The organism is Pseudoalteromonas sp. T1lg21 (genome assembly GCF_002964625.1).
In the GTDB taxonomy this organism is placed as follows: domain Bacteria; phylum Pseudomonadota; class Gammaproteobacteria; order Enterobacterales; family Alteromonadaceae; genus Pseudoalteromonas; species Pseudoalteromonas gelatinilytica.
This window is the reverse complement of the sequence record NZ_PQBX01000060.1, coordinates 232,165-289,835: the sequence shown is the minus strand read 5'-3', so window position 1 is coordinate 289,835 and position 57,671 is coordinate 232,165. Positions and strand designations below refer to the sequence as shown.

Annotated in this window: 51 protein-coding genes and 2 pseudogenes (2 of these 53 only partly in view); 24 read left to right on the top strand and 29 right to left on the bottom strand. The window is 41.4% G+C overall.

Annotated elements, in window-relative coordinates; genetic code table 11:
* The 3 genes and pseudogenes from C2M25_RS15265 to C2M25_RS15255 all read right to left on the bottom strand — a co-directional run.
* Positions 1–1,441: pseudogene (locus tag C2M25_RS15265) on the bottom strand (HD-GYP domain-containing protein); its annotated part reaches 152 nt to the left of the window's first position; the annotation flags it as partial.
* A 954-nt stretch (positions 1,442–2,395) separates the two neighbouring features.
* Positions 2,396–3,559 (bottom strand): GGDEF domain-containing protein, encoded by a 1,164-nt coding sequence (locus tag C2M25_RS15260; RefSeq protein ID WP_105181478.1) that lies wholly within the window; start codon positions 3,557–3,559, stop codon positions 2,396–2,398.
* Between the two features lie 175 nt (positions 3,560–3,734).
* Positions 3,735–4,385: a glutathione S-transferase family protein gene (locus C2M25_RS15255; protein ID WP_105181477.1), complete on the bottom strand. Its 651-nt coding sequence runs from the start codon at positions 4,383–4,385 to the stop codon at positions 3,735–3,737.
* Between the two features lie 101 nt (positions 4,386–4,486).
* Here C2M25_RS15255 and C2M25_RS15250 point away from each other — a divergent pair, with 101 nt between their 5' ends.
* A complete protein-coding gene (locus C2M25_RS15250; RefSeq protein WP_105181476.1) occupies positions 4,487–5,326 on the top strand; it encodes a LysR family transcriptional regulator in 840 nt (279 codons plus the stop codon).
* Between the two features lie 13 nt (positions 5,327–5,339).
* On the opposite strand, the gene C2M25_RS15245 is transcribed toward C2M25_RS15250, so the two are convergent.
* Entirely contained in the window at positions 5,340–7,340 is a 2,001-nt protein-coding gene (locus tag C2M25_RS15245; RefSeq protein ID WP_105181475.1) for a winged helix-turn-helix domain-containing protein, read from the bottom strand.
* A gap of 130 nt (positions 7,341–7,470) precedes the next feature.
* On the opposite strand from C2M25_RS15245, the gene C2M25_RS15240 reads away from it, so the two are divergent.
* From C2M25_RS15240 to C2M25_RS15230, 3 genes are all read left to right on the top strand, one after another.
* On the top strand, positions 7,471–9,477 hold the full coding sequence (locus tag C2M25_RS15240) for a fused MFS/spermidine synthase (RefSeq protein WP_105181474.1): 2,007 nt from the start codon (positions 7,471–7,473) through the stop codon (positions 9,475–9,477).
* Between the two features lie 78 nt (positions 9,478–9,555).
* Entirely contained in the window at positions 9,556–10,173 is a 618-nt protein-coding gene (locus C2M25_RS15235; RefSeq protein ID WP_105181473.1) for a DUF6795 domain-containing protein, read from the top strand.
* Between the two features lie 11 nt (positions 10,174–10,184).
* Positions 10,185–11,339 (top strand): lipase family protein, encoded by a 1,155-nt coding sequence (locus C2M25_RS15230; protein ID WP_105181472.1) that lies wholly within the window; start codon positions 10,185–10,187, stop codon positions 11,337–11,339.
* Between the two features lie 85 nt (positions 11,340–11,424).
* On the opposite strand, the gene aroC is transcribed toward C2M25_RS15230, so the two are convergent.
* Positions 11,425–12,525 (bottom strand): chorismate synthase, encoded by a 1,101-nt coding sequence (gene aroC / locus C2M25_RS15225; RefSeq protein WP_062569802.1) that lies wholly within the window; start codon positions 12,523–12,525, stop codon positions 11,425–11,427.
* A 65-nt stretch (positions 12,526–12,590) separates the two neighbouring features.
* Positions 12,591–13,526 (bottom strand): 50S ribosomal protein L3 N(5)-glutamine methyltransferase, encoded by a 936-nt coding sequence (gene prmB, locus C2M25_RS15220; RefSeq protein WP_063706718.1) that lies wholly within the window; start codon positions 13,524–13,526, stop codon positions 12,591–12,593.
* Positions 13,527–13,627: 101 nt separating this feature from the next.
* On the opposite strand from prmB, the gene smrB reads away from it, so the two are divergent.
* Entirely contained in the window at positions 13,628–14,185 is a 558-nt protein-coding gene (gene smrB, locus C2M25_RS15215; protein ID WP_105181471.1) for an endonuclease SmrB, read from the top strand.
* A 24-nt stretch (positions 14,186–14,209) separates the two neighbouring features.
* Positions 14,210–15,130: an AEC family transporter gene (locus tag C2M25_RS15210; RefSeq protein WP_105181470.1), complete on the top strand. Its 921-nt coding sequence runs from the start codon at positions 14,210–14,212 to the stop codon at positions 15,128–15,130.
* A gap of 2 nt (positions 15,131–15,132) precedes the next feature.
* Here the strand turns inward: C2M25_RS15210 and C2M25_RS15205 are convergent, their stop codons facing one another.
* Genes C2M25_RS15205 through sixA form a run of 4 tightly spaced genes read right to left on the bottom strand, consistent with a single transcriptional unit; the run spans position 15,133 to position 17,200 of the window.
* Entirely contained in the window at positions 15,133–15,867 is a 735-nt protein-coding gene (locus C2M25_RS15205; protein WP_105181469.1) for an SDR family oxidoreductase, read from the bottom strand.
* The gene (locus C2M25_RS15200) at positions 15,791–16,339 is read right to left on the bottom strand and encodes an ASCH domain-containing protein (protein WP_105181468.1); all 549 of its coding nucleotides are present in this window, start codon (positions 16,337–16,339) and stop codon (positions 15,791–15,793) included. Before C2M25_RS15200 ends, C2M25_RS15205 begins: the two co-directional genes overlap by 77 nt.
* Positions 16,323–16,673, bottom strand: coding sequence for a RidA family protein (locus C2M25_RS15195; RefSeq protein ID WP_054562122.1), 351 nt, complete (start codon positions 16,671–16,673; stop codon positions 16,323–16,325). The genes C2M25_RS15200 and C2M25_RS15195 overlap by 17 nt, the downstream gene beginning before the upstream one ends.
* Before the next feature lie 50 nt (positions 16,674–16,723).
* Positions 16,724–17,200: a phosphohistidine phosphatase SixA gene (sixA, locus tag C2M25_RS15190; RefSeq protein ID WP_063706710.1), complete on the bottom strand. Its 477-nt coding sequence runs from the start codon at positions 17,198–17,200 to the stop codon at positions 16,724–16,726.
* Positions 17,201–17,395: 195 nt separating this feature from the next.
* Here sixA and C2M25_RS15185 point away from each other — a divergent pair, with 195 nt between their 5' ends.
* Both C2M25_RS15185 and C2M25_RS15180 read left to right on the top strand, forming a co-directional pair.
* Entirely contained in the window at positions 17,396–20,116 is a 2,721-nt protein-coding gene (locus C2M25_RS15185) for an insulinase family protein (protein ID WP_105181467.1), read from the top strand.
* Between the two features lie 176 nt (positions 20,117–20,292).
* Complete coding sequence (locus C2M25_RS15180) at positions 20,293–22,407, top strand: sensor domain-containing protein (RefSeq protein WP_442793028.1); 2,115 nt, start codon at positions 20,293–20,295, stop codon at positions 22,405–22,407.
* Here C2M25_RS15180 and C2M25_RS21750 read toward each other — a convergent pair.
* Complete coding sequence (locus tag C2M25_RS21750; RefSeq protein ID WP_138624605.1) at positions 22,404–22,598, bottom strand: hypothetical protein; 195 nt, start codon at positions 22,596–22,598, stop codon at positions 22,404–22,406. The genes C2M25_RS15180 and C2M25_RS21750 overlap by 4 nt on opposite strands.
* A gap of 221 nt (positions 22,599–22,819) precedes the next feature.
* Here C2M25_RS21750 and C2M25_RS15175 point away from each other — a divergent pair, with 221 nt between their 5' ends.
* Positions 22,820–23,296, top strand: a complete 477-nt coding sequence (locus tag C2M25_RS15175; RefSeq protein WP_063706703.1) for a DUF4234 domain-containing protein — start codon at positions 22,820–22,822, stop codon at positions 23,294–23,296.
* A 70-nt stretch (positions 23,297–23,366) separates the two neighbouring features.
* On the opposite strand, the gene C2M25_RS15170 is transcribed toward C2M25_RS15175, so the two are convergent.
* From C2M25_RS15170 to efpL, 8 genes are all read right to left on the bottom strand, one after another.
* On the bottom strand, positions 23,367–24,686 hold the full coding sequence (locus tag C2M25_RS15170; protein WP_105181465.1) for a DUF58 domain-containing protein: 1,320 nt from the start codon (positions 24,684–24,686) through the stop codon (positions 23,367–23,369).
* Positions 24,683–25,666, bottom strand: a complete 984-nt coding sequence (locus C2M25_RS15165) for an AAA family ATPase (protein ID WP_105181464.1) — start codon at positions 25,664–25,666, stop codon at positions 24,683–24,685. The genes C2M25_RS15170 and C2M25_RS15165 overlap by 4 nt, the downstream gene beginning before the upstream one ends.
* On the bottom strand, positions 25,663–26,811 hold the full coding sequence (locus C2M25_RS15160) for a DUF4350 domain-containing protein (RefSeq protein WP_105181463.1): 1,149 nt from the start codon (positions 26,809–26,811) through the stop codon (positions 25,663–25,665). The genes C2M25_RS15165 and C2M25_RS15160 overlap by 4 nt, the downstream gene beginning before the upstream one ends.
* Positions 26,801–27,745: a hypothetical protein gene (locus C2M25_RS15155; RefSeq protein ID WP_158679730.1), complete on the bottom strand. Its 945-nt coding sequence runs from the start codon at positions 27,743–27,745 to the stop codon at positions 26,801–26,803. Before C2M25_RS15155 ends, C2M25_RS15160 begins: the two co-directional genes overlap by 11 nt.
* Positions 27,746–27,756: 11 nt before the next feature.
* The gene (locus C2M25_RS15150; RefSeq protein WP_105181461.1) at positions 27,757–28,260 is read right to left on the bottom strand and encodes a hypothetical protein; all 504 of its coding nucleotides are present in this window, start codon (positions 28,258–28,260) and stop codon (positions 27,757–27,759) included.
* Positions 28,250–29,200 carry a stage II sporulation protein M gene (locus tag C2M25_RS15145; RefSeq protein ID WP_063706692.1) on the bottom strand — a complete coding sequence of 317 codons (951 nt, stop codon included), beginning with the start codon at positions 29,198–29,200 and terminating at the stop codon, positions 28,250–28,252. Before C2M25_RS15145 ends, C2M25_RS15150 begins: the two co-directional genes overlap by 11 nt.
* Positions 29,197–29,925, bottom strand: coding sequence for an RDD family protein (locus tag C2M25_RS15140; protein ID WP_063706690.1), 729 nt, complete (start codon positions 29,923–29,925; stop codon positions 29,197–29,199). The genes C2M25_RS15145 and C2M25_RS15140 overlap by 4 nt, the downstream gene beginning before the upstream one ends.
* Before the next feature lie 144 nt (positions 29,926–30,069).
* Entirely contained in the window at positions 30,070–30,642 is a 573-nt protein-coding gene (gene efpL / locus C2M25_RS15135) for an elongation factor P-like protein EfpL (protein ID WP_063706689.1), read from the bottom strand.
* A gap of 190 nt (positions 30,643–30,832) precedes the next feature.
* On the opposite strand from efpL, the gene C2M25_RS15130 reads away from it, so the two are divergent.
* Positions 30,833–31,219, top strand: coding sequence for an MmcQ/YjbR family DNA-binding protein (locus C2M25_RS15130; protein ID WP_063706687.1), 387 nt, complete (start codon positions 30,833–30,835; stop codon positions 31,217–31,219).
* Between the two features lie 13 nt (positions 31,220–31,232).
* On the opposite strand, the gene C2M25_RS15125 is transcribed toward C2M25_RS15130, so the two are convergent.
* The 3 genes from C2M25_RS15125 to fadI form a co-directional block, all read right to left on the bottom strand.
* Positions 31,233–31,763, bottom strand: a complete 531-nt coding sequence (locus tag C2M25_RS15125; RefSeq protein WP_105181460.1) for a GNAT family N-acetyltransferase — start codon at positions 31,761–31,763, stop codon at positions 31,233–31,235.
* Between the two features lie 137 nt (positions 31,764–31,900).
* Positions 31,901–34,126 carry a fatty acid oxidation complex subunit alpha FadJ gene (gene fadJ, locus C2M25_RS15120; RefSeq protein ID WP_063706683.1) on the bottom strand — a complete coding sequence of 742 codons (2,226 nt, stop codon included), beginning with the start codon at positions 34,124–34,126 and terminating at the stop codon, positions 31,901–31,903.
* On the bottom strand, positions 34,126–35,436 hold the full coding sequence (gene fadI, locus C2M25_RS15115; RefSeq protein ID WP_063529462.1) for an acetyl-CoA C-acyltransferase FadI: 1,311 nt from the start codon (positions 35,434–35,436) through the stop codon (positions 34,126–34,128). Before fadI ends, fadJ begins: the two co-directional genes overlap by 1 nt.
* A gap of 336 nt (positions 35,437–35,772) precedes the next feature.
* Between fadI and C2M25_RS15110 the strand changes: the two genes are divergently transcribed.
* The 8 genes and pseudogenes from C2M25_RS15110 to C2M25_RS15075 all read left to right on the top strand — a co-directional run bounded on the left by C2M25_RS15110 (position 35,773) and on the right by C2M25_RS15075 (position 43,997).
* On the top strand, positions 35,773–36,729 hold the full coding sequence (locus tag C2M25_RS15110) for an AAA family ATPase (RefSeq protein ID WP_054553219.1): 957 nt from the start codon (positions 35,773–35,775) through the stop codon (positions 36,727–36,729).
* Positions 36,730–36,732: 3 nt separating this feature from the next.
* Entirely contained in the window at positions 36,733–37,677 is a 945-nt protein-coding gene (locus C2M25_RS15105; RefSeq protein ID WP_062566827.1) for a DUF58 domain-containing protein, read from the top strand.
* 2 nt (positions 37,678–37,679) lie between these two features.
* Positions 37,680–38,120 (top strand): DUF4381 domain-containing protein, encoded by a 441-nt coding sequence (locus C2M25_RS15100; RefSeq protein WP_062566826.1) that lies wholly within the window; start codon positions 37,680–37,682, stop codon positions 38,118–38,120.
* On the top strand, positions 38,113–39,099 hold the full coding sequence (locus C2M25_RS15095) for a vWA domain-containing protein (RefSeq protein ID WP_105181459.1): 987 nt from the start codon (positions 38,113–38,115) through the stop codon (positions 39,097–39,099). The genes C2M25_RS15100 and C2M25_RS15095 overlap by 8 nt, the downstream gene beginning before the upstream one ends.
* Before the next feature lies 1 nt (position 39,100).
* Positions 39,101–40,978: a vWA domain-containing protein gene (locus tag C2M25_RS15090; RefSeq protein ID WP_105181458.1), complete on the top strand. Its 1,878-nt coding sequence runs from the start codon at positions 39,101–39,103 to the stop codon at positions 40,976–40,978.
* Complete coding sequence (locus C2M25_RS15085; protein ID WP_105181457.1) at positions 40,972–42,621, top strand: BatD family protein; 1,650 nt, start codon at positions 40,972–40,974, stop codon at positions 42,619–42,621. The genes C2M25_RS15090 and C2M25_RS15085 overlap by 7 nt, the downstream gene beginning before the upstream one ends.
* A 78-nt stretch (positions 42,622–42,699) precedes the next feature.
* A pseudogene (locus tag C2M25_RS15080) lies at positions 42,700–43,248 on the top strand (sigma-70 family RNA polymerase sigma factor); the annotation flags it as partial.
* Positions 43,248–43,997 (top strand): DUF3379 family protein, encoded by a 750-nt coding sequence (locus C2M25_RS15075; protein ID WP_055197974.1) that lies wholly within the window; start codon positions 43,248–43,250, stop codon positions 43,995–43,997. The pseudogene C2M25_RS15080 and the gene C2M25_RS15075, both read left to right, overlap by 1 nt.
* Before the next feature lie 77 nt (positions 43,998–44,074).
* On the opposite strand, the gene C2M25_RS15070 is transcribed toward C2M25_RS15075, so the two are convergent.
* The 4 genes from C2M25_RS15070 to C2M25_RS15055 all read right to left on the bottom strand — a co-directional run bounded on the left by C2M25_RS15070 (position 44,075) and on the right by C2M25_RS15055 (position 48,019).
* Positions 44,075–45,265, bottom strand: coding sequence for an amino acid aminotransferase (locus C2M25_RS15070; protein WP_054553227.1), 1,191 nt, complete (start codon positions 45,263–45,265; stop codon positions 44,075–44,077).
* A 73-nt stretch (positions 45,266–45,338) separates the two neighbouring features.
* Positions 45,339–45,998 carry a GAF domain-containing protein gene (locus C2M25_RS15065; RefSeq protein WP_105181456.1) on the bottom strand — a complete coding sequence of 220 codons (660 nt, stop codon included), beginning with the start codon at positions 45,996–45,998 and terminating at the stop codon, positions 45,339–45,341.
* 45 nt (positions 45,999–46,043) lie between these two features.
* The gene (locus C2M25_RS15060; RefSeq protein ID WP_105181455.1) at positions 46,044–47,714 is read right to left on the bottom strand and encodes an ATP-binding SpoIIE family protein phosphatase; all 1,671 of its coding nucleotides are present in this window, start codon (positions 47,712–47,714) and stop codon (positions 46,044–46,046) included.
* Positions 47,714–48,019, bottom strand: a complete 306-nt coding sequence (locus tag C2M25_RS15055; protein ID WP_054562148.1) for an STAS domain-containing protein — start codon at positions 48,017–48,019, stop codon at positions 47,714–47,716. Before C2M25_RS15055 ends, C2M25_RS15060 begins: the two co-directional genes overlap by 1 nt.
* 133 nt (positions 48,020–48,152) lie before the next feature.
* Here C2M25_RS15055 and C2M25_RS15050 point away from each other — a divergent pair, with 133 nt between their 5' ends.
* The gene (locus C2M25_RS15050; protein ID WP_054562149.1) at positions 48,153–48,482 is read left to right on the top strand and encodes a translation initiation factor; all 330 of its coding nucleotides are present in this window, start codon (positions 48,153–48,155) and stop codon (positions 48,480–48,482) included.
* A gap of 27 nt (positions 48,483–48,509) precedes the next feature.
* Here C2M25_RS15050 and C2M25_RS15045 read toward each other — a convergent pair whose 3' ends face one another.
* The gene (locus C2M25_RS15045) at positions 48,510–51,509 is read right to left on the bottom strand and encodes a bifunctional diguanylate cyclase/phosphodiesterase (protein ID WP_105181454.1); all 3,000 of its coding nucleotides are present in this window, start codon (positions 51,507–51,509) and stop codon (positions 48,510–48,512) included.
* 334 nt (positions 51,510–51,843) lie between these two features.
* Here C2M25_RS15045 and C2M25_RS15040 point away from each other — a divergent pair, with 334 nt between their 5' ends.
* From C2M25_RS15040 to C2M25_RS15030, 3 genes are all read left to right on the top strand, one after another.
* Positions 51,844–52,995 (top strand): chorismate mutase, encoded by a 1,152-nt coding sequence (locus C2M25_RS15040; protein ID WP_105181453.1) that lies wholly within the window; start codon positions 51,844–51,846, stop codon positions 52,993–52,995.
* Positions 52,996–53,124: 129 nt separating this feature from the next.
* Positions 53,125–53,643 carry a disulfide bond formation protein DsbB gene (gene dsbB / locus C2M25_RS15035; protein WP_063706656.1) on the top strand — a complete coding sequence of 173 codons (519 nt, stop codon included), beginning with the start codon at positions 53,125–53,127 and terminating at the stop codon, positions 53,641–53,643.
* Entirely contained in the window at positions 53,643–53,945 is a 303-nt protein-coding gene (locus tag C2M25_RS15030) for a DUF6170 family protein (RefSeq protein WP_063706654.1), read from the top strand. Before dsbB ends, C2M25_RS15030 begins: the two co-directional genes overlap by 1 nt.
* Before the next feature lie 28 nt (positions 53,946–53,973).
* Here C2M25_RS15030 and C2M25_RS15025 read toward each other — a convergent pair whose 3' ends face one another.
* Positions 53,974–54,267, bottom strand: a complete 294-nt coding sequence (locus tag C2M25_RS15025; RefSeq protein WP_105181452.1) for a ComEA family DNA-binding protein — start codon at positions 54,265–54,267, stop codon at positions 53,974–53,976.
* A gap of 246 nt (positions 54,268–54,513) precedes the next feature.
* On the opposite strand from C2M25_RS15025, the gene C2M25_RS15020 reads away from it, so the two are divergent.
* Positions 54,514–54,816: a YebG family protein gene (locus tag C2M25_RS15020; protein WP_063707201.1), complete on the top strand. Its 303-nt coding sequence runs from the start codon at positions 54,514–54,516 to the stop codon at positions 54,814–54,816.
* 62 nt (positions 54,817–54,878) lie between these two features.
* Here the strand turns inward: C2M25_RS15020 and putP are convergent, their stop codons facing one another.
* A complete protein-coding gene (putP, locus tag C2M25_RS15015) occupies positions 54,879–56,390 on the bottom strand; it encodes a sodium/proline symporter PutP (protein WP_063706652.1) in 1,512 nt (503 codons plus the stop codon).
* 371 nt (positions 56,391–56,761) lie between these two features.
* On the opposite strand from putP, the gene C2M25_RS15010 reads away from it, so the two are divergent.
* A protein-coding gene (locus C2M25_RS15010; RefSeq protein ID WP_063706650.1) for an EAL and HDOD domain-containing protein crosses the window boundary here: on the top strand, positions 56,762–57,671 show its 5' portion. The gene runs 314 nt beyond the window's last position; the window shows 910 of its 1,224 coding nt (coding positions 1–910); it begins with the start codon at positions 56,762–56,764; the stop codon falls past the right edge of the window.

The window sequence follows — 57,671 nt, the reverse complement described above, 5'->3', positions numbered from 1 at the left end:
CAGCAACACTCAAAGGTTTTGCTTTTTTATAAGGTCTATCTGCCGCGGTTAATGCTTCGAAGATATCAGCAAGTACTAACACACGTTCAGGTATTGATAACTGCTTAGCGGTTAATTTTCGCGGATAGCCAGTCCCTTTTAAGGTTTCGTGGTGGGTTGATGCATAACGCGGAACTCTCGCTAACTCTTTAGGGAATGGCACACTCCCAAGCATACGAATTGTACTGATCACATGCTCATTGATCTTAAACCGATCTTCCGCTGTTAACGTGCCCCGCGCCACCGACAAGTTATAGACTTCGCCAAGGTTATATTTATACTCTGGAATCGCCATATTAATGCCCAAACTTTCTGGGTACTCAACGGCTTTTTCGTGTGGAATTAAATCACTTGGCTTATCGCTCAGGAGTGACTCTTCGACAGGTAAATGCTGATCTTTCAAATCAGCCATACGCATTTCTTCAAGGGGCGATAAACCTAAACTTGCGTCAAAATAGCGCTGCCACTTGATGCTAGCAACCTCATGTAAGCGAGTCAACTGCGCTTCATCCATAAACTCACCACCGACATTACAGGCGGCAATAAAGCTAAAATCAGCGTGTAACTTTTCTGTTTGTTGCTCAAGCTTTTGCTTTAGCACAGATTGCTGCTCTGGGTGCGCGATTAGTTGCTCGTAGTAGGCAATTTTTGCATCACGTAGCAGCACTTCAAATCGGGTGCGTACTTCGTGAATGCGGTTATAAATGGTTTCAAGTTTAGTGCCTTTATCAACAATATGTTCTGGTGTGGTGATTTTACCGCAGTCGTGTAACCACGCTGCTAAACGAAACTCGCGTCGCTCATCCGGGGTTTTAAAGCTAAACTCAGAAAACGCCTCATCAGTTGAACCTGATGCGGCATCTGCAAGCCAAATACCCAGCTCTGGCACACGCTCACAATGCCCTGCCGTGTACGGTGATTTATCATCAATGGCTTGCGCAATGAGCTCGACAAAAGACTCCATCAGCGCTTTTTGTGAATTTTCATGTTGCTCAATGGAGCGACTCATATCGACCATTGAACTAGCTAAATAATGAATTTCTAAAATATGGCTCGAAAGCGTTGAAACCTCATTATAATCGCGCTGTTGAATTTTTTTATTTTCACCCACTAGTTTAAGTATTGGGTTAACGATTGAAGAGGCAAAAAACCAAGAAACGGGCAGCAGCAAAAGTAAAAATAAGCCCGTCACTAAAATTGAAATGCGTATTTTTTCTTTAATTACCGCTAACACATCTTCTTTAGATACCAGTACGGTGAAATAATCCACTTCATCAGATTGCATATCGCTACTGAGCGGCAGAGGCAGCACAAACATGTACTTTTCAATGCCCTTTTCATAGACGCTCAGCATTTTGCCAAATTGATGCGCTTTATTAGCAAGCCCTGATTGCTGTTCATCCAATTTAATCAACTGAGATAAATCATCAAAGGTATGCTGATGGCTTTGATTTTTACTGGTTGCAATAATTTCGCCATTACCCCGATATACATACATTTCACTTTCAACCAAGTGTTTCATTTTAGTTTGTTGCGCGGTTAAAAAATGATTCAAACTTGCACTGGCAATATCAATCGCCAATACATCACCCGTTTGCGCTGACTTTATTGCATAGGTATAACCTGGTACATCAAACACATTAAACACGTACTGCTCGGTTTTCGTCACCGAATTACTGGTTGCATCCTGAAACCAAACACGGGTGCGCGGGTCGTAATCTGTCGCTTGCGTGTCTCTTTTACGAACAGTGAGCGACTCATCTAAATACGTGGTCACTTGCTTACGCTCACTACCCTGCCCAGTAATTTGGTATACCAGCCAATGATCGTCTTCATCAAGTTGGAACGATGAAGGAAGCTTTGCATAGCCTTTTAAATTAATAACCTGCAATAAGTCGCCATTAGCATGACCAAGAATGAGTGAATAAAAATCTGGATGGCGCGTTAAAATTTCGAGCAAAACATGCTGTAAAATGCCTTTATTATCTTGGCTATTCGAAAAGAGTCGCGTGTCGTGGATCATCACGCTCAAGGTATTATCGGCTCGCTCATTGATTCGGGTGATGTGATCAGCTATTTGTTGGCTAGTTTGCTTAAATTGCTCAGATTTAGTTTGTAGTATCAGTTTTTCACTAAAATAATAATGCAGACTAATCGCCACCACGCCAGTGAGTAAACTCGCGAGAGCGAACACCAGTAGAACACTGGCCCTGATTGAAATTTTATAGCCCTTATCATGGCGTGATAGCATTCGCGACTCCTTGCTAGCTAATAATTCATATTGTTTTAAAAATGATACTTTAAGATTATATCGAAACAACAATAAGGTACATGTATTTGTGCGCTTTTCAGCCATTTATAGTTTTATTACTAATTGGTTTCGCCCAGCTTCTTTCGCCTGATAAAGCGCAGCATCAGCCCGTGAAATAACTGATTTTTTAGGCTCTTCTTGCATCACAGTTAAACCAAAGCTGGCGCGAATTGGTAAAGACAACTCACCAACCTCGCACACTTCACTATTCAATCGTGAAATCATACTGTTGATAATAACCGTTGCATCAGGCACAGAGCATAGTGGCAGCACAATAACAAACTCTTCTCCGCCAAAACGATAAACGTCATCAGAGGTACGTAGTGAGTGAGTTAAAAATGCAGAAAAACGTTGTAACACGACATCCCCCACCTCGTGGCCATGGGTATCATTCACACGTTTAAAATAATCAATATCAGCCAGAATAACACACACTTGTTTTGCCTCACCTTGCTGTTGCTTAGCCAACCGCTGATATTCTTCATAGGCATTATCAAAAGCACGGCGATTGGGCAGTTGAGTAAGTGCATCTTTAAGGGCTTGGGTTTTCATTTCATGAGCAAGCTGGGCAAGCTGTGTATTTCTTACAAATAATGCGCGGCGCATCGTGTGCTCTTGAGCTGCCATGATCAACCCCGCTAAATTAGCAGCCACATGCGCTAAGATCACCACATAAAATGAGTGAGTGGATATATCTTTATAGGAGTAAATAACAATCACAGCGAAGACACTGTAAGCAACACCTAAAAACAAAGATAACTTCAAAGATAACAATGTTGAAAAGTAAAAGGTGATCAATATGATCACATCAAAAAACATGTGCAAAATATAATTTCGCTCATAGGTGACAACCATGAACTGGATATTCAAAAATAAAAACACCATAAACACGACAATCACGGGTTTTAACTGCCCTGGCGTTTTTATAAAACCTAAACCAAAAGCGCTTAGTAAACAAACTGATATAGTAACGGCTCTACCGATCAGGGCAATATCGGGCCAAAAGCTCGCTTGAATGATCATCTTGTCAAAGAATGTCACCAAAAAAGTAACAACTGCAATCAAACAGGTAAGAAACTGAGCTATTTTTTTATCTTGAGCAAATTTACTTTGCAAAAATGCTTGCTCAACCTGTAACGATTTAAATTGGCAAGCATAACGCTCAATCGACATATCTTCGTTTAATAATTTTGCTGCAAAAGCGCCCATAAATAAATGCCTACTACGAAAGGAAGTGAGGGGTGTTAGATTAAAGAGCAACTACTCTAGTATAGAATGTATGCTCATTAATTAAACTAGTATTTTTGTATAAAAATACGACAAAAAACCCCAAATAAAAGTATAGTAGACAATAAATTAAATAGGAAAATATTCTAAATTTCAGTTAGTTGATTTCTTCACCCGCTTCATCACAATCTACAATATCGGTTTCTTTCAGCGCTTCGCTGATCCAGCTTTGCATTACCGGGCAACTAAGTACGTGCTGACAATACGCTTGTGCAGCATGCGAAAGCTCCACCTGATACGTTTTGAAGCGCAGCACCACAGGTGCAAACATCGCATCAACAATAGAGAACTCACCAAATAACCATGCGTTAGGGTAACTTTGCTGCTGAGCAGAAAATATCTCATCGATACGCGCAACGTCTTTTTTAGCTTGCTCTGATAATTCAACATGCCTGTTAGCGCGAATATTCATTGGCATTTCATTGCGAAGTGCAGCAAAACCAGAGTGCATCTCAGCCGCTAGACTGCGCGCTTTTGCTCTTTGGGCTATTTCACTTGGCCAAGCAGCACCATTTAGATAAGCATCATTGATGTATTCACAAATAGCGAGTGAATCCCACACGATTAACTCAGCATCAATAAGGGCCGGCACTTTTTGCACGGGAAACTTACTTTTTAATGCTTCATAAAACTCAGGCGTATCTAAAACTAATTGCAGCTCTGTAAAAGAGATATTGAATTTACTCAGTAAATACCAGGCCCGCAATGACCAAGTTGAGTAGTTTTTATTGCCAATAAATAATTGCATTGTGCTTCCTTTAACGTTTAGATTAGGTTCACTATAAAACAGCAATTGGGTAATTACTCGCCAATTGTTTTTATGCTACCTATAAGAAAAGCTGATACATTATGGATATTGATGCCCTCAGAACTTTTTGTGCTTTTGTTGATACAGGCAGTTTCACCCGTGCTGCAGCACAAATTTGCAGAACCCAATCTGCGGTAAGTATGCAAATGAAAAAGCTTGAACAAGACCTCGCAAGTCCGCTATTTGAAAAGCAAGGCCGTCAGTTGGTGCTAACCCATCAAGGCCACCAGCTAGCAAGCTATGCAAAGCAATTGATAGCGCTTCATGATGAAGCCTTTAAGCAATTAAAAGCAGGCACTGGCAATTTACGTGTGCGCATTGGCTGCCCTGACGACTATGCCCACTCTTTACTACCAGAGCTTGTTGATGCCTTACACCAACAGTTTAATGCGCTGGATTTACAAATAAGCTGCGCCCCTAGTACTGAGCTTAGAGCCAAACTAGACCAAGGTATGCTCGATTTGGTGATTGCCACTCGCTCGCCAGACAGCGAAGAAGGCTACTTATTGCAATCAAGCCAAGGCGTGTGGGTGAAAAGCCCTACTTTTGAGATTAACGATTCAACCCCACTTCCTATCGCCTTGTTTCAACGAGACTGTAAGTTTCACCAAGCCAGTATTGAGGGTCTATTAAAAGCCGAGCGTCGTTTTAATATTATTGCCTGTTGTGGCTCAGCGGGAGCGTTACATGGCTTGATTAAACAAGGACTGGCAATTGGCAGTATGGCGCGAATAAGCATGCAATCGGGTGTGGAAGAGGTGAGCGATAACTCACTTCCGGTACTGCCTGTCATTGATATCGTCCTGCTTTACGGTAATCATGCCCACAACCCGCTAAGTCATGAAAAAATTAAACAGCTTGTGGAAATAATTAAGGCATAAAGACCATATCAAGCTAAAGAAGCTTTACTAACTTACGAGTTCTATTAGGCTCTGTAAGGTATAAAAACTCTGTTAAATCATGGGCACTGTTGATCAGCATATGTTGCTTAGGTTGAGTTAATTGCCAACTTTCGGTTGCGGCAGTTGCCAAATCGATACGCTGGAAATTAATAGTATCAGCATGCTCCATAGTGACCGCTAATTGCTGGTTACTTACAGATATACCAATGATGTCATTGTTAGCTGCTTGCCAAACAGTCTCAATATCTCCTCGGCTATTAACTCGAAACACTTCGTTGCTATTTGAAAAATAGATCTGGTCTTGCTCATCTAAATCCATGCCATAGCAGCTTAAACGTTTCCCTGAGCCTGTGAATGGTGTCAACTTTAGGCTTGTTAAATCGAATTTAGCCGGATGAAACGTCTGTCCATCCTCCGCTCGATATGAAACTAAAATCGCGTCTTGATTGTGATACATTTCTCGCAAGTAAAAAGAGTGATTTCCATGAGGAATTGTTTCATAAGTGCCACTGCTTAAATCAATTTTAAACAATGTATCTTTACTTGCGGTGTAAACCTGCCGTGCGTCTTGGCTCCAAACAATACCAAATAACTCATGGTTATCAGGGTTAGCAAAAATGCGCGTTTGCTTACCATTATCGTATAAAAATAATTGCTTTAATCCAAAACGATGAGACTCAAAAACAAATTTAGTTGAGTCTGGCGAAAACACGGGTAGAAAGTCGATTGATGAGGTATCTACGAGTTTAGTCAGATTGTCAGGGTTAGCACGTGTTTGGCTAACAATATCTACATCAACATTCACTAGCTCCATCAAAATGGCTTCAGCGTCTGGCGTGTACTGGGCATCACGGATTATTTGATAATTATTAAATGAAATTAACTGCTGCTCACCATCAAGATCCAGATTAACAAGCTGATTTCGTTGGCTAATCAATAGTGCTTGATTATTCGGGTGCCAACTTAACCCTTGAATACCGTTTTCTATAATGGCAATAGTTTGTATTTTTTTACTGGCTAGGTCGAGTACATCAATACGGTATTTGTTTTGCCCCGCTTCAATCCCCATTGCGACTTTACGGCCGTCTTTCGATAACGCATTAACAAGTAACCAATCTTGCTGTGTGGCAGCTAGTAAATGTGCCTTTTGTTTAGATTCTAAGTTAAGTGAAACGAGTCGAGTATCGTTTTGTCGTTTATCTTTTTCTATGTAATAGAGCTTATCAGCATGCCAATCGATGTGGTGACTGGTTACAACGGTGCCATCAAATACACTCACCGTCGCTTGTTCTAATGGCTGAAATTTAGATAAATCAATGCTTATCGTGTTTAGATGTTGTTTCTGCTCTGTACTTTTAACAAATGCAATCGCATTATCGGAGGTCGACCACCCCAAAGCATAGTAGCTTGCAGCATCTTCAGTCAGCCTCACTTCTCGCTCTGTCGCAAGTTCTTTAAGCCAAATTTGCTGACTTCCTTTATCACCTCTAACAAAAGCAAGGTACTTACCACTATGTGAAAGTGACAAATTAGCTTCATTTAGTTCACTCGAAGTGAGTGGCATCAACTGGGTAAAGTGAGCAGTATCTTGCTGTTTAGGGATTAGTTGCCACGCAATAGCGATAAGGCTTACTAGTAAAAAAAACAGCAACCCAAGATTTTGCGCTTTTAGTTTTTTGCTCTGCCCCTGTGTTACTTTTTCAAGGCTATAACCACGCTTTGGGTGTGTAATTATATACTGCGGATTTTTGGCATCTTCTTGGAGTGCTTTTCGTAGCAATGCGATACAACGCTGTACCGAACTTGGGTTGTAGGTGGCATTAGGCCATACTTTTGCAAAGATTACTTCTTGGCTTACAACTTCACCTTTATTTAAATAAAGGGTATGTAATACATCCATGACCTTTGGCTCGACTATTTGCTCATAATCTTGCGATGAAATTAAACATCGACTCTCATCAATTGCAAATTTACCGATTCGATAACGCGCCACTTACTTCTCCAATAAATATTTACGAATCAAAGATTAAGGTTTTCTTAAGAGAAACTCAAGGGTTACTCCATTGTCACTTTGCTCTGGCTATTGGATTGTTTTTGCTATCTCAAAATAGGTAATAAAAACAATGTATAAATATTTATCAACGCTCACTATTTTCATCAGTGCTTTTTTAATTTTTCAAATTCAGCCGATGCTTTCAAAGCAACTTCTACCGCAATTTGGTGGTGGTGCCTCTATCTGGTCAGCAAGTTTAGTGTTTTATCAAGTCATGTTACTTATTGGCTATTTCTATGCGCATAACATGGGTCGCTTTCATATTAAGTTGCAGGTAGTCACCCATATAGTTTTAGTCACCTTTGCCACACTCATTGTTGTGACAAAATTTGCAGCCCCAAATCTCACAAATTGGCTGCCTACGCTTGCGGTGTTTGTTACTTTATTTATAGAAATTGGTCCAATATTTATTCTGCTGAGCGCTACTAGCGTGCTTTTACAAAGATGGTATGTGCAAACTGCTTCAGCACAGGTGCCTTACCATTGGTATTCCATCTCAAACTTGGGTTCTTTACTGGCATTAATGAGCTACCCGCTCGTTTATGAATTACTATTTTCTTTAGAGCAGCAAACTACATACTGGCTATTTGGACTTATCAGCTACTGCTTGTTATTAGCACTTCTAGTAATATTTTTACTAAAAAAAGCACCCGATTTATCAAGAGCGTCTATTCAAACTAGGCCTGTCACGCTTTTAAAAGGCAAAGGTCAATGGCTGTTATTAAGTGCCTTAAGCTCAGCCATGTTGGTATCTACCACGCATATGATCAGCACTAATATTCCACCCATGCCATTACTTTGGTCGTTACCTCTTGTAATTTACTTGCTCACCTTTAGTTATACGTTTGCCAACAGAGCAAATTATCAGCGTCATGTGTGGGCATATGTGTTTATATTTTCGGCTTTTGCAGGTCTGTTAATGTTTTATTTTGGCAGCTTATTCAATGCCCTAGCCCAGCTTATAATTTACAGCCTGATTCTATTAACCGCCGGTATGGTCTGTCATGGTGAGCTGAGAGACAAAGCCCCAGAAAACGAGCAATTTACCATTTTTTATTTTTATATCGCCCTTGGCGGTGTGTTAGGGTCGCTTTTCAGTACGCTCATTGCCCCATTGCTATTTGTCCAAATTGACGAGTATGTACTTACATTAGCGGTTATTTTTAGTTTTGTGTGTTATTACCAAATAAAAGCTAAAACAAAGACAAAACAGCTCAAATTCACTCTCGCAACCAGCTCCATCGCTTGGTTAGCATGCTATTGCTTTTTAGCAGTAAACTTTAACCAATATAACGTTGCCACTAGCCGCAACTTTTATGGCTATTTAGCGGTAAAAGATATAAACACTCAATCAATAAAAGAAAGACGCTTAATTGACGGCACCACAATTCATGGCTCAGAGCCACTAAATCCAAACCAACAGTTTGAGCAAAGTTATTACCATCAGCATACTGGTGTCGCTAAATCACTTGCCATACTAAAGCAACACAGCGCACTAAACATTGGCGTCATTGGTTTGGGTGCAGGCGTTTTAGCGCGGTTTGCAGACCAACAGGATAGTATTCACTTTTTTGAGTTAAACCCTGCTGTGGTCGAGATGGCAAAGCGCTATTTCTCATATTTAGAAAACAGTGAAGCCAAGCTCACAGTCAGCTTAGGGGATGGTCGTATTGCGCTAAAAAATAATGCGGACGAAGTATTTGATGTCTTGATTATTGATGCATTTTCAAGTGATGTAATTCCTGCGCATTTACTAACCCAAGAAGCAATGTCACTTTATTGGCAAAGGCTCAATGAGAATGGCGTATTGATTGTGCATATTTCAAATAATCATATCGACTTACTGCCTGTATTACAGGCACATAGCCAACACTTTAATAAGGCTATGTTAAAGTTTAGCTATCAAGGCCATAGCCCATCAGACATAGGCTCAGACTGGGTGGTGCTAACTGATAATCAGGCTTTTTTAAATCGTGTATCTATCAGTGATTTGTCGCCTATTAAACGCTACCCACATAGCGAGCTGGCAATGTGGACTGATAGCAAACACAGTCTACTCCCCTTATTAAAATTCTAATAGGCATAAAAAAGGAACAATCAACTTTACATCTGTTTTTCAATCTATTAGTGTTCCCTAAATACGCACGGATTGCTTATGAAAAAATCAATTACAAACAAAATTACCCACATTATTCTAGCTCTCTCTGCGTGTGTAATTATTTCCACAGCTATAGGTCAAGGAGACGATATGTTTAGCTGGTTCAGAAAGAAAAAAGAAGTATTTTTAAGCCCAGAAGTCAATGGTATTGTGACTGAAAATGGTCAACCTGTTGCTAACTTAGAGATAATTCGCTCATTAATCTACATAGATGAAAAAGTTCATCGCGACACTGCAATAACCGATGAAAACGGGTGCTTTCACTTTCCTAAGAAAACAATTTTATCTTCAATACCTAATAAATTGATTGCTGAGCATCGTGTTTCTCAAGAAATTTTTATTGAAAGAGATAATGAGCTAACTCCTTTATGGGTTGCAACTCAGTCTGGGATTGATGAAATTCCAGAGTACAGCAAGAAGCTGTCATTCTTGAACTGCCAGATGACCGCTCCTCATGTTGTATTTGAGTTCAAAAATCAAAAAAATAAGCACCGTAACTTCGTAGCTCAAAGCATCTGTAGATGGGAAGAAGATTTTCTACCCTATAAGCTTTTAAAGAATGGTAAACAATACCGAATAAATAATTATGACCTAACAGATTTAACTGAAATATAAGGAAGATTGACATGGAAAAAGTCAAAACAGTTCTACCACCTAATATAGCTGCTTTAATAGCTAGTAGAGTATACGATATAAGAAAATCTACATCTTTTAAAGAAGAGTTCGGGCAAAACTTTGACAGCAGTTTCAAAATCACCAGCAATCAAATCAAAGGCGTCAGTGGTGGCTTAATTAACCAACTTCTAAATCGCAGTACTGGGTTTGCCTTAACAGCAGAAGGTGCATCCCCCCAATTTAAAGGCCATCATATTATAGGTATCCGCGGAACTGTTTTTACCTCCTGTTCTGATTGGCTAACCAATTTAAATGTAGCCATTACCCATGGACCTAAAAACTTAGAGGTACACTCTGGTTTCGAAAAAGCATTTACCAGTATGAAGCCCATGTTTGAGGCTTATGTAAAAAGTCATAAACCTAAGTGCTTGCACCTTGTTGGGCATAGCCTTGGTGGTGCAATCGCACAACTCACGGCAATTTGGGCAAGTGAAAAAGGCATTCCTGTAAATTTATATACCTTTGGTGCGCCGCGGGTTGTATTGAACCACTCCGTACATTTTGCCGCGCATAATATTGGCCAGTATCGCGTTACACATGGCGCAGACCCCGTCCCATGCGTGCCTGCTTGGCCTTTTAGCCATACATCTAGCGAATATCAAACGGCAATGAATGAGGGCGCATTTTTTAATATTGCAGCTCATTCTATGGAGGGGGATGCTCCTGGTTACGCTAATACTGTTGAAGCCTATCAAGACTACGCCAGTATGGAAAGCTCAATTAAGCCCCTTCACTACAACCATACTGTATTAAAGTATGATCAGCGCTTTAATGTTAGATTCTCGCTTAACTGGCAGCGAGTAATTACCAATGGCTTAATTACTTTTTTAAAGAAAACAGGACAATACGCCTTCATCTCTGCACAGGCAGGTTTAACTGTCGGGTTAACTTTTTATGATATTTTAGCCCGCTGCCTATATGAATCAGTGGTTAAATTTGTCGAGCTTACAGAAGAATTAAAAGGGTTAATTGGCCATATGCTCGCGTTTGTTGGTAAAGCATCGTATGAAGTCAAAGAGCTTACCGCTCAATTTATTCGTTGGGTATTAGGTTTAATGATCAAAAAGCTATACATGGTAGCAAAGCAGGCAATTGATCGTATTTAAGTTTCTTTATTGACCTTCTGCAATCAAAAACGCGGCAAATCAAGCCGCGTTTTAAGTTTATAGTTCTTTGCTAAATCAAACCAAATTAATCAATCGAACCCTTAATTGGTCCATGTTCGTGGCTTACATGTGGGTTTTGACCACGTTGGCGCAATAAGTGATCCATTAGGGTAATCGCCATCATCGCCTCAGCAATAGGAATTGCACGAATACCTACACATGGGTCATGACGTCCTTTGGTGATCATCTCTACCGCTTCGTTGCTGGTATTAATGCTGTTACCCGGTATGGTAATGCTTGAGGTTGGCTTAAGTGCGATAGAGGCAATGATGTCTTGCCCTGTCGAGATACCTGCAAGTACACCGCCCGCGTGATTTGAGGTAAAACCATCAGGAGTTAACTCATCACGGTGCTCAGAGCCTTTTTGCTCAACCACATCAAAGCCATCACCAATCTCAACGCCTTTTACCGCATTAATGCTCATTAATGAGTGTGCAAGCTCTGCATCTAGGCGATCAAATACTGGCTCACCAAGACCAACTGGTACATTTTTAGCAACCACTTTAACTTTAGCGCCTACCGAATCACCTTGTTTTTTTAGGTCGCGCATGTATTCATCAAGCGCATCTAATTTACTCGGATCCGGGAAGAAAAATGCATTGTTTTCCACTTCATCCCAGTTGTAATCTTCAGCTTTAATTGGCCCCAGCTGGCTCAAACAAGCACGTACTTCAATACCATGAAATTGTTTTAGGTATTTTTTTGCAATTGCACCCGCCGCAACACGAATCGCCGTTTCACGGGCAGAAGAGCGACCACCACCTCGATAATCACGGATACCGTACTTATGCCAATAGGTATAATCACCATGACCTGGGCGAAATACATCGGCAATTTTGCCGTAATCTTTTGAACGTTGATCGGTGTTTTCAATCAGTAAACCTATGCTAGTACCTGTGGTTTTACCTTCGAAAACACCAGAAAGAATTTTTACTTCGTCACTTTCGCGGCGCTGTGTTGTATAACGACTTTGCCCCGGCTTACGACGGTCTAAATCAATTTGTAAATCGGCCTCGCTAATTTCAAGACCTGCTGGTGTGCCATCAACAACGCCGCCTAATGCAACGCCGTGGCTCTCACCAAAGGTGGACACTTTAAATAGTTGCCCGATGCTATTACCTGCCATTAATTTTCCTCATTCCTAATGACTACTGAGACCGAGCCCTCAGGCTCGGCTTTTAAAATCTGCTGTTAATCTTCGAAATAGTTAACAAGCTGCTGTTTGCTGATCACAAACACACCAAGGCCACCTTGTTCGAATTCAATCCATTCAAATGGTGCGCCTGGGTACAGCTCTTCCATATGTACCATAGAGTTACCAACTTCGACAAATAACAAACCGTTATCAGTTAGATGCTCTGCGGCTTCAGCTAGGATGGTGCGAGTAACATCAAGACCATCATGACCCGATGCTAAACCCAGCTCTGGCTCGTGATGGAATTCACGAGGTAAATCAGCCATATCTTCAGCGTCAACATACGGTGGGTTAGCTACGATCAGGTCATATTTTTGACCCGGAACACCACTAAACACATCTGATTGAATTGGCAGAACACGGTCATTTAGCATGTAATCGCTAATATTAATATCTGCAACTTCGAGCGCTTCATATGAAATATCAACCGCATCAACCTGTGCATCTTCAAATGCTTGTGCAAGTGCAATAGCAATACATGCAGAGCCAGTGCATAAATCAAGAATGCGCGTTACTGAGCTTGGTTCTTCTAACCAAGGTGCAAAGCGATTGTTAATTAGCTCAGCAAATGGCGAACGTGGAATTAACACGCGCTCATCAACATAAAACGGCATACCTGCAAACCACGCGGTGTTGGTCAGGTACGGTACTGGCGTACAATCATTAATACGCTCTGCAATTAGTTCAGCTAAACGGTTTTTCTCGGTGCTGGTTAAACGCGCATGCATTAGCTCTTTTGGCGCGTCGATTGGCAAGCTTAGTGCTGGTAATAGTAAGCTAACTGCTTCATCCCACGCATTATCTGTGCCGTGCCCAAAGAAAATACCACTGCTGGCAAATTGACTGGTTGTCCAACGTAACCAATCATGCAACGTTGAAAGTTCTGCAATTGCCTCGTCTAAAATTGCGTCTTCAATCTGGAAATGGTTCATGTATGTTCCTTAACTTTCAAAGTCTGTTCTGACGCGTATTGTACCGTCTTTTCAGTTGGTTTTTACTCGATTTTTAGCGTTTTTTTGTTTAGACTGCCGCCATGAAAAAAGATCCCCACGCCAACAACCACATTAGCACTGACGATATTGACTTATTTCGTCAGAGTATCAGTGGTGCCAAAGCATTTAAACAAGACACTATTCGATTCACCAATAAGCCTAAAGTGTCACAAGCGAAGCAATTTTCCCAGCAAAAAAAGCAACATCAGGCAGAATTTTTCTTTTCTGATGAATATGTACCAGACATCGACACTCATGGCACCGTAAGTTATGTCAAACCAGGTCACGATAGCTTTTTAGCAAAGCAACTTCGCCGTGGAGATTACCCACCTGAGTTAACCCTTGATTTACATGGCTTAAGTAAAGAATTAGCCAAAGATGAGTTGGCAGGTTTAATTCATGAGTGTAAAAAGCAGCATTACTATTGCGCTTGTGTTGTGCATGGCATTGGTGAGCGCATACTTAAACACAAGGTACCGCAATATTTAGTACAACACCCTGATGTGATTGCGATGCACCAAGCACCTCTTGAATTTGGTGGTAAAGGAGCAGTACTTATTTTAATTAATCTTCCACAAAGTGATGAGTTCAGACGCTAACGTCTTCTTGTCATAAGGCCTAAAGTGCATATTTTTTCGATTATCTTTCCGCTGATTTTTATCGTGTTAAGTGGTTACATCAGCTCGCGAAGCAAATTTTTATCGAAAGAGCATATTGCAGGGTTAAGTAAGTTTACTTTTTACATCAGTGTGCCTGCTTTTCTATTTTTAAATATGGCCCAAGCCGATTTACAAAATAGTGTGTCTATTGCAGGGTTTTTGAGCTTTTACATCCCGGTATTGGCCATTTACGCCCTTGGCTATGTGATTGACCGCTACCTTATTAGCAAGCAATCTGCGCCGTCACGTCATGCTGTATTTGCCCTTGGCAGTAGTTACTCAAATACGGTACTGGTAGGTTTGCCTATTATTATTGCTGCACTTGGGCAACAGATGGTGGGTATTGTGTTTATGATCATTACTTTTCATAGCGCACTTTTGTTTACCCTTACCTTTTTGCTCAGTGCTAAGTCGCAGCAAACATTCTCTTGGCGCGCATTTGCTAAAAACATGCTGCTGAATCCAGTCGTGTTAAGTATCAGTAGCGGCTTGGCTGTTAACCTACTTGGCTTTACACTTTTTGATGATTTGGCAAATGGCCTGAGTCTACTTGCCAAACCTGCCATTGCCTGTGCGCTATTTGTATTAGGGGCGAACCTTGCGTTTTATAAAGTGGCCGACAACTTACAAGCCTCAATCATCGCAACCATCATCAAGCTTGTTGTGTTACCGTGTGGGGTCTACTTTTTTGCAGGCAGCGTATTCAACCTAGAGCAATCATTACTGAACGTGTTAGTACTTTTAAGCGCTTCTCCTTTAGGGGTCAACGCTTATCTAATCGCCAATCAAATTAAGCAACACCAAGCGACACTGGCAAGTAGCGTCGTGCTTTCAACAGTATTGAGTGTGGTGAGCTTTAGCATCTGGTTAAATATTTTACTTTAGTTTTATAAGCCACCAGATACATCGATAAAACTGCCCGTTGTGAATGAGGCTTGCTCACTTGCCAAAAAATAAATTGCTGAAGCGACCTCGCCAGCTTCACCACCTCGCCCTAGCGGTAACTTAGATTTTAACCTATCAACTCGGTTTGCTTCACCGCCATCACGGTGCATATCGGTATAAATAAGGCCTGGCCTTACCGCGTTTACCCGAATACCTTTACTTGCGACTTCTTTGGCAAGGCCAATCGTGAAGGTATCAAGCGCTCCTTTGGATGCGGCATAATCTAAATATTCATTTGGCGAGCCTGTGCGTGAAGCACCCGATGAAACATTCACAATACTGCCTTTGTCCATACGCTTTATTGCTTCTCGCGCACACAAAAATGCACCTGTAACATTACAACTCAATATAGCGTTGATACGCTTAGCATCCATTTCTAATAACGAAATTTGCGGCATCATCATCGCTGCGTTATTAACTAACACATCTAACCGCGAAACCTGAGCATCTAATTTAGCGAACATGGCAAGCACTTGCTGCTCATCAGCGATATCGGCTTGCAACAAATAGGCATTCACGCCATAGGCTTTTAGCTTATCAGCGACTTGCTCTGCACTTGCGTGATCTGACTTATAATTAATACACACATCGTAGCCATGTTTAGCAAACAGCTTTGCTGTCGCTGCGCCTATACCGCGGCCGCCTCCGGTAATAAGTACCACTGGATTCGTGCTCATCTGACTCCTTGAAAACTAACTTAAACTGCTCACACACCAATGACATATCGGGATGACATTGATACTCTGTGCCTGCGAGCTCTCGCTGATAATAATCCCAATGTACACGCTGCCAGTACTCAAGGCTTTTGTCGCCCTCGCCTTCTAATACAGCGTAATCGGCGCTTATTTGATTAAATGCGGTGATGGTTACTGAGACGGTTTCAATAATGCCGAGGGGCTGCCCCTGCCAATTGGTAAAAATGGCTAAATCACCAACTTCAGGAAGAGCTTCATTATTGGCTTTAAACCAATAAAGTGAAGGAGTTGTTGCTTGTTTTACGCCATTTAAAACCAATAATGCGCAGTCATTGGCATCTTGCTCATTGTCGCAAAAATGCCAACTTGGCAGTTCACTCACTTCGCGCCCTGATTGCTCATTAAAGCGAGCAATCATTTGCGCTATACGCTGCTCGTTACTTAACGGCTGCAACGACAGAAATCTCAACTAATAGCGCATCGCGCGCCATTTTGGCCTCAACACAAGCGCGAGCAGGTGCATGACCCTGTGGTACCCATGCATCCCAAACAGCGTTCATTTGTGCAAAGTATTCCATGCTTTTCAGGTAAATTGTGGCGCTTAGCATGTGCTCTTTGCTACTACCCGCTTCAATAAGTAGCGCTTCGACCTTGTCTAACATGGTTTGAGTTTGTTCGGTGATATCTTTTTCAGCATCAGCACAAACTTGGCCGCATAGGTATACAGTGCCGTTATGCTTAACGATGCGGCTCATACGCGCACCGGTTTGTAAACGTTCGATTGTCATAGTAAGAACTTAAAAAAATTAACAGTGGCGCTAATTTAGCAAATCCACTGTTATATTTCGACGTTATTTGGCGAGTGAATACTGAGGTAGTGACTGCGCTGTTTATGTTCATCATATTCGATAACAGCAACCGCACCAGTATTGAAAATTGGCATATGACCAGGACTTAACTGATCAACTAAGTAACTAACAATGGGCATATGGGCAACGACTAACCAGGTGTTGCACTGTGGATGCATAGCAATCAGCGTTTCAAGATAATCAGCAGCAACTTGCGGAACACCATCAGGGGTAATATCGCTACAGGTTTCATTAAATTGTAACGAAATATGTTGTGTCGCATCGGCAGCAGTCTGTTGTGCACGAATGTAAGGACTTACCAACAAAGCGTCAGGTTTATGGTGTGTTGCTAACCACTGCCCCATTCTACTGGCTTCTTGGTGACCGGTCTCGGTCAGTTGTCTTGCTGCATCATCTGCTTGCATTGGCGTAGCTTCGCCATGGCGCATGATTAAGATTGTTTTCATAAAAAATCAACCGATTAAAGAATATAAAACAGTAGCCAGTTTGCTTGATTGTTCGCTATATTAGAATATCATCACTAGATACATTAAACATCCGCTTATGATATTCAGGTAGATTTTCGTAGCTCTGTCTTTTTTAGCTTTCCTGAAAATATCATCTGTTGTTAAGACATTAACGCATTCTTTCAGGAGCATCTTTTGAATATCAGCCGCAATGATAACAGAACATATCAGCCCCTAACACTGGACAATGGTCTAAAAGTACTTTTAGTGCAAGACTTAGAGTCAACAAAATCAGCGGCTTCTATGGCAATCAATGCAGGCCATTTCGACGATCCCCTTGATAGACAAGGTCTCGCGCACTTTTTGGAACACATGCTTTTTTTAGGCACTGATTTGTACCCAGAATCGGGCGGGTTTTCCAATTTTGTATCACAGTCTGGTGGCAATACCAACGCGTGGACTGGCACAGAGCACTCTTGCTACTTCTTTGATATTAACAACCAACAGTTTGCTGAAGCACTGGCGCAATTTAGCCGCTTTTTTATTGCCCCCCTATTAAATCCTAAAGAAACCAGTAAAGAGCGTAATGCTATAGATGCAGAATTTAAGCTAAAAATAAAAGATGATGGCCGACGTATTTATCAGGCTCACAAAGAAACTGTGAACCCAGCTCACCCTTTTGCAAAGTTTTCGGTCGGTAATCAGCAAACTCTTGCGGATCGTGAAGGTTGCATCAGTGATGAGCTACGCGCTTTTTTCGATAGTCATTATCAGGCTCAGTGGATGACACTGGTGATCTGTAGCAATGAAGATATTGCAACCATGACAACTTGGGTAAAACAATTTTTTAGCGAAATAAAAGGGCAGCCTAAAAGTAAAGAGATCATAGAGCAGCCACTTTACCGTAAACAAGACTTAGGTAAGGTGTTACACATTGAACCTCATAAACATATGCAAAAGCTCATTATTAGCTTTGCGATGCCAAATATTGATGACTTTTATCGTCACAAAACCGTTAGTTTTATTGCCCACTTACTCGGCTACGAAGGCAAAGGGTCGCTATATTCTATTTTAAAAGAGCAAGGTTGGATCAATGCTCTGTCAGCAGGTGGCGGTATTAATGGTAGTAACTTCAAAGATTTTAATATCAGCATGGCGTTAACTGATGAAGGTATTGAATACTATGAAGATATCGTCGAAATGGTGTTTGAGTATATCTGCTTAATCAACCAAAACTGCGATAAATTGCCGCGTCTTTATCAAGATAAAAAGAACCTATTACAAATCGCCTTCGATAACCAAGAAAAAGCGCGCTTAATTGATTGGGTGAGTAACTTAAGCATTAATATGCAGCATTACGATGAAGCCAACTATGTGCAAGGCGATTATTTAATGGAAGGCTTTAATCGCTGCGCCCACGAAATTGCCATGCAATGGCTCACGCCTGACAACATGCGCTTGGTACTAATCCATCCAGGTGTTGAACCAGAGCACACCACCGCTTGGTACAATACCCCCTATAAAGTAGAAGATATCTCAACAAGTTGGCTTGAAGCACTCAGTGAAATAAACACACCATTACCACAGATGTGCTTGCCTAGTGCCAACCCCTATCTCACTAAAGATGTTGAACTACTGCCATTAGATGAGCCAACCAATGAACCAGAATTATTAGTCAAAAGAGAGGGCTTTGATTTTTGGTTCAAACAAGATGCGACTTTTCGGGTGGCTAAAGGACACTTTTACTTAGCAATGGACTCAACCTTTGCGATTAAAGATGTTAAACACATGGCGCTTACCCGCTTGTTTGCCGACCTGTTTATGGACAGTGTAGCTGAGCAATTTTATCCGGCAGAATTGGCAGGCCTTAGTTATCATTTAACCTCGCACCAAGGCGGCTTAACCCTACACACTGCGGGCCTTTCATCGAGTCAGTTAGAGCTCGTTAATGAATTACTGGATGCGCTCTTTAATGTTGAGATCTGTGCAAAACGCTTTGCTGAGTATAAAAAGCAGCTTGTGAGACACTGGCGAAACAGCAATCAAAATAAACCCGTCAGTGAGTTATTTAGTATTTTGGGTGCGCAAATCATGCCGTGGAACCCAGAGCCGAATGCCTTAGCGCAAGCTTTAAAAGATACCAGTTTCCATCAGTTTAATTGCTTTAGAAATGAGTTTTTTAAAGCTTTGCATGTTGAGTCTTTTTTACATGGTAACTGGCAGCGCAGTGATGCTATTAAGTTTCAAAAGCAAGTGACTGAACACTTAGCTGGCAGCACCACGATTATTGATTTAACGCGACCACTCAATGATATTACCGATGTTGAGCAACAGCGTTTTACGTTAAATTGCAGCGATCATGCGATGGTGCTTTACTACCAAGCACGCACCGATGACACCACTGAAAAAGTGCAAATGATGGTACTTAATCATTTAATAAATCAAGACTACTTTAATGAGTTAAGAACCAAACAACAACTTGGCTATTTGGTTGGAGCGGGCTATGCCCCATTTAATACCCGTGCAGGTATCGCTTTTTATGTGCAGTCACCTAAGCATAGTGCAGATGAAATACTGAAACGTCATCAGCTATTTATTAGCAATTATGTGTCGCAAATAAGCAGTATTTCTGAACAACAATGGCTCGACGCCAAAGCGGGTCTTGTCACTCATATTGCTGAAAAAGATAAAAATTTACGCCTGCGCTCGCAACGTTTATGGTTAGCAATTGGTAATCGCGATACTGAATTTAATATGCAACAGCAGCTTTTAGAGGCGCTTGATAAGTTAAGCCTTACTCAAATGCAGCAGTATATTACCGAGACATTTAGCGATAACCGACCAAGAATAGAACTTTTAAGTGAGCCAAAGGCCAAAAAACAGCCAAAAGCAACCCTTTCTTCGCATTCTCTTTGACTCGGACGCGGGCTTAGATTAGATTAATTGGTGCGAATTACGGTAATGCATTAATGACAAAAATAATAAAAATGATTTCTGCTTTTTTAACAATAAGTATGGCTGGGATTTTTTCAGCATCCGCCAGCCCTATAGAGCTGGAACAGAGCACATTGCTGCTTATTCCAAGCGCTATCATGATGCTGTTATTGCCGTACCTATTATTTGTCATTTTTAAATTAAAACGCTCACGTCAGCAACTTCGAATTTCAGAACATCGCTTAAAAAGTACCGTAGAAGGCAGTGGTGACACACTTTGGGATTGGAATATTAAAACCGGTGAAGTGCTGCGAATAAATGATAAATACACCTCAGATACAAACAGCAGCAGTGGCTTTCCCCCTAACCGCGAATTGATTCACCCTCACGATTTACAACACGTCGAAACAGCGCTAAAAAAACACTTTGCTGAACACACCGCATTCTTTGAAGCGAGCTACCGTATAAAAGACAGTTTTGATCGCTGGCACTGGGTACTGGATCGCGGCAAGATCATCGAAAAAGATGCAAACCTAAACCCTTTACGTATGACAGGTACAGTGCGAGATATTTCTCAGCTTAAATCAACTGAAGCGCGTTTAAACCTGTTTGCAAAATGCGTTGAGTCGTTAACTGACGCCATCGCCATTTACGATAAAAACTTCAAGCTGGTTGACTTAAACCCGAGCTTTTTGACTTTGTTTGGTGGCAGCCGCGAACAATATTTAAAGAAAGATTTTACCTTAAATGGTTATGACCAAAGCTATGTGGATGAAATTAAAGCCACCGTAAAAGCGACGGAGCATTGGCAGCAAGAGGTAAAACTTCGCAATGCAAATAGACAGTTGTTACCGATTGAAATTTCAATTGATGAAATCAAAAATGAGCACAACCAAATTTGTAACTATGTGGTGGTGTTTTCAGATCAAACAGAACGCAAAAAAGCCGAATCACAATTACATAACTTATCTAATCGCGACCGCACAACGGGCTTACCGAACCGAAATTTGTTTTTCACTAACCTGAAAAAGCTTGCTAAACAAGATAACCATCACGCTTTGTTAGTGTTTGACCTAGATAACTTTAAAAAGATTAACGACTCACTGGGCCACCAACTTGGTGATAGCTTGCTGTCTAAGCTTGCGATGCGCTTGAATAAGTTAACTCGCGAAAAAGATGTGTTTTATCGCCTAGGCGGTGATGAGTTTGCGCTGGTAATGTCGGGCACCAACGATATTCATACCATCACTCGAATGGCTAAACTCTTTTTAGCTGCAATTGCCACGCCTTTCAATATGGCGGGTCACGAACTGGTGATCACCTCAAGTGTCGGGATTGTACTGTTCCCGGAAGATGGTAATACCCCAGAACTATTGCTTAAAAATGCGGATACAGCCATGTATCACGCCAAGAAAAAAGGTAATAGCTACCTGTTTTTCAACGACACCATGAACCGTGAAGCGGTTAAACGCTTACAAATCGAAAACTTGATGCGTTACGGTCTAAAAGAAGATCACTTTGAGGTGTATTACCAACCGAAGATGAATATTCGTACTGGTAAGCTAGATGGTATGGAAGCACTTGTGCGCTTTATTACTCCGAAAAAAGGCGTCATAAGCCCTGGTGTGTTTATTCCTATCGCTGAAGAAACTGGGCAAATAATCGAAATTGGTGAAGTGGTTTTAAACAAAGCGTGTCGCGATGTAAAGGCGTGGATAGATCAAGGTTTATTCAGCGGTCGTGTGGCAGTAAACTTATCGGCCAAGCAGTTTAGCTTACCTGATTTAACCACTCGTATTGATGTAATTTTGCAAAAAAATGAACTGCCCTCTTACTTCCTTGAGCTTGAGATCACTGAAGGTACGGTTATGGACGATCCGAACGAAGCAATTGCAGTCATGCGCTCACTCAGTGCTCGTGGTATTCACCTTGCAATGGATGACTTTGGTACGGGTTACTCTTCATTAGCCTATCTAAAACAGTTCCCACTAAATACCTTGAAAGTTGATAAAGCCTTTATTGACGACATGCAATCAGAACGTGGTCGTAATATGGTCGACTCAATTGTGACCATTGCTCATAACCTTGATTTACATGTGGTTGCAGAAGGGGTTGAGCAAGCTGATCAGGTCGTTATGTTAGAGCAGTTAAAGTGTCAAACAGTCCAAGGTTATTATTATTCTAAACCGTTATCTCAACCTGAATTTACCGCATTCTTACAAAAGCAACTCGATAAATCTGCACCAAGCCTATTAAAAACTGTAAAAGCTTAAGGTCGCCAACCACACGATTGGCGGCCAACATGGCGCACAAATGCGCGGCGGTAATGCACGTTAAACAAACACCAAGCGACAGGCCCAAGCACTCCACCTAACAGCATCCAGCGCTTTACAGGCATCCCTTTAGACAGAGACTCAAGATACATCACCAAAATAAATACACAGCTCAAAATAACAAATAACACACAGCACCTCATTAAAATCAGCGGCAGTGTACATAATTTCAGCAAGCTTTAAAACTTCACTCATGCTATACCCTCTATAAGGCTTATTTATACTGACCTTGATGCTACTTGGCCTTACTTTCTAGGCTGTTGAAATGATGTACAAAAACCAAGCTCACTGCTATTATCGGTACGTGCAATTTGCACAAAGGAATATACAAAAATAATTATGAGGAATCGTTATGTCTGAAGAATCAGCTAACATTTATGAAGCACCAGAAGCTGAGCTTACTCAGCAAAATACCAGCGGTAATAGACCTATTTTAAACTTTGACCGCTTCTCTGCTTGGGGCGTGTTCTTTTTATGCCTTTTCACATTTGGTATTTACGCCGTATACTGGCTAGTAAGCCGGACCAATCAAGCAAATACGCTAGCTAAACATAAGGTAAGTCAAAACCTAGTTTATGGCTATGTTGCCCTCTACGCAATTAACATTGGTTTAGCATTCACATCTATTCCAGAAGGTTTATCTGCGCTTGTTTCGCTGGCTTCTTTTGTTGTTGGGATTGTATTAGTTTTCTCTCTTCGTACATCAATTAAAGAGTTGATTAATGAAGGCAGCAATGAACCAGTTCATTTAGGTGGTATTTTAACGTTTTTCTTTAACGTTATTTATTTCCAATACAAAATCAACGAAGCTATTGATAATCAGAAATAATCGTTTCATAGATTTCGTTATTTATTAAAAAAGGCATTGAATTCAATGCCTTTTTTATTGCTAGCTAGTATTACAATGCCCCGGAGTGCTTCACATTTAAATAGGTGTTAAGCACATGCGGTAGTAGCTGCTCAGGGTTACAGTCTATGGCTATCACCCCTTGTTTTTTCAGCTTTGCCATATTGGCTTTATGTGAATTTAACAGCGCTAATGCTGCACAATAGCTGGTTGCATCTTCGTACTTTTCAATAGGCTCATCGAGCACTTCACTCACGGCACGATTGTTAATATTAATAAGCGCAACTAAGTGGTGTTTTTGTAATAGCTTAATTGCAGGCATCAACTCATCAATACTTTGCTCATCAAGGGTGGTCACTAATAACACTAAAGACCGTTTACTGCGTTTAGCGATTAATTGGTTCACAGCCACTAAATAGTCACTGCTGCTCTTATCTGGATATAGATCATAAAAGTGATTCATTACCCGTGATACATTCTGTGCGCCTTTTACATCGGGTAACCAGCGCAGGTTTTGGTTAAAGCTTTGCATGCTAAACCAGTCACCTTGCTTTAAAACTGTGTGCGACAGCAGTAATAATGCATTTAAAGCATGATCAAAGTGGCTGCCCTCATTGGCTTCTATCGCCATTTTTTTGGAGGCATCGAGCATCACAATGACGTGTTGGTTTTGCTCTTCTTGATACTCACGAGAAATGAGTTTTCGACGCTTACTGGTCGCCTGCCAATCTATCTGCCTAACACTATCACCTTGGCGGTATTCACGTAACTGCTGAAACTCAATACCATCACCGCGCTTCTTAGTGAGTTTTAAACCTGAAATAGGCTTATTCACTACGCCACTTAAATGCTGCTTTGAGGTAACACGGCTAAAATCGGGATACACTTTTAATTGAATCGCTTGCGCAGCTAACCAGTTTGTTTGCCAAAGGCCAAATGGCGACCCGACCCTAAGTTCAATGGCACTGATCTGCGCATCGCCTCGTTTGTGAGCACGTAAACTAAAGCTCTGCTTTGCTTGCTGCATAGCATCTATAAACACCGTTTGCTGTGGCTTTTGCAGCTCAATTGCATTACTCAAATGAACGCTGACATCTAACATCGTCGCATGCTTCGCTTTATTTTTAATCACGACCTGCAATGCTTGGCGTCGATACAAAGCCATGTTGAGACTCGTTTGTGCACTTACTTCAAGTAAAGGCTCTGACTTCGCCGCCATATAATCGACAAATGCGACCAATAAGGGCACTATTAACAAGGCAGTTAGCACTAAGCTGTCAACCGATGCAATGGCACAGACAAGCAACAATAACAGCAACAAAGCGGTTAATTGCACTAAGCGTTTTGCAGGTCTATGCTTGATGCGTTTCATGAGCGCGGCGCTTCAACACTGCCTAAAATGGCACTGATCACTTCATCAAATGACACCCCTTCCAGCTCCAAATCAGCCGATAAAATTAATCGGTGTCTTAATATATTCACAGACACTGACTTCACGTCATCTGGGGTTACAAAATCACGGCCATTCATTAATGCCATTACTTTTGCGGCTTTAATGATATTAATTGAGGCACGTAACCCTGCGCCGTGCAGCACGCCTTGCCACGTTCGTGAACTACGCACTATATCGACGGCATAATTCAGTATTTGTTCGTCCACTAAGATATCTGCACAAAGCTGTTTAATGTCTGCAATACGCTTAGCATCCAAGACTGCTGGCAGCTGCTCTACTTTGGTTTCATTAGAAACAATCTGTGTATTCAGTTTTAAAAGCTCAACTTCCGATTCATGAGAAGGAAAACCAAGCTCCACTTTCATCATAAAGCGGTCTAATTCAGCCTCAGGCAGTGGGTACGTCCCTTCTTGATCTAATGGGTTTTGAGTGGCTAATACCATAAATGGTGAATCAATAGATAATGACTCGCCATCAATGGTGATTTGTTGCTCTTGCATCACCTCAAGAAGAGCTGATTGCGTTTTAGCTGGTGCACGGTTGATTTCATCAGCCAGCAAAATATTAGTAAAAGCGGGGCCTTTTTTGATATTAAATTCACCTGATTTCATATCATACAAACTATGACCAACAACATCTGAAGGCATTAAATCCGGTGTAAACTGCACTCGCGAAAAGTCTACATTTAAGCTTTTTGCTAAGGCTCTAACCAGTAGCGTTTTACCAAGCCCAGGAACCCCTTCAAGTAACACATGACCACCCGCAAAGAGCACCGTAAGCACATCTTCAACAATGGCATCTTGACCAACTAACACACGCGAAATGTTATGCTTTACTTGTTTTACTGCATCAGCTGCCTCAACTAAGCTCATGCGATTAGTGTCTAATTCCGTGCTCATAAGGCATTCCTCAATTGTTTAAATCGTTTTATATATTCTGTTCGTTGTTCTTTTGACTCAGGCAACTTGCTAGCAAGTAGTTGAGCCACTAGTTGTTTTTCAAAATGAGTTAAACTAGCGATGATCTGCGCCTGCTTTTCTACACTGAGCATTTTAAAATTAGGTACCCGCGACTCAACTTTGGCGTAAAAATCTTTCTTGAGTGCAGCAAATAACACGGCTTCGTGACCATGCTCAGAATAAAAGCTCGCCACTGCACGGATATGCTGATTAAAGCTGGTTTTTATGTCAAAGTCAGGTGCATAAGAGCGGCCGATGCGACTACTGATATGCCACACTGCAAGCACAATTAATAACAGTAACGTCACCACACATTGCCAGCTCCAGTGCCATAATTTGGCAAACCAATTTGGGTAAGTTAGATAAGGTACATAGGTTACTTTTTCAGCCCCTTTACTTAACCAAAGTAATAAGCTGCCATGATCAAGATGGCGAAGTCGATAATTGGTAAAAGGTAACAGTGAAGGCATCACGATGATCCGACCTTGGCCAAATGCAAAGTCACACATCAAGGTGTCGCCATTATCATTATTGGTACTCACACCTGGGCAGTTTTCAATAAAAAAGGCACGGCTTAGCTCAAGGTCAAGCTGAGTGTTTTCATCGATTGACAGCGTACTATTTTTATTCCCTTCTTTGAGCATCGCAAAGTCATATTCAAACACATCTTCTTGGCTTTCTACATTGATGCCAAGCTGACTAAAAAATACTGTGCTATCTATCGCCAGCTCATCACGTTGCCTGTTTAATACATAAATTAAACGCCCTCCTTCAGCGATCCAATCGGCAAGTTGTACATCTAACTGGTAAGAGTCAGCAAGCACCGCCTCATCCAAAATTAAGATACTTTGTGGGTCTATGTTTAACTCATCACTTTGTGCTTGCTCTGCCAAGCGTTTGTTTTTATTCCAATCGATACCATTGGCTTTAAGTAGCCGCTTAGCCATCGTAAAGTTATCTCTTGCCACATCACTATGAAAGCCAATTTCTATTTCTTTTTTCTGCCAATCTAAAGAAGCAATACCAGCAATAACAAATAAGCTAAACACCACTAGCACCGCTATGAGCACAACCTTAAGCTTCATGGGCTTGCTCCTTAGTCTCTGTTGTCATTGCCGTAATTTGCTCTGTCAGCTCGATAAAGTCGATATCAGGGGTTTTATGGCCCCAAGCAACCGTGACCCACGCAGAAAATAAGCGGGCAAAAATCGCTTGTACTTGGTTTGGCACCCTTGCATCAATTGCACGTTTACATTCGCGCTCAGTCATAGAGCGGTGCAAGCGCACTTCATGCTGTTGCTGTGCCCAACTCAGCGCATGATGAAGCAAATATGCCAGTGCCAAGCGGTGCTCACCTTGCTCAAAACACTGCTTTGCTGCGGCAATTAAATCAGTAGGTAAATCTTTACTTTTAATTTCAGCAAATAAAGTAGGGATCACTGGCTCTTCATTTACTTTTGTACGTTCTGGTAAGCTTAAATTTGCAAAAAAACCGCGCTTTTGCATCAGGTAATAAACCAACCAAATGACTAATAAACCGACCAGTACCCAAACAAATATGCCAAACACTTCACCAATCGCAGTAAACACATCGATAAGCCAAGACCAATCACTCTCTGATGAGCTGTCTTTTGCTTCGATATTTGGCACCCACGTGGTCTCAGTTTCAATGACATTAGGCTCATTGTAGAGTGCTGTAACCTGCTCTTTTACCGCTTGTTTATCGATTTGCTCTGCATAGCTTGTTGATGGCTGTAACGAAAACGTTGTCAGTATAAATAGCGTCACGGCACTGACGACGCCTGCAAGACGGGTGCGAATATTTTTAAAAGCCAGCTCTATATCCCAGCCTTCTAGTTCGACACGGCGGTGTAAATAAGCAAGGAAACCACCTGTTACAAATAACGGTGCGACTAACGAGATACTGATGATATAGATAAAGTTAAATGCTATCTCAACCCAGATTGGCGCTTCGAATAGCTGATACATAGCTTCTTGTGCAGAAAATGAATGGGGCACAAGCGCAATCGTCAGCGCGATATCCCCATTAAAATGATGAATTCAAAATGCACACAAAACAGCATCCATAATGTTTGTTTTGGCTTAGTTGAAGCAAATAAAACTCGCTTACGCTTAGTTTTGCGCTCGCTTGATAGTCGCTCGAGTTGTTCTACAGGGGCTAAAAATGCTCTGTTTGGGCTGAGCCTAAAAACGGTTAAATGCGCTAGCATATCAGCGATTTTTAACTGCTTGAGTGACTTTAAGCTACTCATTATGTTGACTGGCTGATTGAAAACCGCTTTTGACATGTAATCGAGTAAAGGTCGCTCAAATACAGGTTTAAGCCACCAAACAACAAAGCCACCTATGCCCCAATTCACTAAGAAGCTAACAATCAGAAATACAGGCACGGCCATCATCAAATACAAAGAGACCAACGCCACAGCATGCTGCTTAACTAACAACACTGTTAAATCAAAGGTCTCGTAAGCACCGCGCTTGCGGGGATTGAAGCTAAGACGATTAAGCTCCATAGCGCATTCCCCTGTATAAGCGAAAAATGACATAGGCCCAACAACCGCTGCCAACTAAATATTTAATTTCGTTAGCAATATCACGAGGTGACCAAAATGCTTCGATAAAAGCGGCAATGACTAACATCAAAAATGCGCCAACAATGAGCGGAAGTGCTTTTTGTGCAGCCTGTTTCATCGCATATGCACGGGTATACTGCCCTGGATTTAACAAGCCGTAGCCTATTTGACACCCCGCCGCTGAAGCAATAATGATAGCGGTTAACTCAAACGAGCCATGGGTGATCACAAACGAGAAAAACGGCCCTTCAAATCCAACATTCACAATGTGAGCCGCAACGGCACCAAAATAAAAACTATTGAACAACAAGAAAAAAGCAGCGCCAACACAAAACAACACGCCACCTGCAAACATCTGAAATGCAATGCCAATGTTATTGTAGATATAGACCCCGAACATCATCAGATCTTGTGATGCACCGCGCTCAGCTGATTGAACACTACCACTTGGGTTATACATTTGTTCGATATTAAGAACGGTGCTTTGCCCTAAAAATGTATACGCGGCATCAGGGTCGATTGTCACCCAAATAAAAGCAATTAAGGCCAATCCCCAAAATGCCAATAAGTTAATGCCAAGCATGAAACGATTTTCATACAGTGCACGCGGAAATGCCGTGCGTGCCACATGCCATATTTCAGAGAATTGATTACTTCGAGATAAATAAAGGCGCTTTTGTCCTAACTGCACCAGCCTGTTTATTTGCTCAATCAACACTGGGCTGTATTGACGACTTTGGGCAATAGCTAAATCATTACAGACTTTGCGATACAAATTAGGGAAATTAACAGGTAAAGACTCTGCATTATTTTGTTCACAAAGCGCTTCAAATTCATCCCAACTGACACTATTTGATTTTACAAATTGAGTTTGCTTCATTGCTTACCCTCCTGCTGCGGGTAATCGCTATCGTGTTGAGATTGTCCAGCAAAGTGGCGTGCATAGCTAACGAGCTGCGCCTCAATCTCATGCTCTTCAGCAGAAAACGGTGCAGCTAAGATAGCTGCCAACTCACGGCGCCTTGCATCAGATAATTCATCATGACGCTCAGCAAAAGCAAGCACAGCTAATTGCTCTTCGGTGGTTAAGCTGATGGTCGGAATATGCACTTCACCTTGAGATAATTCAGGGCGCGTAGCTAACTCATCGTCGTAAATGACCATGGTGCCTGCAGCCCAATCACCAATGCGTTTAAAACGGTTGTTAAACAACATAACCACAAGGCCTAAGAAGTAGCCTATCGGCAGCATATCTGCTGGGCGTAGTAAGTTACGCACCACTATTTGCGAGAAGCTTGCTGGTAAGCCATTGTCTTGCACAACACGGATTTTAAGGCGTTTTTTACCCGGCGTTTGGCCACTTTCCATTTCAAACAGGATGTTATAGCCCCATGAAATTAAAAAGTAAGCAATTAATATAAGTCCTTGCCCTGCATCGCCAAAAAATGCCAATACAGTACCCACAGCAAGTAAAACCAAACTACGGATAAGAAAATCGATAATGTAAGCATAGCTTCGCGCAACAACGCCGGCGGGAGTGATGGCGATATCAACGCCTTCGGGGAGTTTGATGTATTCTCTGTTTTCCAATCCGTGGTTTAACATTAATCTACTACTGGTATTTATTATTGTTTTCGTAAGCTAATAATAATGCGCGTTTTTCGTTCCTTTTTCAATGAATTTTGTTATGAGCACGTTACAAATAAAACAAAAAAACCGGCATTAAGCCGGTTTTTAAGAGCCTCAGAATTATTTTTCTGCACGACCCATAAATTTTTGTTCAACAGTGTTGATACGAATACGATCGCCTGTCGAAATATGCTCAGGAACTTGAATTGTTAAACCTGTTGTTAAACGCGCAGGTTTAGAACGAGCACTTGCAGAAGCACCTTTGATTGAAGGGTCAGTTTCTTCTACAACAAGTTCAACACTTGATGGTAAATCTAAACCAACCGGAGCACCATCAATCACAATAACGTGAAGACCTTGAGTTTCTTCATTAACGAATAAAACTTCTTCACTGATCGCTTCTTTATTTAGGTTGTAAGGCGTGTAATCTTCGTTATCCATAAAAACATATTCGTCTCCATCAATGTAAGAGAACATTGCTTCACGACGAGTTAAGTCAGCTAGCTTTAGCATGTCGCTGTCTTTAAAAGTTTCATCAACTTTACCGCCTGTTACTACATCGTATAAACGCATGCGGTATAAACTACCACCAGCACGACCCTGTGGTACAGAACGTTGAATATCTTTAACTACTAAAACACGGCCGTTATGCTCGATAGCGGCGCCTTTTTTAACTTCACTTGCCTTAGGCATGGGTGTATTCCTATCGTTTTTTGATGACAGAAATTTACCACGTAATGGCTTTTGTTCAATAAAAATTTGCAGTTTTCACTCATGCCCGTTATTTATTCGATTTTTCAGCAAATTATGACAATAGTTGTCTCCAAACTACGAAAAAGCTGCTATGTTTATAACTACGAAAAATGACTTCAAGGATTGGATCATGAATCAACACACAGTACACGAGTATTTAATGAAAAAGCCATTGGTGATGATCACCCAACCATTTGGCCAAGATGTCGACGTTTACAAGGTGAATCATAAAATGTTTGCTACCCTTGCCGAGGGCAAAGAAGGTCAAACAGACGATGAAGGTAATCTTGTATGGTGGCTAAATCTGAAATGCGATCCAGATGAAGCCCAAGCACTGCGTGATATTTTCCCGTCGGTGATCCCGGGTTATCACATGAACAAACGTTTATGGAATACGGTTATTTTAGATGGCACCGTACCACAAGGAGAGATTGAACGAATGATCGATAATTCGTTTGATTTAGTGGTTGCGAATATGCCAGAAAAAGACAGAAAAGCGATTGCGCTTCATCTGTAAAATTGCGCACTGATCACACTCTGTGATCAGTGCAATTTAAATGAAAATGATGATCGGTATACAAAACGCCGCCAATGGCATACGCATCTAGCTGCTTCTCGACTAACTGAAAACCACACTTCTCAAGTACTTTTTCCGAACCGATATTACCCTCGGTGACAACCGCTTTAAATTCACGCACCGCATGCTCTGATGTGGCGTAATTAAGCACTGCTTGCAAAGACTCTGTAGCATAGCCACGACCATGAAAATTAGGCAGTAGCAAATAACCAACCTCTTGACTATCTGGCACTGTTGATGAGGTAAAGCCAGTTACACCCACCTCTTTACCGGTACTGGTTTCAACAATAACTAAACAAAGTGGTGAATTCGTATTTGGCTGCCAAGGCTTTAAACGTTCATTAAACTTAGCACGTAACTGCGCCTCTGAGGGCTTATCGAAGCATTTAGCTATAACTTCGGCATCATTATGCAAAGTATAAAACAATGGCCAGTCATCGGCATTTAATAGCCGTAATGTTAATCGCGCAGTGGTGAGAGTCATGGTGATTAATCGCTTTGTAAATAAACCTAGTTATAACAAACCGACTTCACGAGTTAAATACCACTTATGGCCAATATCGAAACAAAAAGCCCCGCTCAATGAGCAGGGCTTTTATATTAACTAATCAATTTAAAGAATTAGCTTTTGGTCGTTTCTGTATCCGCGACTTCTGACGCTTGCTCGTCTTCGACCACTTCTTTGGTTACTTCAACCGGATCGACTGGCGCGATTTCAGCTACTGCCGGCTCTTCGCTTTCTGCTTGGTAAAAACGATCACCCTTTTCAGCCATTGCTTTTAACGTATCGCAAGGTGTGAAAATTGGGTTGTAGTTAGCAAAAGTCGCCATTTCTGAGCTCACTTGTGCTGCACCCAGTTTATCCATATAGCTAAATGGACCGCCTAAGAATGGTGGAAAACCGATACCAAAAATTGCGCCAATATCACCATCACGCGGGCTTGCAATAATGCCATCATCTAAACAGCGTACCGCTTCGTTTAGCATTTGCGCAACACAACGTTTAGCAATTTCGCTCTTGTTTAAACGAGGTGATGGCGTAACACCAAGAAGCTCGTATACTGACTCATCCACTTTTTTATCTTTCTTGTCGTAAAGATAAAAACCACGGCCAGTCTTACGACCTAAACGCTTAGAGTCGATTAAGCGATTGAAGGCATCCGGGGCTTTAAAGCGCTCGCCCAATTCTTTTTCAAGGATTGGCGCAATTTTAGAACCGATATCAATCCCTACTTCATCAAGTAACGCTAAAGGCCCTACCGGGAAACCAAACTCTACTAATGCTTGGTCAATCTTTTCAATCGGCTCACCTGCAAGCAGTAAATTAGCCGCTTCATTGACATAAGGCGCTAAGATACGGTTTACATAGAAACCAGCCATGTCTTTAACCACAATCGGTGTTTTACCTTGCTTACGGGCAAAGTTAACGACGCGAGCGATGGTTTCTTCAGACGTACCAGCATGAGGAATGATCTCAACAAGTGGCATTTTCTCAACTGGTGAGAAGTAATGCAGACCAATTACATTTTCTGGGCGTGCTGCATCCGCAGCAATTTGTGCAATCGGTAATGACGAGGTATTACTTGCAAAAATAGTGTTGTCTTGGCATTCACGTTCAACATCAGCCACCATACCTTGCTTTAAAGCAAGATCTTCAAACACTGCTTCGATAACGATATCAATGTGTTTAAAGCCACTGTAATCGGTAGTACCGGTAATGCGGTTCATGGTTTGTTGTAGCTCTGCTTTAGATAAAATACGACGCTTTTGCTTTTTATCTAAAATTTTATAGCTGTAGTTCATTGCATTGCTGATGCCCTTTTCAGCCACATCTTTAATGCGCACTGGAACACCGGCTTTTACAGCACTAACATGGGCAATACCCGCGCCCATTAGGCCGCCACCTAATACTGCCGCTTTAGCGATTGCTGGTGCATCATCATTGCGCCACTCTTTTTTCATTTCAGTGGTTGCAAAGAAAATACCGCGTAATGCTTTTGACTCATCGCTCATTACCAGCGTGGCAAAGCCTTCAGCTTCAGTTTTGTATGCTTTTAATTGATCAAGTTCAACACTTGCACGAACCGCTTTAATAATTGCTAAAGGTGCTGGGTAGTGACCGCCTGTTTTCTTCAGTACGTTTTCTTGTGCTTTTTTGAAAATAATATTGCGACCAAATGGGTTTGACTCAAGTAATTGGCTTAAACGGTCTAGCTTTGGTTTCGTGACCTTTGCCTTACCTTTCAGGGCAAACTCTTTAGCAACGTCAAGTAATACACTGTGTGGAACACAATCATTTACTAAGCCTGTTTTCTTCGCTTGCTTGGCACGTACTTGCTTACCAGTAAGCATCCACTCAAGTGCTTTTTGTAGACCAACTAATTTAGGTAAGCGCTGAGTACCGCCACCACCAGGTAATAAGCCTAACTGTACTTCTGGCAAACCAAGCTTAGTGATATCGCTGTCTGAACACACGCGATAATCACAAGCTAAAGCAAACTCTAAACCACCCCCTAATGCCGCACCATGAATGGCACTCACTGTTGGGAAAGGCAGCTTTTTCATATCGAAAAATGCTTGCTGGCACATTTCGCTTAACGCTAATGCATCTTCACGGCTATTAGCGCTATCAAGCATTTTAATATCAGCACCAGCGATAAAGTTATCGCTTTTACCACTGATAAATACCATGCCTTTTACCGCTTGCGCTTGTGCGTCTTTAAGTAAGGTTTTTAAATCTTCTGCAAAACTACTGCGCAGGGTGTTCATTTTCTCACCCGGCACATCAATGGTTACAACGGCTACGCCGTCATCAGCCACTGATAAACTAAATACTGAATCTGTCATTACGCACTCTCCAATACAAAGGCTGCGCCTAAGCCACCCGCTGCACACGCAGTCGTAAGCGCTAAGCCGCCACCGCGACGATTAAGTTCATGTAAGCTTTGCGTGATCAGGCGCGCACCTGTAGCCGCAAATGGGTGACCGTATGCAAGTGAGCCACCTAAAACATTGAACTTGTCCATGTTAATTTCGCCGATCGCTTTGCTACGACCAAGCTTTTCTTGTGCAAATTTATCTGACGCAAACATCTTCATGTTAGCAAGTGTTTGCGCTGCAAATGCTTCGTGCATTTCGATTAAATCTAAATCAGCTAGTGTGATACCTGCTCTATCTAGGGCAATTGGCGTTGAGTGCGCCGGACCCATTAGCATATCTTCATGTACACCAATTGCTGAGAAAGCAAAGCTACGCACATAACCTAAAATGTTGTAACCCAATGCTTTAGCTTTACTCTCGCTCATCATTAATACCGCAGCGGCACCATCGGTTAATGGCGTTGCGTTAGCTGCAGTCACGGAACCATGTTGACGGTCAAATACTGGTTTTAACTTCGCGTAGCCTTCAACTGTTGAGTTATGACGAATATTATTATCTTGCTCAATAAAGCTCTTATAAGGCGCAACATGGGCAGTCATTACTTCGTCTTTCAGTTTACCATCTGCCCACGCTTGGCTTGCAAGGGTATGAGAGCGATGTGCTAAAGCATCTTGATCTTCGCGGCTAATGTTATGCGTTTTTGCCATTTGTTCTGCTGTTTGACCCATAGATAAACCAGTAGAGTACTCAGCGACCGCTGGCGGAACAGGAAGTAAATCTTTTAAACGTAGTTTAGAGAAAATCTTTAAACGCTGGCCAAGCGTACGTGCTTTGTTTAAATCAACAAGGCTACCCGCTAATTTTTTGCTAACACCAATGGGTAATACAGACGATGAGTCAGCACCACCAGCGATACCTACTTGCACTGAGCCTGCCATAATTGACTCAGCTACGTTAGCAATGGCTTGGAAACTTGTCGCACACGCACGCGAAACAGAATAAGCATCAACAGAAACAGGCATACCCGTACCTAATACAATTTCACGGGCAATATTTGGCGCTTCTGGCATTTGTACTACTTGGCCAAATACAAGTTGGTCAATTTCAGATTTATCGAAGTTAAGTCGCTCAAGCATTTCGTTGACAACTAACTTACCCATATCAAGGGCTGGTACATGATGGAATGCTGTGGCTTGCTTTGCGAATGGCGTTCGCAGGCCGCTAACGATAGCGATACGATCGCCTTTTGCTGTTTTAAGTATATTTTGCTCAGACATTTATGCTCTCCCACTGACAGGTCTGACCTGTTTGTTTTTCCTGATTCTAAAACAACCCGTGTACGAATGCCAATAGTAAGTTTTCAACCATAGGCTTTTTTCGGCCTATTTACAAAAAAACACCGAATTTATATGGTAGGCTAAAAATCCTTAAAAAATAACGAACTATTTGAGGATTTTCTGTCTAACACTTGTGTTATAACTTTTGAATCCTTATAACTTGTTGATGGCGCCCCATCACGGTACCGCGAAAAGAATTTATCGGCACTGAATGTAACGTATTGGCGCATAACAAAAACAATTTTTGACTCACGCTTTTAGGACAGTCTTTTTATTATGGCAGTTAACGCATTTTCACAATTAAAATCATACCTAGACACGCAAATTATCGGCCAACCACAATTAACTCAAGCACTGTTAATCGCGATTTTGGCAGATGGCCACTTATTAGTTGAAGGCCCTCCGGGTCTTGCGAAAACGCGTGCAGTCAATGCCTTAGCGAAAGGCGTTGAAGGCAGTTTCCAACGTGTACAATTTACCCCAGACTTATTACCTGCAGATGTAACTGGTACCGATATTTATCGCCAGCAAACCAGTGAGTTCGTATTTGAAAAGGGCCCGTTATTTCATAACCTAATTTTGGCTGATGAAATAAACCGTGCCCCTGCTAAAGTGCAATCAGCCCTACTAGAAGCCATGGCTGAACGCCAAGTAACGGTAGGTAAAAACACCTATCCACTGTCTGATCTATTTATGGTTATGGCAACCCAAAACCCGCTAGAACAAGAAGGCACTTACCCACTACCAGAAGCTCAGCTTGACCGCTTCTTATTGCATTTGAGCATTGATTACCCGGGTGCTGAACACGAATTAGATATCCTACGCCTAACCCGTGGCGAGGCTATTTCTGACAAGCAAGCAACGACACAGCAAATTAGTCAAAGTGAGCTATTTGCTGCCCGTAAAGCGATATTAGGTTTGTATTTAGCTGAGCCGCTTGAGAAATACCTAGTACAGTTAATTGTTGCCACTCGTGAAGCAGCAGAGCTTGATGAACAACTTGGCCGCTGGATTGAATATGGCGCAAGCCCACGTGCAACAATTGCCCTTGATAAGTGTGCCCGCGCGCATGCTTGGCTAGAAGGCCGTGACTTTGTTGCCCCAGATGATATTCAAGCAGTGCTGCATAATGTATTGCGTCACCGTATTATCTTAAGTTACGAAGCACAGGCCGATGGCATCAGTAAAGACGATGTGATCAGCCGTATTTTAGAATTGGTGGCAGTGCCATAAGCTATGTCGAGCCAATTTGATACAGCGGCGTGGTTAGCAGCGAGTCATAGTCAAGGCGTCAATTTATCACTCAAAGAGTTGATGTATTACAAAGCCAAAGCTCGTTTGCTAGAACTTGCGCCCAAAGTAAAAATCAAAAACAGCTTGGCTGGGCAATACCTTGCGCCTCACAAGGGGCGTGGTATGGAGTTTGCCGAGGTGCGCCATTACCAAGCCGGTGATGACATACGCTCTATCGACTGGCGTGTTACTGCACGCACTGGCGAAACCCACACTAAGTTGTTTCAAGAAGAAAAAGAACGCCCAGTTTTTGTATTTACCGACTTTTCTAACTCGATGCTGTTTGGCTCAAAGTTACTGTTGAAGTCAGTGCAAGCAGCGCACATTAGCGCATTGGTTGCTTGGTCGGCGTGTCAACGAGGTGATCGCATTGGTGGCTTGGTGTTTAATCAGCAAGGTCATCACGAATTAAAACCCACCTCACGTGAAAAAGCCGTATTAAAGCTTTGTCACAACTTATGTGATATTCACAGCCAAGCTCTGACTAATATCGATCAAACAGCCACCAGCTTATTTAGCGAAAACCTTAAACGTCTTAATCATTTAGCAAAACCAGGAAGCTTGGTTTATATCGTTTCTGATTTTAGCGCCCTTGATGAAGCAAGTTTCAAACAACTTGAAATGTTGAGCAGGCACTGTGAATTGATTGGCTGTCATATTAGCGATCCGTTCGAGCACCGGCTACCTGCTTTTAAACAAACGGTGACTGTATCAGCAAATGGCCAAGAGCTTGCTTTACCATTAATGGATAAGCAATTTCGTGAACGCTTTGCCAAGTCAGCTGAAGAGTCGTTTTCTAACAGATTAAAACGCTTACAAAAATCTGGGCTTAGTTTAATTTCATTCAGTGCAGCCACTCCTCTTGAGCTGCAATTAGTGAGAAAGTAACAATGCAAAAAAATCCGCTAGATGGCTTACATGATGTCATTGCACCGACCGAGGTTGCATGGTGGCCACTTGCTCCAATTTGGTGGCTGATTATCGCCTTAGTTGGTTCGTTATTAATTATCGGCTTAGTGCTTTTATATAAAAACCAGCAATTTAAAAAAGCCAAAAAACAAGCGATTAAGCTAAGTAAAACCCTTGGTGATGATGACGCGCAAGAGCTACACATTATTTTAAAACGCTTAACTCGTCATTATTACAGCAATCAGCTTGCTTCTCAGCCTTTGGCAAAGTGGTCTGAAAGTTTATCGAAACTGAGTGGCGATAAATTTAGTTACGACGAATTGATGCCGCTTTATCAACAACAAAGTAATAATGCTGAACTTGCAGCTAAATTACGCAATGCTATTAGCAACTTTAAACTCAAGGAGCCAATTAATGTTTGAGTTTAGTTGGCCATGGTGTTTTGTGCTTTTACCTCTGCCTTGGTTATTAAGCCGCTTTATGCCGTTAAAGCAGCAAGGGCAGTTACGTTTACGTATTCCTGGCTTTGCTAAGCTGGGCTTAAATAATCAAGCAGTGCAGCAACATAGCCGAAAAGTCTCATTGCTCGAGTGGCTAGTATGGGTTTTATTGGTTGTCGCTATTGCAAACCCAACTTGGCTTGATGAACCTATCACGCTGCCTAATGAAGGCCGCGATATTATGCTGGCGGTGGATTTATCTGGCTCTATGACAGAGCAAGATATGGCCTATCAGAATCAATATGTTGATAGGCTTACCATGGTAAAAGCTGTACTCAGTGACTTTATTGAACAGCGTCAAGGCGACCGACTAGGTCTTATCTTATTTGGTGATACCGCATTTTTACAAACGCCTCTTACTCGTGATGTTAAAACCGTGAGCCAAATGCTCAGCGAAGCGCAAATCGGCCTAGTAGGTAGAGCAACAGCCATTGGTGATGCATTAGGTTTATCTGTAAAGCGTTTTGCTAATAAAGATGAAAGTAACCGTATCGTTGTACTTTTAACTGATGGTCAAAATACCGCAGGTAACCTTGATCCAGAAGATGCCCTGCTGTTAGCCCGCGAAGAAGGCATTAAGGTATATACCATAGGTGTTGGCTCTGATAACCCGCGTGGTTTCAGCCTATTTAATATGGGTGGTATGAGTGGCGGTAACTTAGATGAAAGCTTACTCAAGCGTATTGCCGAGCAAACCGGCGGCTTATACTTTAGAGCAAAAGATGTGGCTGGCTTACAGCAAATTTATCAAGAGCTCGATAAGCTTGAGCCAATTAGTAGCGATGAACAAACGTTCCGCCCACAAATTTCATTGTTTTATATTCCACTGCTTGTGGCGCTAGGCTTAATAAGCTTAGCAATGCTCGTCAGTTTTATTCGCCAATTTAAGCAGGAGAGCTAGTATGGATTTTGAATTTATTCGCCCTGCCCTACTTTGGTTATTAATTCCCGCGCTGATTATTTTTAGTGTGCTGTTGGTACGCAACAAAAAAAGCGCCCCTGCTGATTTAATTGCGCCCCATTTGGCGCAGTTTGTAATGAGCGACAATCATAAAAAACAAAGCCAACCGCTTTGGGTAGTTGCTGTATTTACTCTGTTAGCCATCGTGTTTACAGCAGGTCCAAGCTTTGAAAAGAAACAGGTTCCGGTGTTTCAAGCAAAGAATGCGCGAGTTATTGTGATGGATATGTCGTACTCCATGTTCAGTACCGACATCGCACCAAGCCGATTAGTGCAGGCTCGATTTAAAGCACTTGATATGATTGAGCTTTTCAAAGAAGGTGATACGGCATTAGTGGCTTATGCAGGCTCTGCATTTACTATTTCACCGCTAACCAATGACGCTAGCACTTTGGCTAACCTTATCCCAAGCCTGAGCCCTGATATCATGCCGAGCAAAGGTTCAAATGTTATTGAAGGCCTAGAAAAAGCCAACGATTTACTTAAACAAGCAGGCTATTTAGATGGTGATATTATTTTAGTCACCGATGGAGTTGATAGCCTAGATCAAGAAGATATTAGCCGCTTTACCGCTCAGTCTAATTATCGTTTAAATGTCTACGGAGTTGGCACAGAGCAAGGTGCGCCTATTAAGCTACCTGAAGGAGGCTTTTTAAAAGACATACAAGGGCAAATTGTGATTCCAACGCTTAATGTCAGCCGCTTAAGTTCTCTTGCGCGCAACAGCGGTGGCAAATTTGCACTGTATCAAACCAGTAATCAAGATATTCAAACATTTGCCCCAACCGCCAATGCTGAAATACTCAAAGATGAGAAACAAAGCCAGGCATTATGGCGAGTTGATGCAGGTATTTACGGTCTGATTATTTTATTGCCGTTAGCACTCTTTTTAATTCGCCGTAGTAGCCTAGTAGTTGGCTTTTTGTTTGTTATGCTATTACCTCAGCAACAGGTTTACGCCGCTGAATTACCTGAGGTGTTTAAGAACCAAGACCAACGGGCTCTTGATGCCTATCAGCAAAATCAATTTGAACAAGCCGCCCAAGCACAAAACACGCAACTTAAAGGCGCCGCCCTTTACCAACAAGGTAATTACCAAGCGGCCATGGATGCGTTTAGTGAAGATAAATCTGCAACGGGTTTTTACAACTACGGAAATGCCCTTGCTAAGGCCGGTGAGCTAGAACAAGCCATAGAAGCATATAAGCAAGCCCAACAGCTTAAAAATGACTTCACTGAGGCAAAAGAAAACCAAGCCCTCGTTGAACAGTTATTGCAGCAGCAAGAGCAACAACAGCAGCAACAAGATCAACAACAAAACAATGATCAACAAAACTCTGATGGCCAGCAAGATAACCAGCAAAAGCAACAGGGTGAAAATTCACAGCAAGGCGAAAACTCTGAGCAAAGTGAGCAGCAAGATGGCCAACAACCGTCTGAGCAAGGTGAGCAATCAGATCAAAAAGGTGAGCAAAGCGAGTCTAATAGTGACCAGCAAAACAAACCTGAAATGCAATCTGAAAAAGACACGTCGTCACAATCAGGAGAACAACAGCCAGAGCAAGCTCCCGAGCAACAAGATGCCCAGCCACAGCCATCGCAAAACGACGAACAAGCTAAACAGCAAGCAGAGCAACAAGCAATGCAGGCACAAGCTGCTGAACTGACTAATGAAGAGAAAGAAAAAGCTCAGCAACTTAACCAGTTGCTGCGTAAAGTTCCCGATGATCCTGCGATCTTATTAAGAAATAAAATGCAATTAGAAGCACAAAAACGAAACTACCAACGTCGTCCACGAGGAGCCGAAAAATCATGGTAATGCGATTATTATGTTGTTTATTGCTAATCGCGGCAGCGCCGCTTTGGGCTGCCACCCAGTTACAGGCAAGTGTTGATAAAAACCCTGTCCTTGCTGGTGAGTTTTTTGTTTTAACCATCTCAGCAGACGACTCTATTAACAGCGAGCAACCTGACACTTCCGTGTTATTAAAAGACTTTGTTGTAGGGCCAACCAGTGTCAGCTCTCGCACCAATATTATTAATGGTGAAATCAGCAAGCAAACCAACTGGTCTGTAAAGCTGATGACCCGTAAAGAAGGCACTTATACCATCCCTGCCTTTACTGTTGCCGGTGTTAGTTCAAAACCCATTGAGCTAACGGTGGCTAAACGCAGCCAAACCTCTGAACAAAATAAAGAAGCCTTCATTAAAACCAGCATCAAGCCAAGTAGCTTATACGTGCAAGAAGCCGGTGTTTATACGGTTAAATTGTATTTAGACAACAACAAAGAATTGCTTGATGGCAACTTAACTACCCCAGAAATGGAAAACGCTGAGCTAACCCCAATTAACAAGCAATCTGAAGACTATGAGTTAATTGATGGCAAACGCTATTTAGTGATCACCCGTGAGTACTTAGTGCAGCCACAAAAAAGTGGCGTAAATACTATTACGGCACCTGTGTTCAATGGTCGTATTCGTCAAAACTATCGCCAAATGGCTGTGTCAGCGATGGGCGAAGATGTTGATGTTGAAATCAAGCCAATTCCAGATAACTACACAGGTGCATGGCTACCAAGTGAACTAGTTAACCTTGATGAGCAATGGCAACCAAAAGACGACACCGTTGAAGTTGGTACGCCAATCACTCGAACTATCACCTTAACTGCATTAGGGGTTACTAAAGAGCAACTTCCTGATATCGATATGCCGCAGGTGAAAGGTTTTAGAAGTTACCCTGATGAAAAAGAGAGTAATCATCTGGTACGTGATGGCCGTGTTATCTCACAACAAACGGCTTCTTATGCTTTATTACCGCAAACACCGGGCACTTACACATTACCTGAAATCAAGCTGCCTTGGTTTAATACTAAAATCAATCGTATTAGCTATGCGACCATACCAGCTCGTACATTAACCGTTGTGCCAAGTACAAATCCACTCACACCAACAGCTCCTGCTATCGCAGAGCCGCAAACCGCAAGCTCTAATGAGCAGAGTGATACACCAACTAATGTACAAACCGTTACGCAAGTTACAACCCCTGTGTGGCTTATTATCGTGGCAATTGTCGGCTATGGGCTTTGGTTAATCACCTTAGTGCTTTACATTAAAAAGCGCCCTCAACAGTCGGTAGCTGAGCCATTACCTACCAGTGGTTCATCAGTATCGTTGAATGAGCTTAAGCAGTTTGCAAAGCAAAACAATAGCTCAGGGTTTTATAACGCGTTGAACCTTTATGCAAAACAGCAGACAGGTAAAAATGCTGCAGCAATCGAGTGTTTACTAGCATCACTGAAAAATACACAACTTAATGATGAAATTGCTAAATTACGCACTAAACTTTATAGTTCAGCAGATGAACAGGTTGATTTAAGCTTAATCGTCAGCTTGCTAAGCCAAGCTGCAAAGCACACTAAACCGACAAGTAATGATACTGAATTAAAAAATCTTTACGATTAACTATTATTCTAATAGGTTGAATATAAACGGCTAATCTTGAATTAGCCGTTTTTTTAAGAAAAAAATAATAATCTCAGAAAGTTTTTTTCTGATAGGCAGGTCTTAGTTACTATGACAGAAAAACAAAAGCGATATGAAGCGCTGGTTCATGTCTACCACAGTGAGCTTTTTCGCTTTGCGTATTGGTTGTGTCGTGATCAGAACATTGCTGAAGACTTAGTGCAGGAAACCTTCCTGAGGGCTTGGCGTGCCTTGGATTCACTGCAAGATCAACAAGCAGTCAAACCTTGGCTGTTAACTATTTTGCGCCGCGAGAATGCACGCCGCTTTGAACGTAAACAATTTGATTACGCCGATGTTGAAAACGACACCCTTGTAGATGAACAAAGTACAACCCTTGATGCTGAAATGGAACAAACAGTGATTCAACGACAAATAGGAAAGTTATCACAAGAGTATCGAGAGCCATTGCTATTACAAGTAGTAATGGGTTGCTCTGGCGATGAAATTGCCCAGATCCTCGATTTAAATAAAAATACTGTCATGACACGACTTTTCCGTGCCAGAAACCAGCTTAAAGAGGCTTTAAGCAGTGATGATGATCAACTTAGAGGAGCATCAAATTAATGGATGAACTCGAGTTTCGCCGCCGCATCCTCGCCGAGCCAAGCACTATTGATAAGGAACTTGAAGCGTTTGCCGAGCAGGACACAGATAAACAGGCGTTTATTGATGATGTGCGCGCTTTAGATGATGAACTAAGTAATGCGCTTAACATCCCCGTGCCTGAAAATTTAGCAAAGCGAATTATTGATAATACCTATGCCGCAGAAGAAGCGCCTTCAGAGCAGCCGCTAGACACCATTATTGAGGCTAAGTCGCGCTTTGCCTTTAATCGCCTGTATTTAGCCGCTGCAGCGTCGTTTTTAGTAGCAATTAGTGTGTTCTTTGTCACTAACAAACAACATACGCTATACAGCGTGGGTGAGCATGCCTTTGCGCACCTATACCATGAGATAGGCTCGCTAGATAAACATGAAGCCATAGACCTTGCCTATGTGAACGAAAAGTTTGCCACCATTGGCGGACATTTAGATGAGCTACCAGGTAAAGTAACCTATTTAATGTTTTGTGACTTTCAAGGCAAAAAAGGTCTGCACTTGGTATTTGAGTCTGATTTTGGCCCGATGACGGTATTCATTGTGCCTTCTGATGAGCAACCATTTGGCACTGGCTCTGACGATTTCAATGATGAGCGTTTCGCTGGCCACATCAACCGCGGTGAGCGAGCGGATACTATCTTAATAGCGAGTATTGGCGCTCCACTTGATAGCTACAACAGTATGATCAATGACGCCATTCGCTGGCTGCATTAATACCTACTCGTAGTAACATATATTACAGGCATAAAAAAACCGCAGTCACTGCGGTTTTTTTATCGCTATAAAGCAGGTTACTTACAAACGTCTGCTACTGCATTTGCAAAGTAATCAATGTTTGCATCACTGATACCAGCAACGTTTACACGGCTAGAACCAACAATGTAGATTGAGTACTCTTTTTGTAAGCGCTCGATTTGCTCTTTATTAATACCTAGGAATGAGAACATACCATTTTGACGGTCAATAAATGAGAAGTCTTGCTCAATGCCTTTCGCTGCTAAGCTTTCTTTGATTAAAGTACGCAAACCATTAATACGATTACGCATTTCATCAAGCTCGTCATGCCACATTTGCGTCAGCTCAGTGCTACCTAAAATCGTGCTAACAATATCAGCACCATGTGCAGGAGGCATTGAATAGATGCTACGTACAACGCTTAATAATACAGAGTTTGAGATATCAGCAGTTGCTGCATCTTTAGCAATGATTGAACATGCACCGATACGCTCGCGGTATAAACCGAAGTTTTTCGAACAAGAAGAACAGATGATTAACTCATCTACCGCTGCTGCTAATTTACGAAGACCCGCTGCGTCTTCTTCAAGGCTTGAACCAAAACCTTGGTAAGCAATATCAACCAGTGGCGTGAAACCAACTTCAACAGCAAGATCAGCAACTGTGCTCCATTGTTCAGCATTTAAATCCATACCGCTTGGGTTGTGACAACATGCGTGGAATAACACAACATCACCTTTAGGCACTTGCTTAAGGGTATTAATCATGTCATCAAATAAAAGGTCTTTATTTTCGTAATCGTAGTAAGGGTATTCTTTTACTGTTAAGCCCGCCGCTTCAAATAAGCTGATGTGGTTTGCCCACGTTGGCGTAGTTACCCATACAGTCGCATCTTTGTTGCAGCGCTTGATGAATTCAGCTGCAACACGTAATGCACCTGTACCACCTGGTGCTTGTGCAGTGCGAACACGGTTAGCTAAAAGTGCTGGATGCTCACCCAGTAATAAGTTTTCCATTTTTTGACAGTAATCTAGGTTACCTGCCAAGCCAATGTACGATTTACTGGTTTCGTTTTCTAAACGAAACGCTTCCGCTTTTTTAACCGCTTTTAATACAGGCGTATTGCCTTGCTCATCCTTATAAACACCTACACCCAAATCGATTTTCTTTGGGTTTGTATCTTGTTTAAAGGCCGCCATTAGGCCAAGAATAGGATCTGTTGGTAATGGTTTTAATTCTGAGAACATTGACTATCTCTTTTTATAGGGGTTAGCGTTGCCACTAGCTTAACATAAAAACCCAGCCTGATTACTAGTTAAATTAGACCAAGAGTTGAGGAATTTTAATACAACAAGCCACAAGTAATGCAAGGGTTTGCTGATCAAAGAAATCATTATTAAATGCTTCTGCATCTATAATACCTAAGCATTCATTTTTGTCTGATAATAATGGTAAACAAGTCTCAGCTTTCACCTTAGGATCGCAAGTATAATACTCACCACCTTGTGCGAGGTAATCGGCTACGTTATTGATCACACGCCCTTGCTTAGAAAGTGCAACTTGAACATTGTTACTACCTTTAGCAAATGCTTCAGTTAGCGGGAATAATGGACGGCTCGGTGCACCATGATAAACCAGCTTTAATAACTGAGAACCTTCATTAGTCTCTGTCGCTTGATAAATACCAAACCAATCAACTTGAGTTTGGGTAACAACAAAATCGATAATTTGTTGAAGCTTAGCCAGTTTTTCAGTATTGGTAGCATCATCGGCAACATAATCATTTAATTTGAATGGTTCATCTTGTAAGTAGCCAAACAAGCTACACGCACCACCCTCGCCTAGCTCAGGAATTTGATACTCCCAACGCACTGCTGGTAAAGCTGACTCTGCAAGATAATGTTCAAGGTTTGATAATTGCTCAGCAACCAAATTTTCTGGTAATTCAAGCTGAGCTGTCGATAAGTAGTTAGAAATCATTTAGCCATCCAAACATCTATAATGCCAGAATGATAACATGCGATTTTAGTGTGAGCTAGTACTGCTTGCTGTTAATTGATAATAAATTTCGACTTGGTTGCCTGCACTATTGAAGGTCACTTTTGAAGCTACTTCCCCAAGCAAGCACAAGCCTCTACCATGCTCTCTTGCAAGGCTTTGTTGATTTGCCTGTTCTTTACTAAAACCATTTCCTGAGTCGCAAACAGTAAAATATAAAGCAAGTTCTTCTGGGCAATAACGAATATCAATAATGATTAAGGCATCGGTTAAATTTGCGAGTGCCTCTTCACGTTGTTGATAATAAATTAAAAAGCCATCTTCCTGATTTTTGACCTCTGAGTCGAGACCTAACACCCCATGATCTAAAGCGTTGTTATACGCTTCTGAGAGTATCAAAAAGATATTAGCACGATGTGCATTTAACCCTGCTACTTTGCTTATTACATCAACAACTTCTAGCACCGGATCGGTACTTTTGATTTGCTTTGAGTTCAGGCTCAATGAAAAATTAAAAGGTAATGCGGATAGCGGCTCTGATTTTTGCTCAGGCTCGCGCATTGGTAAGCAATTTAATAATACGAGGCTCAAGTCGTCTTGTTGTTTACTACCACGGGCAAATTTATTGACTCGTTCAAGTACTTGCTCAGTAGAAATAGCAGGTTTTGAGGCTAGCACTTTTTTAAAGCGATGCTCACCAAAGTACTCGTCATGTGGACTAGTCGTTTCAATGATACCATCGGTTGCCATGACAATACGGCATGTGTCTTCTACTTCAATATGAATAAGTGCACGTTCGAATTCATCTTCTTCTAAAATACCCAGTGCCATATGTTGAGATTCAAGGGTACGAATAACTTCACCGCTTTGATTGATGATATAGGTATCGGGTAAGCCCCCTAGCCATGCCGAGATACTTTTTCCGGTACTGCTAAGCTCTATGATGGTTGCAGCACAAAACATGTGGCCTGGTAATAACTTACCTAATACTGAATTGATCTCTGCGGCAATATCACTCACAGACATGCCCTTACTCACCATGGTATAAAATACTCTTGAAGCAGGGAGAGCTCCAACTGCAGCGGCTAAACCATGACCAGTAAAATCACCAAGCATGCAATATAAGCTACCTAATGGGCTTTGTGCGACCAAAAACATATCGCCATTAAACATAGCCGCAGGCGATAAATGAAAATCTAAATGCTTAGGAAAAGATTGTTGGTTCTCAAGAGCATTATTAAAAATATGTTCGACAATTTCATGTTCGCGTTCGACTTGATTTTGATGATATTCAAGTTGTAGATTTTGCTCTCTTGCCTTTTGGCTTAAATTTCTTATCCTGCTATGCGCTTTAATTTTCGCGTTAAGAATCACTTCTTGAAACGGCTTATGCAAAAAGTCATCACCACCAACCGATAAGCAACGCTCAAAGCTCGCTTCGTCTTCTAATGAGGTAATAAAAATAATCGGTAAGTAAACTTGGCTAAAGCGCTCTTTGATAATCGCTGCGGTTTCAAAGCCGTCCATCACAGGCATAATGACATCGAGTAACACAATATCAATGGTGTGTTCTTCGAGCAGATTTAAAGCAACAAGACCGTTCTCAGCGGTATAAACACGGTAGCCCTGCTGCTCTAACATCACGGTTAATAAGCGACGATTTAAGGCAAGATCGTCTACAACCAGAATATTAAGCATCAATCAATATCGAACTTTTTATCAAAACGTGAGATTTGCAGGATTTTTTTCAGTTGCGGTTGGCAGTTACTAATTTGAATTGTTTCAACTTTGCCTGTTAGGTTTTTTTTCATGTTCAGCAACATGCCTAACGCTGAGCTGTCCATGTAATCTGTTTCTCTAAGGTCTATAACCACTTTATCGATATTGTCGTTAAGATCGGCATACGCCTGACGAAAAGATTGCACCAAATTAAAATCAAATTTTCCTTTGATTTGTACAGTTAATATAGCGCCATCAGCAGAAGTGCTGCGCGTTAAACTCATAATAAACTCCTAATAAACAAATCTTTCCTGATACTTAACTAAATATAACCGCTTAAAACAAATAAGCCAAAAATTAAAACACTTAGGATGAAATTTGTTATCATTTAGCCAAGCTTCTATAACGAGATCTACCATGAGCGATAATAATCTAGTTTATTCAACTGCAACGGGTCGCATTGAGCAACCTAAAGAAAGTAAACCAAGCCAAGGTAAAATTTTTAAAGACGGCTTTTTACGCATAGAACGTCAAACCAAAGGGCGCAAAGGTAAGGGCGTGATGTTAGTTGTTGGTATCGACAGCGAGCAGCACGACTTAAAAAAATTAGCCAAAACCATTAAAAGTAAAATGGGCCAAGGCGGTGCAGTAAAAGACGGTATCATCGAAGTTCAAGGTGATGACAGAGATAAGCTAAAAGCGATTCTCGAAGGACTAAAGTTTAAAGTTAAAATTGCAGGGGGCTAATCGCCCCCTTTTTTTGCGTTCTGTATTTTATGAATTCAACGAGTTGAGCTGTTCATAAAGTGCTGGCAACTCATCTTCAGGGATAGGCTTGCTATAGTAGTAACCTTGCACAATATAACAGTTGTTGTTTTGTAAAAACTCAATCTGCTCAATAGTTTCCACCCCTTCGGCAACAACGTTAAGCTTCAGCTTTTGTGCCATAGCAATAATCGCAGCGGTAATTTCCATATCATTACTGTCTTGTGGAATATCTTTCACAAACGAGCGATCAACTTTCAAAATATCCACAGGGAAACGTTTTAGGTAACTCAGTGAAGAATAGCCAGTACCAAAGTCGTCGATTGAAATTGATACACCCAAGGCTTTTAACTGATGCAGTTGTAAAATAGCGGCTTCAACATGCCCCATTAGCATACTTTCTGTTAGCTCAAGGTGTAAGCGTTTAGGCTCAACACCTGTTTGTTTGATGATTTTATCCAGTGTCGATACCAAGTTCGCATCTTTAAATTGACGTGCCGACAGGTTGATTGAAATATTATTCTTTAAGTCTTGGCTTGCTAAACGTGCAGCAAACTCACACGCTTCTTGCAGTATCCATGCGCCTAATTCAACAATTAAACCAGTTGCCTCAGCAATAGGAATAAACTTAGTTGGTGGGATCATCCCTTCTTTAGGATGGAACCAACGAATAAGTGCTTCGTAGCCAACCACTTGGTTATTTCTACAATCAACTTGTGGCTGATAATAAACCCTAAACTGCCCTTCGCGAATACCAGTACGAAGCTCATTTTCAATGAATAAGCGCTCGTTTGCTGCAGCATTGAGCTCTTGGCTATAGAAGTGGAAAGTATTACGCCCTTTCGCTTTTGCTTCATACATCGCAAGGTCGGCATGTTTAAGTAGCTGATCTTCTTCTTGGCTATCAAATGGTGCCATTGTGATACCAATACTGGCACTGATGATCACTTCATTGTTACCTAATTTGATTGGCTCATTAAGTGTGCGCTGAATCGTATTAGCCACTTCCATAGCATGTGTTTGATGCTCAATACCACTTAAAAGGACCGCGAATTCATCGCCGCCTAAACGCGCTATTGTATCTTCCGTACGCAAACGCTTTTTCAAACGGTTAGCCACTTCAACTAATAACTGATCCCCTGCATCATGCCCTAGTGTATCGTTGATACGTTTAAATTCATCTAAGTCAAAATAGAATAAGGCAAATGCATAATGACCACGTTCAGCCAGTGCCATTGATTTACGCAGCTGCATTCTGAAGAAAGTACGGTTAGCAAGCCCCGTTAAGGTATCAAAGTAAGCCAATTGCTCCATCTTACGCTGGCTTTCTTTTACAAACGAAATATCTTGTGCTGATGCCACGTAACTGGTGATCTCACCACCATCTTCACGAATTGGTGAAATACTTAACGAAACCCAAACTGATTGGCGTTCATTCCCTTGTAATAAGGTATCCCCGCGCCAATAATTACGGCTACGCAAATCGATATCAATATCATCGACTAAAATCGCCATTTCTTGTGAAATGATATTCAGCAGCGGCGAGCCAATAAAGTGACGCTCCTCAAAACCGGTCATTTCAACCATTTTCGGATTCACGTATTTGATCTCAAAATCTTGATTGGTGATCACCACACCGGTACCAGAGAAAGCCACAGCTTTAGATAAACGATTCGCCGCTTTTTCAGCTATTTCTTTTTCACTAATGCGCTGGTTTAAGCCATCGATCAACTTACGAATTTCAATAGCCATGTCTCTAAACGAGCCATTTAGCGTGCCAATTTCATCTTTATTAGCCTTTGGAAACTCAGTTTGTAATTGCCCTTTGCCAAAACTAACTACCGCATTAACCAACGAATGAATGCGACGCAGTACTAATTGATAAAGTGCTTGATGTAATAACAAAGCAACTAAAATAGCGTACAAGATAAACAAGCCAAAGAATTTTACTTTTAACTCTTCAAGCGCAGAAAGTGCCGACGAGCGCTTTTTATAAATTCCAATATACCAATTTAGATTCTCGACTTTACGAATATTGATAATGTGAGTTTCGCCATCTTGTACGAATGAATTTGCCGACTCAGGTAACTTTAAACGAATGGTTTCAGACACTAGTTTTTGCAGATCAGGGTTTACAAAATCTTCGGTGAGTAATTTTTTACCTTCACGACCATATTGCTCAAGCGTGGTTTTATCTAAATCAGGGTGAGCTAACAGCTGACCTTTTGCATCAAACACTAACAGATGCTGCTCACGGTCACCGATAGGTAGCTGTGCCAATAAGGTTTCAAGCGCGATATCACTGCCCGTGACACCAAAAAAATCGTTATCAAGGTAGATTGGCACAAGCACACTCACCACCCACTTATGCCAAATAGTATCGTAATACACTTTTGACCACACCGCTTCTCGGCTTGGGTTAGTTGCAGCCTGAGCGTAATTGAAGGTTTCGCCTTTAGTAAAATCAAAGTCACCAGGTACATTGAGTGCCCAGTTTGGTGGCGCGATTCGAATAAAGTTATCTTTGGTGACAAGGTAAAAATTAAAGAAATCTTGAATTAAGGTCGGTGAAACGATTTTCCATAGCGATTCAGAATCGTTTATAAGCTGTTTATAAAATTCAGAATATTTATCTTGAGGGAGAAACGCAGCCGATAAGCCATCTTCTGAGGTACTACGGATACTGCCATCGAGGGCAAATTTGAGTTCTGCGCTGCGTTTACTTTGTAAATGCGATTCGTTGTGAAGGAGTTGGCTGCTTACGACGTTATTCGCCTGCTCAGCAATATTGATTTTGGTTTTGATCAAGCGGTTAAATTGACGACTCAAGCGTTCACTAGAGTGCTTTAAAAGTTCGTGCTCTTCAAACACAAGCTGTTTTTCTTCAGATTTAAGCATCAAAGCCGCAGCACATATACCTGCAATCAAACAAATCGCAGAGATCAGCAGCGACAATTTCATACTTAATGAATTCACACCAAAACGTGATGGCGGTCGTCGATACACCACAGGACTACCTTATTAATAATTGTTATTATTTATTGTGCAAAAACAAATATACCAGATTCATTTTTATATTTATAAATTTTTTATAAATATAAATGAATTTTCTGAGTAAACACCGATGTTTTCTAAATTAGCTGCGATAGGCAGTTGACTTTACATACAAGTGTTTTTACATTAGTTCAATGAAACAAATTATCTCTCGCACTTATTTTTCGTTTTTTAGCTTCTTTAGATAGAGGAGGCTTAACTGTTTGCGAGATAAATTCACCGAATAGCTAAAGCCTCCCACTTGGGAGGCTTTTTTGCTTGTGCACTGTTTTGGAATGAGGAAACCAACATGAGCATTGATACATTAAATGCGTTACGACACGATATTAATGAAATAGATTCCGACTTATTGGTGTTACTGGCTAAAAGACGCCGTATTAGCCACAGCGTAGTTGAATATAAAATTGCCAATAACAAACCAATTCGCGATGAAGCCCGCGAACAAGCATTACTCGAAAAGCTTATTAATTATGGTAAGTCGCTAGGACTGGATGCGTACTACATTAATAATGTGTTCCAAACCATTCTTGAAGATTCGGTTTTAAACCAACAAGCCATGCTACAAAAGAATCTTAACCCAGAAGCGATGAGCGAAACGCACCGCGTTGCTTATTTAGGTGGTCAAGGCTCTTATAGCCAATTAGCCTGTCATAAATATTTCAGCCGCCGTCCTGGAAAAGTCATTGAAATGGGCTGCTCAAGCTTTGAACAAATCACTGGTAAGGTTGAAAGTGGCCAAGCTGATTTTGGCTTACTACCAATTGAAAACACCAGCTCAGGAAGTATCAATGAAGTTTTCGATTTATTACAACATGCGCAAGTTTCAATCGTTGGTGAAGTAACTCACAGCGTTGAACACTGTTTATTAGCAATGCCAGGGACTGAGCTTTCACATATTAATAAAATCTTTGCTCACCCACAGCCTTTTGCTCAATGTAGCCGCTTCATTCAGGGGCTAGGTGATATTCAACATGAAACCTGTGATTCAACTTTCCATGCATTACAATCAGCGGTAGAAACTTCAAATAGCGCCGCTATCGGTTCAGCGCAAGCAGGTAAAAACGTTGGATTAGAAGTCGTTAAGTCAGGCCTTGCAAACCAAAGCGAAAACCACAGCCGCTTCATTGTTGTCGCACGTAAACCGCTGCAAGTATCAAAGCAAATTCCAACTAAAACCAGTATAATTATGGCCACCAAACAACAAGCGGGTTCGTTGGCTGATGCCTTAATGATCTTTAAGCATCATCAAATCAACCTAGTAAAATTAGAATCTCGCCCAGTTCCAGGTAACCCATGGGAAGAAGTGTTTTATGTTGACCTTGAAGCAAACCTTGATGACTTACATGTTAAGCAAGCGCTTGAAGAGTTGAAAGAACACACCCAGTACACACGTGTATTAGGCTGCTATCAAAGTGAGTCTTTGCAAGCTGTTAGTGTGTAATAGGCAGCATAGATAAGATGAATGAAAAGGAGCTGGTTGGCTCCTTTTTCGTATAATTTCATCTTAGATACTTGCACCCACTGCTCTGTCTAAGCATAATCTTGAAAACAATTATACATTGGATCTTTCATGAATTGGTTAGCAGAATTAGCAACTAAAAGAACACCTTGGTTATTATTAGCCTTTATCTCCCTCGCTTTCGAAGTCACCGCGTTATTTTTCCAATACAACATGGGGCTTGAACCCTGCATTATGTGTATTTATCAACGTACTGCTGTTCTAGGCTTACTTGCTGCGGGTGTTATCGGTGCGATTAACCCACAAAATATGGTTCTTCGACTCGTTGCATTTGCCACTTGGGGTGTCTCTGCAATTTGGGGTTACTTTATTGCTAAAGAACATATTGCAATGCAAAACAATACCGACCCTTTTGCATTTAGTTGTGCATTTGAACCTAACTTCCCAAGCTTTATGCCACTGCATGAGTGGATCCCTAGCTTCTTTGCAGCCACAGGTGATTGCGGCAATATCGATTGGCAGTTTGCTTCTATGAGTATGCCGGCTTGGATGGAAGTTATTTTTGCGGCGTTTTCAGTGGTATTTATAGCCGTAGTAGTTAGCCGTTTAGTGAGCAAAAAGTCGCTGTAATGATTTATTTTTTTACTAGTCAAATCCCCGCTTTAAAAGCATTTAAAGTAAGGCAACGCCAGCAAATTATTGCCCTTGCTTTGGCTCATTTAAGCCCGAGCAAAAAAATTATTTTATCGGTGTGCAAGCTTGCCTTTTTAGCGCCATTATTTTTAGGTTTAGCTTACTTTGAAGGCTGGATGCTCATCCCTTGGTTGTTGTTAGCAGGTTTAAGTTACCCCCTTATCACAACACCTATCGAAAACATGTTCGCGTTAGCGCATTTAGACAAAGCTATCGATGAATTTAAACAGGGCGAATAACGCCCTGTTTATGTATATAGTCTGCTATTTATAATGTAATTTTTCCCTCAAGTTTAGCAAATAGCTTATCGCCAATTCCTTTTACTTCTTTTAATTGTTCAACCGATTTAAACGGACCTTGCTTAGTACGATGTTCAACAATCGCCTTCGCTTTTGATTCACCGATTCCTGGTAACTGAGTTAACTGCTCAATGCTGGCTTTATTAATACTCAGCTTTTGCATTTTAACTTGTGTAGCTTTGGTTGGTGTTTCGGCTGATGCCTGTGTCGTTGGCAGTAATGCAAGACTAGTGGCAAGTAAAATACTTGATAGTAGTTTCATAATTTCCTCCATGATGTCCATCTTGGACAGATAATTAGCCGTTACCCAACACTCACTCCATCGCTTGTGTTTAACTTTGGGTAACATTTTAAATAAAGCTAATATCCCTATTATTGTCAAATTTGCTGAATAAATATTTTCGCTTGCTACTTGCAAAGTAAAGCGCGAAGCATTACTGTATATAAAAACAGTAATCAAGGTGGCGATTTTACGCTGCAAATGCCACGCTTAAATGCAGGAGAAATCATGGCTGTTGTTGTTAAATATGTTGTAGAAAGAAACGGAGTCGAGCGCATGACGTTTACTACTAAAAAAGAAGCTGATGCGTATGACAAAATGCTCGACATTGCTGAGTCATTAGAACTAATGCTTGAAAAAGTTGATGTACCATTAAGCGAACAACAAATTGAATCGCTGGCACTTGAAATGGCAAAAGAAAAAGATCAGTTTATGGCGGTGCTTAAAGGCGCTAAAGAAGTAGAGCCGAAACCTAAAAAAGCTAAATCTGCAGATAACGTATCAGATATAAAAGAAAAAGCGGCTAGCTAAAAGCAAATTTAGATCATAAAAAAGGGCAACATCAGTTGCCCTTTTTTGTACTCAATCAAAAATTACAGTGATGATTCAACTTCATCAAATAAATCTGTGATTTCTTTTTTCGGCACAGCCGTCATCAGGCTCACTACGACAATTGCAATAGTCGATAAAACAAAGCCCGGGACAATCTCATAAAGGAGTGCACTCAGCGTTTGACCATTAATAGTAATTGGCGCGTAAATCCAAAACAGGACTGTTGCAGCACCGACCACCATACCGCTAATCGCACCTTGCAAGTTCATACGTTTCCAGTAAAGACTAAGCAGCACTAATGGGCCAAATGCAGCACCGAAACCTGCCCAAGCATTACTAACCAAATCAAGAATCGAGCTATCACGGTCATAAGCGAGGTAAATAGCAAGAATTGCTACCAGCATTACGCTGATACGGCCGACTAAAACAAGCTCTTTTTGTGATGCATTGCGGTTTAAATAGATTTTATAAAAATCTTCTGTAAGTGAGCTTGAACACACCAATAACTGCGACGAGATGGTACTCATAATGGCGGCTAAAATTGCTGCTAATAAGAAGCCTGCAATTAAAGGATGGAAGATTAGCTCAGACAACACTAAGAAAATGGTTTCTTTATCATCAATTGGCATTTGGTTCTCAAGCATATATGCCGCACCAAAAAGACCTGTTAATACAGCACCAATTGCTGAAAGTGTCATCCACGACATACCCACACGACGCATAGTTGGCATATCTTTAACAGAACGTACCGACATAAAACGCACAATAATGTGTGGTTGACCAAAATAACCAAGGCCCCATGCCATAGCAGAGATAATGGCAATCGTTGAGCCACCGGCAAACCAATCCATCATATTCAGGGCGTGGATCTCAGTGTCTTTCGGTGAGCTTAGCAGTAAGTCATAACGTGCATTTGCTAAGGTATCCATAAACGGTTGATCAAGCATGGTATAGGTTGCAATCGGCACTGCCAGTAGCGAGATAAACATGATACAGCCTTGTACAAAGTCTGTAAGGCTCACTGCTAAGAAGCCACCAAACAAGGTGTAAATAACAACAACACCCGTTGTAATGTACAGACCCATCTCGTAACTCATATTAAATGAATTTTCGAATAACTTGCCGCCAGCAACAACGCCTGATGAGGTATACAAGGTAAAGAAAACGATGATTACAATCGCAGAAATAACACGCAGTATATTTTTATTATCATCAAAGCGGTTAGCGAAGTAATCTGGAATGGTGATTGAGTCATTTGCTTTTTCTGTGTACACACGTAATCGAGGTGCAACTAAAAAGTAGTTAGCCCAAGCACCTAATACGAGACCTATAGCAATCCAAACTTTGCTTAAACCAAACAAGTACATTGCACCAGGTAGGCCCATCAGCAACCAACCACTCATATCTGACGCGCCAGCTGAAAGCGCTGCAACACTTGGTGATAAATTACGACCACCTAGCATATAACCTGATACATCATCTGTGGATTGCTTATAAGCATATAGCCCAATCCCCAGCATAACGATGAAGTACAATGCTAACGAAATTATCATTCCTGTTTCCAAATTAGCCTCCAATAATTGATTAATGTTGGCTTTTAATCCGAATAATGACTCGCAAGTTATTTAATTTAAAGACATTATTGGGGTAAAAACCGATATCACCCATGACTATAACACGCTTCCCCCCTACAACTCCAATCAAGCCGTTGAGTGACATGGCACAGAATTACAACCTTTTCATAACAAAAATGTGATATTTAATCGCAAGTTATAGAATTTCATCACAATTTATCCTAGTCTTAAGATCAAAACAAAATCAGTATTTATCCTCAAATACGCGCATTTAATTAATGCTATTTCAGGCACAATGGCATATATTGCTCATGGATAAATGAATTAACCGAAGTGGACATGCTAGGACTATGTATTTTTACGCTGCACGCCAACCTATTTTAGATAAGGAAAAGAAACTTGTCGGCTACGAACTCCTGTTTAGGGATGGCGTAGATAACGTGTTTCCAGACATTGATGGCGATGAAGCAACATCACGACTCATTGAAGGTAGTCAGTTCAATTTTGGTTTAGAAGATTTAACGGATAACAAACCAGCGTACATTAATTTCACTTTAGAGACACTCCAAAAAGGCTACCCACTTTTATTGGGTAAAGAACAAGTCGTTGTCGAAATTCTTGAAACTATTCAACCTGGTAAACGTTTACTTGCGCTGGTTAAAGATCTAAAAGAGCGAGGCTATACACTGGCACTTGATGATTACATACACCAACCTGTATGGCGTCATTTTTATCCGTATATCGATATGATCAAAATTGACTTTTTAACCTGCGATCAAGAGTCAATTGAAGCGGTTATTGAGGCAATCAAACCTCATCCGCATATCAAGTTGCTTGCCGAAAAAGTGGAAACATACGAGAAATATCAGCTGGCTCTAGAAATGGGCTTTAGCTACTTTCAAGGCTTTTTCTTTTCGAAACCTGAGATGGTACAAAGTAAAACTTTACCACCTTCTGAGATGGCTCTTGCCGAGCTTCTATACGAAACATCGAGTATTGATTTAAACCTCAGAAAAATCACTGAGGTGTTTGAACGTGACGTTAACTTGTCTTATAAGTTGCTACGCTACTCAAACTCAGCGGCCTTTAAACGTCGCGCTGAAATCAGCACTATTAAACAAGCACTTATCGTATTAGGTAGTGAAGAAATTAAACGTTTCTTGTCACTGCTATTTGCAGCTCAAGTTTCAGCGGATAAACCTGCTGAGCTTATTCGCCTTTCGTTAACCCGTGCTCGGTTTGCTGAATTACTCGCAATCA

Coding starts and splice junctions, on each gene's coding strand:
- C2M25_RS15255 (WP_105181477.1), bottom strand. CDS start 4,385: ATGCAATTATTTATTGGCAATAAAAACTACTCAACTTGGTCATTGCGG.
- C2M25_RS15060 (WP_105181455.1), bottom strand. CDS start 47,714: ATGCTTAATATTCTGGTTGTAGACGATCTTGCCTTAAATCGTCGCTTA.
- C2M25_RS15195 (WP_054562122.1), bottom strand. CDS start 16,673: ATGACAATCGAACGTTTACAAACCGGTGCGCGTATGAGCCGCATCGTT.
- C2M25_RS15150 (WP_105181461.1), bottom strand. CDS start 28,260: ATGGAGCTTAATCGTCTTAGCTTCAATCCCCGCAAGCGCGGTGCTTAC.
- C2M25_RS15050 (WP_054562149.1), top strand. CDS start 48,153: ATGAGCGATAATAATCTAGTTTATTCAACTGCAACGGGTCGCATTGAG.
- aroC (WP_062569802.1), bottom strand. CDS start 12,525: ATGGCAGGTAATAGCATCGGGCAACTATTTAAAGTGTCCACCTTTGGT.
- C2M25_RS15130 (WP_063706687.1), top strand. CDS start 30,833: ATGAATCAACACACAGTACACGAGTATTTAATGAAAAAGCCATTGGTG.
- C2M25_RS15260 (WP_105181478.1), bottom strand. CDS start 3,559: ATGGGCGCTTTTGCAGCAAAATTATTAAACGAAGATATGTCGATTGAG.
- putP (WP_063706652.1), bottom strand. CDS start 56,390: ATGATAATTTCGTTAGCATTGTACTTCATCGTTATGCTGGGGATTGGG.
- C2M25_RS15040 (WP_105181453.1), top strand. CDS start 51,844: ATGAGCATTGATACATTAAATGCGTTACGACACGATATTAATGAAATA.
- fadI (WP_063529462.1), bottom strand. CDS start 35,436: ATGTCTGAGCAAAATATACTTAAAACAGCAAAAGGCGATCGTATCGCT.
- C2M25_RS15205 (WP_105181469.1), bottom strand. CDS start 15,867: ATGAGCACGAATCCAGTGGTACTTATTACCGGAGGCGGCCGCGGTATA.
- C2M25_RS15145 (WP_063706692.1), bottom strand. CDS start 29,200: ATGAAGCAAACTCAATTTGTAAAATCAAATAGTGTCAGTTGGGATGAA.
- C2M25_RS15250 (WP_105181476.1), top strand. CDS start 4,487: ATGGATATTGATGCCCTCAGAACTTTTTGTGCTTTTGTTGATACAGGC.
- C2M25_RS15075 (WP_055197974.1), top strand. CDS start 43,248: ATGGATGAACTCGAGTTTCGCCGCCGCATCCTCGCCGAGCCAAGCACT.
- C2M25_RS15230 (WP_105181472.1), top strand. CDS start 10,185: ATGGAAAAAGTCAAAACAGTTCTACCACCTAATATAGCTGCTTTAATA.
- C2M25_RS15180 (WP_442793028.1), top strand. CDS start 20,293: ATGATGCTGTTATTGCCGTACCTATTATTTGTCATTTTTAAATTAAAA.
- prmB (WP_063706718.1), bottom strand. CDS start 13,526: ATGAACCATTTCCAGATTGAAGACGCAATTTTAGACGAGGCAATTGCA.
- C2M25_RS15110 (WP_054553219.1), top strand. CDS start 35,773: ATGGCAGTTAACGCATTTTCACAATTAAAATCATACCTAGACACGCAA.
- C2M25_RS15030 (WP_063706654.1), top strand. CDS start 53,643: ATGATTTATTTTTTTACTAGTCAAATCCCCGCTTTAAAAGCATTTAAA.
- C2M25_RS15025 (WP_105181452.1), bottom strand. CDS start 54,267: ATGAAACTACTATCAAGTATTTTACTTGCCACTAGTCTTGCATTACTG.
- C2M25_RS15175 (WP_063706703.1), top strand. CDS start 22,820: ATGTCTGAAGAATCAGCTAACATTTATGAAGCACCAGAAGCTGAGCTT.
- fadJ (WP_063706683.1), bottom strand. CDS start 34,126: ATGACAGATTCAGTATTTAGTTTATCAGTGGCTGATGACGGCGTAGCC.
- C2M25_RS15065 (WP_105181456.1), bottom strand. CDS start 45,998: ATGATTTCTAACTACTTATCGACAGCTCAGCTTGAATTACCAGAAAAT.
- C2M25_RS15055 (WP_054562148.1), bottom strand. CDS start 48,019: ATGAGTTTAACGCGCAGCACTTCTGCTGATGGCGCTATATTAACTGTA.
- C2M25_RS15070 (WP_054553227.1), bottom strand. CDS start 45,265: ATGTTCTCAGAATTAAAACCATTACCAACAGATCCTATTCTTGGCCTA.
- sixA (WP_063706710.1), bottom strand. CDS start 17,200: ATGAAAACAATCTTAATCATGCGCCATGGCGAAGCTACGCCAATGCAA.
- C2M25_RS15140 (WP_063706690.1), bottom strand. CDS start 29,925: ATGTTAAACCACGGATTGGAAAACAGAGAATACATCAAACTCCCCGAA.
- smrB (WP_105181471.1), top strand. CDS start 13,628: ATGAAAAAAGATCCCCACGCCAACAACCACATTAGCACTGACGATATT.
- C2M25_RS15160 (WP_105181463.1), bottom strand. CDS start 26,811: ATGAAGCTTAAGGTTGTGCTCATAGCGGTGCTAGTGGTGTTTAGCTTA.
- C2M25_RS15125 (WP_105181460.1), bottom strand. CDS start 31,763: ATGACTCTCACCACTGCGCGATTAACATTACGGCTATTAAATGCCGAT.
- C2M25_RS15100 (WP_062566826.1), top strand. CDS start 37,680: ATGCAAAAAAATCCGCTAGATGGCTTACATGATGTCATTGCACCGACC.
- C2M25_RS15020 (WP_063707201.1), top strand. CDS start 54,514: ATGGCTGTTGTTGTTAAATATGTTGTAGAAAGAAACGGAGTCGAGCGC.
- dsbB (WP_063706656.1), top strand. CDS start 53,125: ATGAATTGGTTAGCAGAATTAGCAACTAAAAGAACACCTTGGTTATTA.
- C2M25_RS15105 (WP_062566827.1), top strand. CDS start 36,733: ATGTCGAGCCAATTTGATACAGCGGCGTGGTTAGCAGCGAGTCATAGT.
- C2M25_RS15165 (WP_105181464.1), bottom strand. CDS start 25,666: ATGAGCACGGAATTAGACACTAATCGCATGAGCTTAGTTGAGGCAGCT.
- C2M25_RS15090 (WP_105181458.1), top strand. CDS start 39,101: ATGGATTTTGAATTTATTCGCCCTGCCCTACTTTGGTTATTAATTCCC.
- C2M25_RS15235 (WP_105181473.1), top strand. CDS start 9,556: ATGAAAAAATCAATTACAAACAAAATTACCCACATTATTCTAGCTCTC.
- C2M25_RS15095 (WP_105181459.1), top strand. CDS start 38,113: ATGTTTGAGTTTAGTTGGCCATGGTGTTTTGTGCTTTTACCTCTGCCT.
- C2M25_RS15240 (WP_105181474.1), top strand. CDS start 7,471: ATGTATAAATATTTATCAACGCTCACTATTTTCATCAGTGCTTTTTTA.
- C2M25_RS15085 (WP_105181457.1), top strand. CDS start 40,972: ATGGTAATGCGATTATTATGTTGTTTATTGCTAATCGCGGCAGCGCCG.
- C2M25_RS15170 (WP_105181465.1), bottom strand. CDS start 24,686: ATGAAACGCATCAAGCATAGACCTGCAAAACGCTTAGTGCAATTAACC.
- efpL (WP_063706689.1), bottom strand. CDS start 30,642: ATGCCTAAGGCAAGTGAAGTTAAAAAAGGCGCCGCTATCGAGCATAAC.